55 protein-coding genes and 1 pseudogene (1 of these 56 only partly in view) are annotated in these 57,671 nt (G+C 38.9%); 39 read left to right on the plus strand and 17 right to left on the minus strand.

What is annotated here, in order from left to right; genetic code table 11:
* From mobB to PP182_RS17905, 4 genes are all read right to left on the minus strand, one after another.
* A protein-coding gene (gene mobB, locus PP182_RS17890; RefSeq protein WP_272652637.1) for a MobB family relaxase crosses the window boundary here: on the minus strand, positions 1-424 show its 5' portion. It extends 596 nt beyond the left edge of the window; the window shows 424 of its 1,020 coding nt (coding positions 1-424); it begins with the start codon at positions 422-424; its stop codon lies beyond the left edge, outside the window.
* 2 nt (positions 425-426) lie between these two features.
* Entirely contained in the window at positions 427-1,011 is a 585-nt protein-coding gene (locus PP182_RS17895) for a BfmA/BtgA family mobilization protein (protein WP_272652638.1), read from the minus strand.
* Between the two features lie 431 nt (positions 1,012-1,442).
* Positions 1,443-1,892, minus strand: coding sequence for a JAB domain-containing protein (locus tag PP182_RS17900; protein ID WP_272652639.1), 450 nt, complete (start codon positions 1,890-1,892; stop codon positions 1,443-1,445).
* 60 nt (positions 1,893-1,952) lie between these two features.
* Positions 1,953-2,291 (minus strand): single-stranded DNA-binding protein, encoded by a 339-nt coding sequence (locus PP182_RS17905; protein WP_272652640.1) that lies wholly within the window; start codon positions 2,289-2,291, stop codon positions 1,953-1,955.
* A 1,032-nt stretch (positions 2,292-3,323) separates the two neighbouring features.
* Here PP182_RS17905 and PP182_RS17910 point away from each other — a divergent pair.
* The 3 genes from PP182_RS17910 to PP182_RS17920 all read left to right on the plus strand — a co-directional run bounded on the left by PP182_RS17910 (position 3,324) and on the right by PP182_RS17920 (position 7,861).
* Positions 3,324-3,500, plus strand: a complete 177-nt coding sequence (locus tag PP182_RS17910) for a DUF6747 family protein (protein ID WP_272652641.1) — start codon at positions 3,324-3,326, stop codon at positions 3,498-3,500.
* Positions 3,501-4,103: 603 nt separating this feature from the next.
* Entirely contained in the window at positions 4,104-6,572 is a 2,469-nt protein-coding gene (locus tag PP182_RS17915) for a TonB-dependent receptor (protein WP_272652642.1), read from the plus strand.
* Positions 6,573-6,574: 2 nt separating this feature from the next.
* Entirely contained in the window at positions 6,575-7,861 is a 1,287-nt protein-coding gene (locus PP182_RS17920) for a PepSY-associated TM helix domain-containing protein (protein WP_272652643.1), read from the plus strand.
* 121 nt (positions 7,862-7,982) lie between these two features.
* On the opposite strand, the gene PP182_RS17925 is transcribed toward PP182_RS17920, so the two are convergent.
* Positions 7,983-8,213: a hypothetical protein gene (locus PP182_RS17925; protein ID WP_272652644.1), complete on the minus strand. Its 231-nt coding sequence runs from the start codon at positions 8,211-8,213 to the stop codon at positions 7,983-7,985.
* A gap of 195 nt (positions 8,214-8,408) precedes the next feature.
* Between PP182_RS17925 and PP182_RS17930 the strand changes: the two genes are divergently transcribed.
* The 16 genes from PP182_RS17930 (at position 8,409) to PP182_RS18005 (ending at position 30,607) form a co-directional block, all read left to right on the plus strand.
* Positions 8,409-9,005 carry a TetR/AcrR family transcriptional regulator gene (locus tag PP182_RS17930; protein ID WP_272652645.1) on the plus strand — a complete coding sequence of 199 codons (597 nt, stop codon included), beginning with the start codon at positions 8,409-8,411 and terminating at the stop codon, positions 9,003-9,005.
* A gap of 262 nt (positions 9,006-9,267) precedes the next feature.
* Positions 9,268-10,437: an efflux RND transporter periplasmic adaptor subunit gene (locus PP182_RS17935; RefSeq protein ID WP_272652646.1), complete on the plus strand. Its 1,170-nt coding sequence runs from the start codon at positions 9,268-9,270 to the stop codon at positions 10,435-10,437.
* A gap of 98 nt (positions 10,438-10,535) precedes the next feature.
* Complete coding sequence (locus PP182_RS17940) at positions 10,536-13,685, plus strand: efflux RND transporter permease subunit (RefSeq protein WP_272652647.1); 3,150 nt, start codon at positions 10,536-10,538, stop codon at positions 13,683-13,685.
* 6 nt (positions 13,686-13,691) lie between these two features.
* On the plus strand, positions 13,692-15,116 hold the full coding sequence (locus PP182_RS17945) for an efflux transporter outer membrane subunit (protein WP_272652648.1): 1,425 nt from the start codon (positions 13,692-13,694) through the stop codon (positions 15,114-15,116).
* 54 nt (positions 15,117-15,170) lie between these two features.
* Positions 15,171-15,773 carry a DUF2652 domain-containing protein gene (locus tag PP182_RS17950; protein ID WP_272652649.1) on the plus strand — a complete coding sequence of 201 codons (603 nt, stop codon included), beginning with the start codon at positions 15,171-15,173 and terminating at the stop codon, positions 15,771-15,773.
* Between the two features lie 558 nt (positions 15,774-16,331).
* Complete coding sequence (locus tag PP182_RS17955; protein WP_272652650.1) at positions 16,332-17,354, plus strand: helix-turn-helix domain-containing protein; 1,023 nt, start codon at positions 16,332-16,334, stop codon at positions 17,352-17,354.
* 499 nt (positions 17,355-17,853) lie between these two features.
* Positions 17,854-20,262 (plus strand): TonB-dependent receptor, encoded by a 2,409-nt coding sequence (locus PP182_RS17960; RefSeq protein WP_272652651.1) that lies wholly within the window; start codon positions 17,854-17,856, stop codon positions 20,260-20,262.
* 4 nt (positions 20,263-20,266) lie between these two features.
* On the plus strand, positions 20,267-21,115 hold the full coding sequence (locus PP182_RS17965; protein WP_272652652.1) for a DUF4249 domain-containing protein: 849 nt from the start codon (positions 20,267-20,269) through the stop codon (positions 21,113-21,115).
* 169 nt (positions 21,116-21,284) lie between these two features.
* Positions 21,285-22,328, plus strand: a complete 1,044-nt coding sequence (locus PP182_RS17970) for a glycosyltransferase family 9 protein (RefSeq protein WP_272652653.1) — start codon at positions 21,285-21,287, stop codon at positions 22,326-22,328.
* A 5-nt stretch (positions 22,329-22,333) separates the two neighbouring features.
* Entirely contained in the window at positions 22,334-22,927 is a 594-nt protein-coding gene (locus tag PP182_RS17975; protein WP_272652654.1) for a phosphatase PAP2 family protein, read from the plus strand.
* Positions 22,928-23,042: 115 nt separating this feature from the next.
* On the plus strand, positions 23,043-25,523 hold the full coding sequence (locus PP182_RS17980; protein ID WP_272652655.1) for a TonB-dependent receptor domain-containing protein: 2,481 nt from the start codon (positions 23,043-23,045) through the stop codon (positions 25,521-25,523).
* 23 nt (positions 25,524-25,546) lie between these two features.
* Entirely contained in the window at positions 25,547-26,446 is a 900-nt protein-coding gene (locus tag PP182_RS17985; protein ID WP_272652656.1) for an SDR family oxidoreductase, read from the plus strand.
* 142 nt (positions 26,447-26,588) lie between these two features.
* Positions 26,589-27,377 carry a phosphatase PAP2 family protein gene (locus PP182_RS17990; RefSeq protein ID WP_272652657.1) on the plus strand — a complete coding sequence of 263 codons (789 nt, stop codon included), beginning with the start codon at positions 26,589-26,591 and terminating at the stop codon, positions 27,375-27,377.
* A 3-nt stretch (positions 27,378-27,380) separates the two neighbouring features.
* Entirely contained in the window at positions 27,381-28,901 is a 1,521-nt protein-coding gene (gene eptA / locus PP182_RS17995) for a phosphoethanolamine--lipid A transferase EptA (RefSeq protein ID WP_272652658.1), read from the plus strand.
* 103 nt (positions 28,902-29,004) lie between these two features.
* Positions 29,005-29,745: an SDR family NAD(P)-dependent oxidoreductase gene (locus PP182_RS18000; RefSeq protein ID WP_272652659.1), complete on the plus strand. Its 741-nt coding sequence runs from the start codon at positions 29,005-29,007 to the stop codon at positions 29,743-29,745.
* A gap of 55 nt (positions 29,746-29,800) precedes the next feature.
* Positions 29,801-30,607 (plus strand): helix-turn-helix domain-containing protein, encoded by an 807-nt coding sequence (locus PP182_RS18005; RefSeq protein WP_272652732.1) that lies wholly within the window; start codon positions 29,801-29,803, stop codon positions 30,605-30,607.
* 431 nt (positions 30,608-31,038) lie between these two features.
* Here PP182_RS18005 and PP182_RS18010 read toward each other — a convergent pair whose 3' ends face one another.
* From PP182_RS18010 to PP182_RS18035, 6 genes are all read right to left on the minus strand, one after another.
* Complete coding sequence (locus tag PP182_RS18010; RefSeq protein WP_272652660.1) at positions 31,039-31,950, minus strand: helix-turn-helix domain-containing protein; 912 nt, start codon at positions 31,948-31,950, stop codon at positions 31,039-31,041.
* Positions 31,951-31,957: 7 nt separating this feature from the next.
* Positions 31,958-32,791, minus strand: a complete 834-nt coding sequence (locus tag PP182_RS18015) for an SDR family NAD(P)-dependent oxidoreductase (protein ID WP_272652661.1) — start codon at positions 32,789-32,791, stop codon at positions 31,958-31,960.
* 240 nt (positions 32,792-33,031) lie between these two features.
* Positions 33,032-33,400, minus strand: a complete 369-nt coding sequence (locus PP182_RS18020) for a nuclear transport factor 2 family protein (protein WP_272652662.1) — start codon at positions 33,398-33,400, stop codon at positions 33,032-33,034.
* Between the two features lie 101 nt (positions 33,401-33,501).
* Entirely contained in the window at positions 33,502-34,377 is an 876-nt protein-coding gene (locus PP182_RS18025; protein WP_272652663.1) for an alpha/beta fold hydrolase, read from the minus strand.
* A 12-nt stretch (positions 34,378-34,389) separates the two neighbouring features.
* Positions 34,390-34,947, minus strand: a complete 558-nt coding sequence (locus PP182_RS18030; protein ID WP_272652664.1) for a TetR/AcrR family transcriptional regulator — start codon at positions 34,945-34,947, stop codon at positions 34,390-34,392.
* A 182-nt stretch (positions 34,948-35,129) separates the two neighbouring features.
* Positions 35,130-35,510: a Fur family transcriptional regulator gene (locus PP182_RS18035; protein ID WP_272652665.1), complete on the minus strand. Its 381-nt coding sequence runs from the start codon at positions 35,508-35,510 to the stop codon at positions 35,130-35,132.
* Between the two features lie 129 nt (positions 35,511-35,639).
* Between PP182_RS18035 and PP182_RS18040 the strand changes: the two genes are divergently transcribed.
* Positions 35,640-36,548 carry an NAD(P)/FAD-dependent oxidoreductase gene (locus tag PP182_RS18040; RefSeq protein WP_272652666.1) on the plus strand — a complete coding sequence of 303 codons (909 nt, stop codon included), beginning with the start codon at positions 35,640-35,642 and terminating at the stop codon, positions 36,546-36,548.
* Positions 36,549-36,864: 316 nt separating this feature from the next.
* Positions 36,865-37,449 (plus strand): class I SAM-dependent methyltransferase, encoded by a 585-nt coding sequence (locus tag PP182_RS18045; RefSeq protein ID WP_272652667.1) that lies wholly within the window; start codon positions 36,865-36,867, stop codon positions 37,447-37,449.
* A 158-nt stretch (positions 37,450-37,607) separates the two neighbouring features.
* On the opposite strand, the gene PP182_RS18050 is transcribed toward PP182_RS18045, so the two are convergent.
* Positions 37,608-38,126 carry a GNAT family N-acetyltransferase gene (locus PP182_RS18050; protein WP_272652668.1) on the minus strand — a complete coding sequence of 173 codons (519 nt, stop codon included), beginning with the start codon at positions 38,124-38,126 and terminating at the stop codon, positions 37,608-37,610.
* Between the two features lie 172 nt (positions 38,127-38,298).
* Between PP182_RS18050 and PP182_RS18055 the strand changes: the two genes are divergently transcribed.
* Both PP182_RS18055 and PP182_RS18060 read left to right on the plus strand, forming a co-directional pair.
* On the plus strand, positions 38,299-38,880 hold the full coding sequence (locus tag PP182_RS18055) for a TetR/AcrR family transcriptional regulator (RefSeq protein WP_272652669.1): 582 nt from the start codon (positions 38,299-38,301) through the stop codon (positions 38,878-38,880).
* 41 nt (positions 38,881-38,921) lie between these two features.
* Positions 38,922-39,713, plus strand: coding sequence for an SDR family NAD(P)-dependent oxidoreductase (locus tag PP182_RS18060; protein ID WP_272652670.1), 792 nt, complete (start codon positions 38,922-38,924; stop codon positions 39,711-39,713).
* A 179-nt stretch (positions 39,714-39,892) separates the two neighbouring features.
* Here the strand turns inward: PP182_RS18060 and PP182_RS18065 are convergent, their stop codons facing one another.
* Positions 39,893-40,318: a winged helix-turn-helix transcriptional regulator gene (locus PP182_RS18065; RefSeq protein WP_272652671.1), complete on the minus strand. Its 426-nt coding sequence runs from the start codon at positions 40,316-40,318 to the stop codon at positions 39,893-39,895.
* 136 nt (positions 40,319-40,454) lie between these two features.
* On the opposite strand from PP182_RS18065, the gene PP182_RS18070 reads away from it, so the two are divergent.
* The 3 genes and pseudogenes from PP182_RS18070 to PP182_RS18080 all read left to right on the plus strand — a co-directional run bounded on the left by PP182_RS18070 (position 40,455) and on the right by PP182_RS18080 (position 43,031).
* Entirely contained in the window at positions 40,455-41,324 is an 870-nt protein-coding gene (locus tag PP182_RS18070; protein WP_272652672.1) for an SDR family oxidoreductase, read from the plus strand.
* Positions 41,325-41,412: 88 nt separating this feature from the next.
* Positions 41,413-42,018: pseudogene (locus tag PP182_RS18075) on the plus strand (NADPH-dependent F420 reductase); the annotation flags it as partial.
* Positions 42,019-42,035: 17 nt separating this feature from the next.
* Positions 42,036-43,031, plus strand: a complete 996-nt coding sequence (locus tag PP182_RS18080; protein ID WP_272652674.1) for a zinc-binding dehydrogenase — start codon at positions 42,036-42,038, stop codon at positions 43,029-43,031.
* Positions 43,032-43,472: 441 nt separating this feature from the next.
* Here the strand turns inward: PP182_RS18080 and PP182_RS18085 are convergent, their stop codons facing one another.
* The 3 genes from PP182_RS18085 to PP182_RS18095 all read right to left on the minus strand — a co-directional run bounded on the left by PP182_RS18085 (position 43,473) and on the right by PP182_RS18095 (position 45,563).
* On the minus strand, positions 43,473-43,625 hold the full coding sequence (locus PP182_RS18085) for a hypothetical protein (RefSeq protein ID WP_272652675.1): 153 nt from the start codon (positions 43,623-43,625) through the stop codon (positions 43,473-43,475).
* Between the two features lie 100 nt (positions 43,626-43,725).
* Positions 43,726-44,538, minus strand: coding sequence for an AraC family transcriptional regulator (locus PP182_RS18090; RefSeq protein ID WP_272652676.1), 813 nt, complete (start codon positions 44,536-44,538; stop codon positions 43,726-43,728).
* Between the two features lie 29 nt (positions 44,539-44,567).
* Entirely contained in the window at positions 44,568-45,563 is a 996-nt protein-coding gene (locus PP182_RS18095) for an SDR family NAD(P)-dependent oxidoreductase (RefSeq protein ID WP_272652677.1), read from the minus strand.
* A 641-nt stretch (positions 45,564-46,204) separates the two neighbouring features.
* Here PP182_RS18095 and PP182_RS18100 point away from each other — a divergent pair.
* The 13 genes from PP182_RS18100 to PP182_RS18160 all read left to right on the plus strand — a co-directional run bounded on the left by PP182_RS18100 (position 46,205) and on the right by PP182_RS18160 (position 57,076).
* Complete coding sequence (locus PP182_RS18100; protein ID WP_272652678.1) at positions 46,205-46,942, plus strand: helix-turn-helix domain-containing protein; 738 nt, start codon at positions 46,205-46,207, stop codon at positions 46,940-46,942.
* Between the two features lie 180 nt (positions 46,943-47,122).
* Entirely contained in the window at positions 47,123-47,488 is a 366-nt protein-coding gene (locus PP182_RS18105; protein WP_272652679.1) for an alcohol dehydrogenase catalytic domain-containing protein, read from the plus strand.
* A 51-nt stretch (positions 47,489-47,539) separates the two neighbouring features.
* Positions 47,540-48,067 (plus strand): zinc-binding dehydrogenase, encoded by a 528-nt coding sequence (locus PP182_RS18110; protein ID WP_272652680.1) that lies wholly within the window; start codon positions 47,540-47,542, stop codon positions 48,065-48,067.
* A gap of 80 nt (positions 48,068-48,147) precedes the next feature.
* Complete coding sequence (locus tag PP182_RS18115) at positions 48,148-48,897, plus strand: pirin family protein (RefSeq protein ID WP_272652681.1); 750 nt, start codon at positions 48,148-48,150, stop codon at positions 48,895-48,897.
* A gap of 94 nt (positions 48,898-48,991) precedes the next feature.
* Positions 48,992-49,561 (plus strand): SRPBCC family protein, encoded by a 570-nt coding sequence (locus tag PP182_RS18120; protein WP_272652682.1) that lies wholly within the window; start codon positions 48,992-48,994, stop codon positions 49,559-49,561.
* A gap of 61 nt (positions 49,562-49,622) precedes the next feature.
* Positions 49,623-50,516 (plus strand): NmrA family NAD(P)-binding protein, encoded by an 894-nt coding sequence (locus tag PP182_RS18125; RefSeq protein WP_272652683.1) that lies wholly within the window; start codon positions 49,623-49,625, stop codon positions 50,514-50,516.
* An 88-nt stretch (positions 50,517-50,604) separates the two neighbouring features.
* Positions 50,605-51,345: an SDR family oxidoreductase gene (locus PP182_RS18130; RefSeq protein ID WP_272652684.1), complete on the plus strand. Its 741-nt coding sequence runs from the start codon at positions 50,605-50,607 to the stop codon at positions 51,343-51,345.
* A 125-nt stretch (positions 51,346-51,470) separates the two neighbouring features.
* Entirely contained in the window at positions 51,471-52,553 is a 1,083-nt protein-coding gene (locus tag PP182_RS18135) for an alkene reductase (RefSeq protein WP_272652685.1), read from the plus strand.
* Positions 52,554-52,573: 20 nt separating this feature from the next.
* On the plus strand, positions 52,574-53,476 hold the full coding sequence (locus PP182_RS18140) for an alpha/beta hydrolase fold domain-containing protein (protein ID WP_272652686.1): 903 nt from the start codon (positions 52,574-52,576) through the stop codon (positions 53,474-53,476).
* Positions 53,477-53,774: 298 nt separating this feature from the next.
* Complete coding sequence (locus tag PP182_RS18145; protein ID WP_272652687.1) at positions 53,775-54,533, plus strand: SDR family NAD(P)-dependent oxidoreductase; 759 nt, start codon at positions 53,775-53,777, stop codon at positions 54,531-54,533.
* Between the two features lie 72 nt (positions 54,534-54,605).
* Entirely contained in the window at positions 54,606-55,481 is an 876-nt protein-coding gene (locus PP182_RS18150) for a helix-turn-helix domain-containing protein (protein WP_272652688.1), read from the plus strand.
* Between the two features lie 71 nt (positions 55,482-55,552).
* Positions 55,553-56,128 carry a Crp/Fnr family transcriptional regulator gene (locus PP182_RS18155; RefSeq protein ID WP_272652689.1) on the plus strand — a complete coding sequence of 192 codons (576 nt, stop codon included), beginning with the start codon at positions 55,553-55,555 and terminating at the stop codon, positions 56,126-56,128.
* A 42-nt stretch (positions 56,129-56,170) separates the two neighbouring features.
* Complete coding sequence (locus PP182_RS18160) at positions 56,171-57,076, plus strand: alpha/beta fold hydrolase (protein ID WP_272652690.1); 906 nt, start codon at positions 56,171-56,173, stop codon at positions 57,074-57,076.
* A gap of 156 nt (positions 57,077-57,232) precedes the next feature.
* On the opposite strand, the gene PP182_RS18165 is transcribed toward PP182_RS18160, so the two are convergent.
* Positions 57,233-57,670: a nuclear transport factor 2 family protein gene (locus PP182_RS18165; RefSeq protein ID WP_272652691.1), complete on the minus strand. Its 438-nt coding sequence runs from the start codon at positions 57,668-57,670 to the stop codon at positions 57,233-57,235.
* Between the last annotated feature and the right edge of the window lies 1 nt (position 57,671).

The following is a 57,671-nucleotide window of genomic DNA, read 5'->3' on the forward strand; positions in this document are numbered from 1 at the left end:
GGTTTTCTTTGACCTCCCGATCTTTTTCGGAATAGGTGCGTTCCCGCTCCAGTTTTGCAAAATAGCGGATATCCCCTACGGTCACTTGCCGGTCGCGATAAAAAGAGGCGGCATAGGTCTTCATGACCTCTCGGGTATATTGCCGAAGCTTTTGGGGGTCGTTCCCGATATGTTCGAGTTCCCGTTGGGAGGGGCTGACCACTAGGGAATAGAACTTGGGCTCGTGCTTTTTGAGCTTGGCCGTATTGGCATCGATTTCGGCAATGACCCGTTCCACATCGATATGATTTTCCTCTTGATTGAAATAGTGCTCCTGTTCGCCAGGTGCCTTTCCTTCGTTTTCCTTCTCCAGATAATTGACAAAATCCCGGACGCTTCCCCGAAAATTGTTACCTAATTGTTGGCGTGTAATGGCGATGTACATGGTTATCTATTTTTGAGTTTTGTTCGGTATTTCTCGATTGCCCCGGCATTGAGCTCCACTTGGAGATGGTCCTTGCCAAATGGGTTATGGAACACGGAGATATGGTCCAGTACATAGGCAAAATCATCCTTAAGTTCTTGCAATTGTTCCTCCAAACGGTCATAGCGGATCTTGGGAACGGTAATCTCCGTATCCAAGGCTTCGGGTTCGGTGGTCTCCTTGTTCTCCGTCAACCGTTCCTCGATAAAATCAAAATCGGTGTCCCATTCCTCTCCGTTGGATTCCAGTTCCTGTTCAAAGAGCGCCTGGATCATGCTTACGGTAGGCAGGGTCTGTTCCTTTTCGATACTGCGCATGATGGCCACCACGGCATTAAAGCGCCGTTTGATCAGGTATTTTAAGCTGGCAATGGTCTCGTGTATCCGCTCGTCGGGGGAGATTCCGTTATGCTCGAAAAATTCCACCATGGCCAATAGGGTCATGGAATGTGATTTCCCTTGGCGTTTGGAAAAGCCCTTGAATTTCGTGAGTACCGATCGTTTGATGCACACGGTCCGAAACGGTTCCTTTTCGTATCCCTTATCCATTTTTTTAGCTTAAAAATTTATTGTTTTTATTGGCCCCAGCGCATTTTTACGTTAAAAACGTTCCAAGGCCCAATCTCTTAAAATATCACATCCCCTGTAAACAGGGGTTCTGCGAAGCAATCCTGATCGGTAGGACGCGCGAGCGTGCTACCCTCTTGCTTCTCCTTTTTGTCCCGCAGGGACAAATAGGATTCGCACAACATGACCCAAGGGTCGGTTGCTTATGTTCTAAAAATCAAATCGAAGGGTACGGACTTTGGGAAAGTCAAATCAATGTAGCTATCCGTACGTAAAATGTGTTGTTCAACAACATGGTAAATATATGGAATTTAAGGGTTTAATAGGCCAAAAAGCCCATCATAATAAATGGGCCTTTTTGGCCTTGTTTGAAGGCTTCCCCTTGGGGTTCGCTTAGCATCGTGGGCTAACAATTACATCAACCCATGATCGGCAAAGCTGTAATATCCGCCATCGGGTGCCAGGATGATATGATCCAGTACCCTGACGTCAAAAAGTTTGGCCGCCTGTTGGATTTTTTCGGTCAATTGCCTGTCCGCTTGACTTGCCCTTAGTTGACCCGATGGATGGTTATGGGCAAGGACGATGCCCGTGGAAAGGGTCTTTAGGACTAGGGCAAATAGGATGCGCATGTCCACCAAGGTACCGGTAATACCGCCCGTTGATAGGGGGTAGATACCTTTGACCCTATTGGACTGATTGAGCAATAGGACCTTGAAGGTTTCATGAAGTCCAATGGTCTTTTCGTCCCAGTTCTTGAAAAGTACTAGGGCTACATCGTCGGAACTGGTTATGGATGGGGATTTCAGGGTACTGATTTTTTCCCTGTAGCTGATCTGTATTTCGTTTACTTTATGTCCCATAGGAATATGCTTTGGGTTGAAAATGGAAAAAGGGCACCCTAAAGTGCCCTGTCACTTTGCTTAGTCCGCACCTCCCAATAACAGGATCTCACTGGCCACGACTTCGTTCACATAGCGTTTGTTACCCTCCTTGTCCTCATACGAACGGGAGGTCAGTTTCCCTTCGATGGCGATTTCCTTGCCCTTGGTCACGAATCCCTCGATGATGTCGGCCAATTTCCCCCATCCGATGACGGTATGCCATTCGGTATTGGTCACCCGATCCCCTTTGGAGTTCGTGTAGTGTTCATTGGTCGCCATGGTCAGGCGTGCCACACGTTTTCCCTTGTCAAGATTTGTGATCACGGGTTCTTGCCCCACGTTTCCGATCAACTGAACTTTGTTTCTCAATGTACTCATACGAAAAAGTTTTAAGTGCCTGCTCGGTGCAGACGGGTTAATGAATTCCCCAATTATTTTTGTATTTGGTTTCCCAAATTTTAAGGGGCGTTTGTTTGGTTTCCTTCGTGCACAGCACCATAAAAGAAGGGGGTTCTGTCAAGGCTTTTGACCGTAAATCGGGAGGGTCCGCGACGTAGCAAATCCTTTGGGGTTTCAAGGAAGTGGATACCCGATTTATGGACAAAACCTGTCTTGGCCTTGACGGGTTCGACAGGGCCTTAGGAAGTCCTTCGGACCCAAGGGCCAGCGAGCGTACGGGTAGTTAAGCGAGTGCAGGTATTGGCGTTCTGATTGGAATTCCTTGGACCCTGCCCGGTTTTTCGATGTCCCGAAAAACCATCAGGGCTTCTTTTATTATGGCCCCCTTAAAATTTGATGGGCGGGCGGACGGATTTGAGGCCTTCTTCCACAAAGCCCCAAGAAGGGTTTGTAAAGTAAGGGGGCAACAAAAATCCGTTCGGGCGACTTCCTTAAAAAAGCATAAACCTAGGTTACTTTGTGATGAATCGAACCTATCTTCCCATAGGTCCATAAGCACCTGTATAACATCCTTACCTATCCTGACCAAAATTCTTTTTATTCCCGATCATGCTTTCCCATAACCTCGCATACATTTGGGCAGTGGTCAGTTGCATACACCAACCTTGACATCCATACTATTTCAGATGGTGCTGCCTAAGCATATTTTGATAAATGGTTTCAATAATAGGGCACTAGTTGATGCATCAATGGCATGCTTTAGGAGTAAGGTACCATTGGATACAACGCGGACTTAAAACTGATTTGGATTCCCTAAAATCTAAGCAGTTCACCCCCTAAATTTTAGTGTTAAGCGTATAAGGGCAATCAACCGTTGGTCGATGAACGACAGGTTTAATGGATGTTCAGGGAATCGAGCAGATTTCGTCAGTACATGGATACCGTTCGTAGATAAAACACGCTATTTTTTATAAATCATTCAATATTTGTACAAAACCCGAATAAAGAATTATGAAAACACTTTTACTTTTTAAGGAAATCTATAATGAAGCGTTTAAAAGTATTCAGAATTATATCGTGAAGCACTATTTCAAGGCTTTTACCATTTTTACCATAGTAATGTTTGCTATTGTATTGTATGCTTTTCTATATAGGTTAAGTACAGGATTTGTATTTTCCAATATCTGAGAATTAACCCAGGAAGTTTTAAGAATAAAGTACTTTTGACTACATCGCTCTTTTTTATTTGTGCCTTGATACTATTGATCCTAATCATGACCCTAGGCATGTAGAGGAACCATTTGCATAATTTGCTCCGTAGCAAAATACTTTATACCCTATACACATCTTAACATAAGCAGGAAAGCTATTGAGTTTTTCCGAGCTTTTCGAGCCATGGTTCATGCGGAACTAGCCAAAACTTCGGTCAGGAAAAACGGAATCGATAGCTTTCCTTTAGCAAGAGGACTCCCGCCTATTATTTGCTCAGGAATGAAGCCCTTCGACATCCCTCAGGATAGGCTTACCTTCCCAGTCCCAATAGCTATCGGGATCCGTGCTTTTTTAAAAGAACGTATGGACCAACTAGGGTTTGTAGGTTGGCACCCCCTCTTCAGTTTTCCCTAGTAATTTTCACATCTCAATTTTAACATTTTTAACAACTTGATTATCAATATGTAAGAATATATATTGATGATTATTTAAAATTAGTCTAAATAAAATTTGTGTAAAAAAACACAGGGCTTTAAATTCGCGGCTCATTATTTAGAATAATTATAAATAAAATAAGTTATGAATAAAATCTACTTCGTATATATCTTCATATTTGGTGTATATAGCATGAGCTTTGGGCAAAATCCTTCTATTGAAGGAAAAGTGCTTTCCGATTCCGGCGCTCCGATAGAGAACGCCAATGTCATTATATTAAACTCGACTATTGGTACAATTACTAATACCAATGGCACTTATAAACTAAAGGGAGTTAGCCCGGGCAGGTACACCGTACAAGCTTCCTATATAGGCTATGAAACTATTGAAAACACAATTACCGTGAGGGAAGGAATCGCCGTAGCGCTGAATTTCACCCTAGGTGAATCCGCCACGCAACTGCAAGGTGTGGAAATCATAGGTCGAAAGGAACGAAACTATAAAAACACAACTTCTTTTGTTGCCACAAAATCCGCAACAAAATTGGTTGACGTACCCCAAGCCGTAAGTTATGTAACCAAAGAAGTTATATTGGACCAAGCGGCATTTACGGTCAACGATGTAGTTAAAAATGTCAGTGGTGTTAATCAGTTTTCATTTTATAATGATTTGACCATGCGGGGGTTTCGTGTTCAGGGGCAACGTAATAATAGTATCCTTTTAAATGGCTCCCGCATGATGACCAGTTTTTGGAGCCAACAGATCATTCCGCATGTGGAACGTGTCGAGGTGATAAAAGGTCCTGCATCCGCCCTATTCGGTAATGCCTCTCCAGGTGGAACCATAAACACGGTTACCAAGAAACCACTAGAAACAACCAAACAATCCATCAGTGCAAGTATGGGGAGCTTTAATACTTTTAGATTATTGTCCGACTTTACAGGGCCAATGACCAAAGACAACAAGTTGTTGTATCGTTTAAATATAGGGTATCAAAACACGGACGGTTTTAGGGACTTGCAATTCAACAAGAACATTGTTGTTGCCCCATCGTTTTCCTTTATCCCAAACGAAAAGACCCGTTTGAACTTTGATGTGGTCTATCAGGACAACAAAGGTCGTTTAGATCGCGGACAGGCCGTTTTTGGAGACGGTAATCTTTACTCAACACCAATTACTACCTCCTTAAGTGCAGAAAATGACTATTTGAACGAACAAAACTTAAATGTTACCTTATCGTTTCAGCATAAGTTCAATGAAAACATAAGTTTTAATAGTTCCTATCTGAATTCCTCTTATGACGAAGACCTATTGGAGCATAGAACTGCCAATAACTTTTTAGCGCTCGGGGATGGTTCTTTTGATATTACCCAAGTAGCCATGCGGGTGTTTATCCGTAAACGATCTTGGAACAATCAGAACTTTACGAATTACCTCAATTTTGACTATGATCTTGGCAACTTAAAAAACAAGTTGTTGGTGGGCTATGACTATTTCCAACAAGAACTGGAACCCGGGGGTTCTCAATTGGAGGCTAATGCCTATCTTTTACAAAATGGAACCGCAACCAATTCGTTCAATGTCGCCAATATTGATAATTATGTGCTTGACCAGGATGGAAATCCTGTCGCCAATGTAGCACCTTTTGATTTAACCTCTACCAACGGGAATGCCATGCGGGACATGAGCACTTACGTGTATTCCATTAGAAACTATGATCGGTACAAACAGACCGGTAATGGTATTTACCTACAAAACCAGTTCAGCTACAAAAAGTTCAATCTTTTGGTAGGCCTTAGGTACGATGATTTTACCGATTACTTAAATTACAATACCGTTGCGGAAGAAAAAGTAAAACAGGATGCTTTTTTACCTAGAATAGGTATGGTCTATAAGGCAACACCAAATATAAACCTATACGGTACTTGGGTTAAGGGATATCAACCCCAAACGGCTACCGAAATAAATAATCCCGAGGCTGGAGGACCCTTTGACCCTTTGACCAGTGAACTGCTCGAAGCCGGGGTAAAATCAGAATGGTTCAACAAAAGACTGAGTGCTACTTTGGCCCTTTACAGCCTAAACCAAAAAGGAGCTTTGTACAACGCCAATGACTCCAGTAACTCCGATTTACTACAACAGGTCGGTGAAGAAAAATCGGAAGGTGTGGAATTGGATGTTTATGGACAGATCTTGCCCAATTGGAGCGTTATTATGAACTACGCCTATAATCATGCCTATTTTACGGAGGCGGATGAATCCACGATCGCTATTTTTGGCGATCAAAAACCCAATGCTCCAAGAAACACTTTCAATTTTTGGACAAAATATATCATTGACCGTGGCGATTTCAACGGTCTTGGCTTTGGACTCGGGTATGATTATGTAGGGGAACGAAACGGTTCTATTGTCAGGGACCCGCAGTTGATTCCTATTTTTCCAAGCTATGGATTGGTCAATACCGCTGTGTATTATCAGGTTGATAAATTTCAGATACAATTGAACTTTAACAATGTATTCGACAAGACCCATTGGGTAGGAGGATATGATTTCTTGAGAGCCTTCCCAGGGAGACCCCGAAATATAATGGCAACCGTCTCTTATACCTTCTAGCATTGAAACTGTCCAAAAAAAAACTGTTTAAAATCCATAGTTGGATAGGTACCAAGTTGAGCATACTCTTTTTTGTAGTGTGCTTTTCTGGTACTATGGCCACCTTGAGCCACGAAATGGACTGGCTCTTTATTTCAGCGATCAGGGCCAAACCGCAAAAGGAGTTTGCTTCCAGAAATACAATTCTTGCCAACCTTAAAATGCAATATCCAGACGGTCAGGTTTCCTATTGGATGCGCACGGAAGAACCTTATTTGTGCGATATTATCTACGTGACGGATAAGGGCAGACAAACCTATGTCTTTGCCAATCCTTATACAGGAAAAATACAAGGGAATGCCAACCTCACCTTTCAACGCTTCTTTAGGGATCTGCACTATTTTCTGTTCATGCCCTTTTATCAATTTGGGTATTTGATCGTGTTGAGCTTTGCCTTTCTTCTGCTGATTTCTTTTTTGACTGCTTTGTTCTTCTATAAAAAATGGTGGAGAAAACTATTTGTACTTGAAACAAAAAAAGGTCCGCTTGTATTTTTCAGAAGTCTTCATAGGCTAGTGGGATTATGGTCAGTTCCCTTCTGCCTCCTGTTTTCGATTACCGGGATATGGTATTTTGTAGAACGTACCAATATTGCCAACGTAGGGACAAAGGTGAACCCTAAACTCCCAAAATTGCAAGACTATATTGTCACGGATAGTGTGGACCTTGCTTATGATATCGATTATGATAAGGTGGTCGATGCAGCTCAAGAAGCAATTCCGCATTTCAGGGTAGCGGACATGAACATACCTGCTAATTATGACAGCCCTGTTTATCTAAGAGGCAAATCAGATGTCCCATTAGTAAGGCAGCGGGCCAATCGGGTGTATGTAAATCCATACAACTATGAAGTGGTAAAGGTTCAAAATGCCAAAAAAATAAGTAATACCATGTGGTTGAACGACATTGCCGACCCCCTTCACTTTGGCTATTGGGGAGGACTGGTGACCAAGGTCATCTGGTTTTTTATGGGGTTGGGGGTTTCATCATTGGTATTGACAGGAATATGGATTACCCTAAAACGAAAGGCCCTACAAAGGAAAAAACGGCAAAAACCCATATTGGGCAAATGGAAATTTTTGAACTGGGGTATTTACCTATTTATGATGCTCAGTATGTATGTGCAATTGGTTGGTCGATATCATACTTCAATTAGGGGTATAGTAGTTATAAGCCTTGGTTGGATGTTGTTTTTATGGCTTACCTATTATGTTTTTGTTTACCGCTTGAACAAAACAGTCAATACCTGACTTCAATTAAAACAGGTTCTCAAAATACCTATGAACAGCATTAGACTGTAGCTCAATTATGTCACTATTCCAAACGTGCCTATTTTTCTGTAAACGGTAGGAGGGCCAGTATGACCACTGCCTAACCATGGGGAAAGTCCTTTGGATCGACCCAGACTTGAATGCCCTGGTGTCCCTGAGCGGTTCCCTTTCCGTTGTGCCCATTCGACATTTCACCTATCCATAGGAGAAACTTAAGCTGGATATGATGCTTGGTTTTTTGAGGTGACGTAAATTGATTCCTGATATAATCAAAAGGTACAGCCCCCAAAGCGGCATAACGTTCCCCATTCCAATACAGAAGGTCCTCCAAGAGTGCAACGGTCGGTTATCATACGGTAGACCTCCGAAGCACCTAATCCTTTTGGAACGATTCATTCTGGCTATAAAAGCGTACCTATTTTACTTGGTAAAAAAAATTATTAAACTTTTAACATAAGATTTCTTGGTAAACTTTGGTTTAATAGACGACTGGTCATATATTTGTCCTTGTTTTTATTAATGACCGTTGAAAGCGAGTACAAAACATATCGAGAAATCAGATCATCTGGTAGAAAAAGGACTTAGTTTACTTTGGTCCAAGGGATATAATGGGACTAGCGTAAATGACATTGTCAATGCGGCGGAAGTTCCTAAGGGTTCTTTTTATTTTTATTTTGAATCCAAGGAAGATTATGTCGTCAAAGTATTGGAGAAGTATTTTGAAAATAAAAGAAACAATATTATCAAGGATATTTTTAATGATTCCGATAAGGCTCCCAAAGCCTGTATTTTAAACTTTTATAGACTAAGGGTCAAGTACATAAAGGAGCAATTGAATTGTACATTAGGCTGTATGGGCTCCAATATGGGAACCGAAATGGCTGAACACAGTGAGAAAATAAGAACCACCATCGTAGCCGAAGAAAGAAAAATAAGATTACAAGTCAGGGATGTCGTCCAAAAGGCACAAGAAGCCAAAGAAATTACAAACCCTATTGAAGCTGATAAAATAGTTGATTTTATTGAAGATTCATTTAAAGGCATGTTAACCTCAATGAAAGAAACCAAAAGTTCCGAGCCATTGGATAACTTTATAAAGTTCTTATCCGTTATTCTTAATTAATTTTTTTTACCACGTAGATAACCAACCGGTCAACTATATAATCCAATCTAAATCACAATGCATGAATAAAAAGATGAACAAAAAAGCTGAAAATTAATAATCAACTGGTCAACTATTCAACAACGCAGACCATTCAGACCCATTTAAAATTTTAAATAAACAATTAACCCTAGTTGCATTTCCGAGTTTGTTATATCCCTAAAAAAATTTAATTTTTTTTACATTATTACTAACCGACTGGTCAACTATTAATAATCCAAAAATGAAAATAGAAATAATAAAGATTAATTATCGCAAAACTATAATCGGCATAGTACTACTCTCGTCCTTGGTATTAATCACTGCATGCACGGAGTCCAAGGCCTCTGATCAACAAGCAGCGCTACTTCCCGTTGCCTATATACATCCGATCAATGAAAGTATACATGATTGGGAAGATTATATTGGCAGGTTCGAAGCCTCGGAACGCGTCGATATTCGTTCAAAGATCAATGGGTACATTGAAGATGTACGCTTTAAAGATGGGGATGCCGTAGCGAAGGGTCAAGTACTCTTTGTTATAGACCAACGTCCATTTTACATTGCCCTAAAACAGGCTGAAGCCCAAAAATTAGAAGCAGAGGCCAATTTAAGCAGAACAGAAAGTGATTATAACCGTATTGCATCGGTACAGGATGCCAGGGCGGTCTCCAGTGAAGAGGTGGAACAGCGTCAGCAAATAGCGAAATCCGCCGAAGCACGATTAATGGCCGCTAAAGCCAATTTGGCGCAAGCGCAATTAGATCTTAGCTATACCGAAATTAAGGCACCCATTAGTGGTATTATTAGCGAGGATTTTATAAATAAAGGCAACTATGTAACTGGGGGCTCGTCCAATGCTACCATACTAACGAGCATCTTGACAATCGATCCGATTCATTTCTATTTTGAAGGGGATGAAAAGCACTTCTCCAATAACATCCAGGGCAATAATGCTCAAAAAGTGAAAGTAAAACTATCTGACGAAGACGATTTTACTAGAGAAGGTATGCTGGATTTTGTCGACAATCAAATAGACAAAAGTACAGGTACCGTAAGGGAACGGGCTGTTTTCGATAATGGTGAAATGAGCTTGCAATCAGGTATGTTCGGTAGAATTAGGTTGGTTAAAGACAAACAACCTGCCCTTCTAATTCCAGATGAAGCCATTGGCTCGAATCAATCTCAAAAAATAGTCTATACGATCGATGAGAACAATACAATTAAAGTGAAACCTGTTCAGCTGGGTAAACTCTATAATCATAAGTATAGAATTGTCCTCGACGGGATATCCAGTGAGGATAGAATTGTAGTGGGCAATCTACTTAAAATAAGACCCGGAATGACCGTTGACCCCAAAAAAGATGCTTTTCAAATCACGAACGAAGATGCCGTAGCCAGCGCTCAAAAATAAAATATTCAACGTATCGAAATTCACCATCTGGACTCATTTTTTGGGCCTAGTGAAGGATTTCTATTCCTAGAAACAAAGCAACAACTAACAAGACAAACATGAATTTTAGTCATAGTTTTATAAAAAGGCCCATTTTATCCATTGTCATATCGGTCATTATATTGATTGTAGGTGGATTGGCCTATTTTTCACTTCCGGTGTCCCAATATCCCGAAGTTGCACCGCCAACGGTAGTGATACGGGCCATGTACCCGGGTGCCAGTGCGGAAACAATCTCCAAGACGGTTGCCACCCCTTTAGAGCAGGAAATAAACGGTGTAGAAGGTATGATCTATATGCTCTCCCAGGCCACGAACGATGGGGCCTTGGAAATCACCGTTTCATTTAAACAAGGGATAGATGTAGATGCGGCACAGGTTTTAGTACAAAACCGCGTAGCCATTGCCGAACCACGATTACCCGAACAAGTACGAAGACTTGGGGTGACGACACAAAAAAGTGCACCCGATCTTATGATGGTGATACATATGATATCCCCTGAAAGTACGTACGACCAAACCTATTTGGCCAATTATGCCAATTTTCAGATTATTGATAAACTATCAAGAATTGATGGGGTCGGGGCTGTACGCATGTTCGGTGGTGACCAATATGCCATGCGTATTTGGTTAAATCCGGATTTAATTGCAAATCTAGACATGACACCCAATGAAATTTTACAGGCCTTACGAGCGCAAAACGTCCAGATTGCCGGTGGCACGCTTAACCAGCAACCGCTTACGGACCAACATGCCTTTGAGATTAACATTCAAACGCAAGGAAGATTAAACTCTATTGCCGAATTTGAAAATGTAATTATTAGGAACGGGATTGATGGAGAACTGGTACGGATCAAAGATATAGGTAGGGTAGAATTAGGAGCGGCAGGCTATGCCACAAAGGGATATTTGAACAAATTTCCTGCAGTAGCATTACCTGTATTCCAGAGACCGGGCACCAATGCCTTGGAGACTGCGGATGCTATTAAAAGTACGATGAAAGAGGTCTCGGAAGATTTTCCCGTAGACATAGAATACCGTATCGCATACAATCCAACAGAATTTATACAACAATCTATTGATGAAGTTGGAGGTACTATTTTTGAAGCCGTTATACTGGTAATACTGGTAATCATTCTATTTCTACAAACTTGGAGGGCCGCTATTGTTCCTATCCTAGCCATACCTGTTTCTTTAGTTGGAACATTTGCCGTCATGCAGGCGCTGGACTATTCCCTAAACAGTTTAACCTTGTTTGGTCTTGTGCTGGCCATTGGTATTGTAGTAGATGATGCCATAGTCGTGGTCGAGAACATGGAACGGAATTTAAAGGCTGGCCTGGGTGTAAGAAAGGCAGCTGAAAAAACCATGACCGAAGTTGGCGGGGCCTTGATAGCCATGGGACTTGTACTTGTTGCCGTATTCATACCCACACTATTCCTGGATGGTATAAGTGGGAAGTTTTACAGTCAGTTTGGAATTGTAGTAGCCGTGGCCACTCTAATTTCCGTGTTCGTTTCGTTAACATTGAGTCCGGCAATATCCGCCCTTGTTATGAAACCTCATAACGGCACACCGGCCCATACCGATGTAGCCAGGATAAGTATCGTACCAAAATTCTTTGCCAAGTTCAATAAAGGCATGGACTGGGTATCGGATAAATATGGTCGTGTTACCACTCGCTTTATTCGAAAAAGTAAAGTCGTAATGCTAGTGTATACAGGACTAATAGCACTAACTGTTTTTGCCTTTTACAGGGTGCCGACAGGTTTTATTCCAGAACAGGATCAGGGATATTTTATATCGGTCATACAACTTCCGCCAGGTTCATCATTGGAAAGAACCGATAAAGTGGTACAACAAGCCATTGACAGTGTTTTAAATATTGATGGTGTAAAAGATGCCATTGCGTTTACAGGTTTTGACGCCGCCACATTTACCAACTCATCCAATGCCGGAGTAATTTTTACGGCTTTAGAAGATTTTGAGGTACGACAAGAAAAAGGTATTTCATATAATGGACTGCATCAATCGATTGCAGGCTCCCTGGGTGCCATAGACGATGCTTTTATCATCGTAATTCCACCTCCACCGGTTCGAGGTATCGGTAGTGCCGGTGGATTTAAAATGATGCTTCAAGATAGGGCCGGCTTGGGTAACGAGCAATTGTTACAATCAGGTTATGAACTGATGGCAGCCGCCAATCAAGACCCTGCATTAACGAATGTGTTCACTTTTTTCAATACCAGTTCTCCTCAGTTATTCTTTGATTTGGATAAGGAGCGAGCGCAAAAACTAGGTGTTCCCATCGAAGAGATTTCCAGTGCATTAGAGGTGTATATGGGGTCCGCCTTTGTGAACGATTTCAACCTTAACGGAAAAACCTTTAGGGTAACCGCCCAAGCAGATGGTGAATATCGTTATGCTCCGGAAGACCTTACACGTATTCGTGTAAAAAACAAAGAAAACAGCATGCTTCCCCTAAGTGCCATAGGGAAATTGGAGCATATTTCCGGACCTGCAAGGGTCCCGAGATACAACCTCTACCCTGCTCTGGCCTTATCGGGGAATGCATCGGCAGGCTTTAGTTCTGGTGAATCTTTGGCAGCTATGGAACGATTGGCGGAACAGATTTTACCCGAAGGAGTTGATTACGAATGGACAGAAATTGCATACCAGCAACAAAATAGTGGAGATACTGCCGTTATCGCCTTTTTACTTGCCGTATTGTTCGTGTTTCTATTATTGGCGGCCCAATATGAAAGTTGGGTATTGCCATTAGCGGTAATTCTAATTGTTCCTATGTGTTTGCTTTCTGCTATGTTCGGCGTTGGGCTTGTAGGAATGGACAACAATATTCTTACACAGATCGGCCTTGTGGTATTGGTTGGCCTGGCGAGTAAAAATGCCATTCTGATCGTAGAGTTCGCCAAACAATTGGAGGACCAGGGCTACAGCCTGGAAGAAGCGGCCAAAGAAGCTGCGCGATTACGATTACGCCCAATTCTAATGACCGCATTCGCCTTTATTCTCGGGGTAATACCCTTGGTAATCGCACAAGGTGCGGGAGCCGAAATGAGAAGATCCTTAGGTACCGCAGTGTTTAGCGGTATGCTTGGGGTTACGTTCTTCGGCTTACTATTCACACCCGTTTTCTATGTGCTATGTAGAAAACTGGTAGTTAAAAACAAACCACAACTAAACGCTTAATTAAAAATGAAATATTTGACATACATAACAGTGATAACAGCCCTCTTCTTGGTAATGTTTCAAGGGTACTCCCAGATAGATAGTTTACAAAAATGGAGATGGCAGGCATCACCACAAGAGAATGCTGCTTTGTTCATTGGTAAAGATACGATCACTAAAACGGTACAACCCTTACTTGGTAACAAAGAATGGTGGACCTCTTTTGGATATCCGGAATTAGATAGCTTGATAGGGCTAGCCATTAAAAATAATATCGATGTAAAAATAGCCCAAACCAAAATAGAACAGGCAAGGGCACAGAAAAGGATTGCGATGTCTACGTTGTTTCCCGCAATACGATTAGAGCCATCCTTTTTGCGGCAAGAACTTTCGGGCAATAGACCCAACCCTTTTGGTGGACAGTTAAGCCGAGTGAACTTAAATAGCTTTGAAATGCCCTTGACCTTGAACTATAAGCTGGATATATTTGGCGAAAACATAGATCAAGTAAAAGCTGGCAATCTGTTGACCAATGCTAATGAAGAGATCAAAAAAGAGGTTATACTGCAAGTAATAACCGAGGTAGCACAAAACTACTTTTTATTACTGCAGTTGGATGCCGAAAAGAATCTTCTAAAAGACACCGAACAAACACGTATTCATAATCTAGAAATTACAACGATTAGAAACGGTGCCGGCTTGGTAAGTCAAATAGATGTCCTTAGGGCCAGATCTGAACTATCTTCGGTACAGGTTCAACAAAAGAACAACGAAAAGATACGTACCGAGATTGAATTGATTCTGGCTTTATTAACCGGAGCCGACGCCACCAATTTCACCATAGCACCTACAACGATCCAATTTATGCCCCCTGAAATTCTACTTTTGGACAAAGACCTTATTCCCATGGCCAGACCGGATTTAAAGGCGGCGAAATTGCGACTGGAATCCTCCGAAAAATTAGTGCAAAGTCAGAAGAAACAGCTCCTTCCCGCTTTTTATCTTAGTGGGTCTTATGGTTATCTCTCCGGTGACAGTTCAAATCTAATTGAAGATGACAGTAAAAACTGGGTTGCAGGTATCACTGCTTCCTTACCCATTTTTGAAGGCGGAAAAAAACGTTCGGAAATTAAACTGAGAAAAAGTGAACTGGAAGAAAACAGAGAAAAATACAACCAACAACTTTTGCTCTCGTATCAACAAATTGAAAACTCATATGCCCAACTAAAATGGATACATGAACAATTATTGGCACAACAGGAATTTGTAAGTGCAGCCTTGGATGCGGCAAGTTTAACAAGTGAACGCTATAGAAAAGGCCTGGTGAACTACATTGATGTAGTGGATGCCGAAAGACAAGTTTTAGAGGCGGAACAACTGAGTGTTCAGCTATTCGGCCAGGAATTGATCGGTAGGGTAACCTTGATAAAGGCACTTGGTCTGACCCCTTAATTATCGCGTGCAGACTATTAAAATAAACACCATAGTACTATAAACACATTGAAAGTGAAAAAAAGTTCAGAGGGAATAATTTTGATCGTAGACATAAGTGGTTATTCCAAGTTTGTTAAAGAGATAGACAATGAAATTGGTGCTGAAGTTATCTCGGACCTGTTACATACCATCATAAAATCGAATTACCTATCCTTTAGGATTTCAGAAATTGAAGGCGATGCTATTCTGTTCTATAAACTGGACCACATTTATCCTATAAACAAGATACTACAACAATTTGAAGTGATGCTCAAAGCGTTCTACAAAAAGATTGATTACTACAAAAACCTATACCATAATGTTACACGTTTGTCCTTAAAACTAGTGGTGCATTATGGTACCATAGGTAAGTTTTCAATCGATGGGTTTAACAAGTTGTTCGGGAATACCTTAATAGAGGCACACAGGCTATTAAAAAATAGTATTCCCTATAGAACGTATGCCTTAATTACCAAAGCCTACCATGAAAAACTGGAGGAGCTAGGACTAAATACGGGTATGCATTTACATACAATGCAGTACCATGACCGTTATGACATTGGCAATCTTTATTATTCATTTTACCCCTATAAAAATTCATCCTATCGAATAAAAAATACACTAGCCATTGCATAATTAAGTCCTTGTATAAGTCCTATTTTTTATTCCGAGCGGTAAGTAATCCCGATAATAGGCTATAGGACCTAAAAATTGAAATAAAAAGTCTATTGGCAGGTATAGTGGTAATATAGATGTATTTGTAGTTTTCCAAGACATGTAATTTGAGGGGTCAATTCGAGACCAATAATTAACCACGTATTACCGATTGTAAAGGAAGGAAAGAACTATTGGATGGAGTTGCAAGAAATCAAGCAAAAGGAAGTTAAGAAGAAGCATAGAGCAATGCTTCAAGCTAAGGTAAGGTGAGTGCATTGCCTTTACGGATGGAAAAAACACAATAATCAAGTTCAAGTTGTGAAAAAAATAGTGAAGGTCTTGAATAATCATCCATCAAAGTTTTCGTTATCCAATTTAGAAATGAATCTGAAAATGGGTGTAATAATACATGAAAATTTGTGGGCGATTAGGCTTGCTACAGCATGTTAAATTTTGGCGTTCTTTTATAAATTTTCAAACGCTTTTCGTTTTTTATTGAACTATTTTAGCCTATTCGAAGAAAGTGCTCCGTTATTTATGTTGGAAATAATTCAAATAATCGCCCTTATTCAGGGCTTGTTTCTTTTAAGTGTTCTGCTCGTCAAACAAGAAAGTTACAAGCGGGTAAATTTCTTACTGCTTCTTGGATCCATTATTGCAATGCTTTTGAACATTGTCGGAGATGATGATTTCAACCTGTTTTTTCCTAATGCTGATTGGTATTTTTTCCAATCCCCTTTAATCATTACACTCTTCTTTTTACTCATAAAGTATCACAATTCCAAACAAGATAAATTTCAACCAAGGGATTTTCTCTACTTCATTCCATATGTGTTTTTCATCACACTTCAAATCATAAATGACTTTAACGGCTTAGGTGAGAACATTTGGATAATGCTAGGAGAAATTCTAGCAGGCGTAACCCTATTGGTTTATTTAGGGTATACCATCTATACTATCATCAAAAATAAAAAGGAAAGGTGGATGCTGTTTTTTATAGTGCCCTATGCTTTTCTGAACTTAATAGACGAAGTTTCATTTATTATAACAAGCAGCCATGATAATTTTTCCTTCTTGGAAAGTTATGGCATTATTGGAATATCGGCGTTACTTCTTTACATGATACTATTTAAGCTGGTCGTGTCCCCAACATCCGTACTTCCAAAGGCCGATATCAAGGCCTATAAAACTTCAAGCCTAAGCAAATCCAAGGCAGAGGCATATAAAAAGGAGTTTTTGAGGCTTATGGATAAAGAGAAGCTTTTTATCAATAGTAATCTAACGGTCAACCAAGTAGCTCAAAAGATGGGTATTCCAAGACAATACCTATCCGAAGTCTTGAACGTATACTTAAAATCCAATTTTCAGGACTACCTGAACAAGTACAGGGCCGAGGAATTTGTAGCATGTCTCAGGGATGAAAAATTCAAGAATTATTCCATCATGGGTATTGCCAACGAAGTTGGTTTCAAATCAAAATCCTCTTTCAACACTACTTTTAAAAAAATATACGGGGTAACACCCAGTGAGTTTAAAAAGACATTGGCTTCAGTAATTTAGACCTTGCCTTTCCCCTACTCTTCATAGAAGAATAACATTCCAAATTCGATTTCAAAAGCCTCTAAGAAATTAAAGAAGCTTCCCTTTTCCTGAAATTGGATTATTTCTTTACATACAATTTGTACAGCAGAGTTTGGGAAGGCTATTTGGAATAGATAACCATATCTGGTATTACCCAATCTGCAACCGTTTATTTTTGCTTTCCTTAGGTTTTAAAGCCACAACTTGAACCTACCGATCATCACTGTACCAAAAACAAAAAACAGCCCCAAAGGGTAAGGCTAGCATCTTTCCAAGTACGAAAAGCGCATTTAGAACCTTTTGAAACCACACTGCCCATAGAATTTAATTACCTACAAATCAGTTGTTTAAATTAAAAATTATCATAAACAGGTACTGAAAGCGGATTCAAGACCTACTCCATTTTAACCGCTATACATGCACGTCTAATTTTACACCGGTTGAATGAAAACCTTAATCTAAAAAATTTCTAGTAATTATGACAAGAACAAAGCGATCAAAACCCTTTAGGTCCAAAAAAAGGCAGGCCTTATTTGTGGTGATACTGTTGTGTCCAGTATTCTTTTTTGCACAGACCAAATATACAATCAGTGGGGTGGTCAAGGATGTTGCCAACGGTGAAACACTCTTGGGGGCCACTGTTTTTTTAAAAGGTACTTCGATTGGGAGCACGACAAACGAATATGGTTTCTATTCCATCACAGCGCCTGAAGGCACTTATACCTTGACCATTTCCTATTTGGGATTTACAACTTTTGAAAGGGATATCAACCTTGACACTGAACAAAAGTTCGACATAGAGCTCAAAGAGGATGCCGCTCAATTGGATGAAGTGGTCATCACCGCTGAAAAATCCAAGAAAGTAGACCTTCAGACACCTCAAATGAGTGTGGCAAAACTCTCGACCAACGAGATCAAACAGATACCTGTTGTTTTGGGGGAGGTGGATTTGATCAAGTCCATTCAATTATTGCCAGGGGTTACCAACGCCGGCGAAGGTGCGTCGGGCTTCAATGTACGTGGAGGTGCGGAAGACCAAAATCTCATTCTTTTGGATGAAGCCATTATTTACAACGCCTCCCATTTGTTCGGTTTCTTCTCCGTGTTCAATGCCGATGCCATTAAAGATGTCAAACTATATAAAGGTGGTATTCCTGCACGTTTTGGAGGACGGGCCTCTTCAGTACTGGATATACGTCAAAAGGATGGGAACAGCAAGAGATTCCAACTAACTGGCGGTATTGGCGCCATTTCCAGCCGTTTGGCCGCGGAAGGGCCCATGTTCAAGGACAAAGGTTCGTTTCTTATGGCCGGCAGGGCCGCCTATGCCAATATATTTTTGGCCTTGGGCGGCGAAGATAGCAGAGCCGGATTTTACGACTTGAACCTGAAAACAAATTATGAAATTGATCAAAAGAACCGACTGTACCTATCCGGTTATTTTGGTAATGACAACTTTAACCTGTCAGGAATTTTCACGAATTCATACGGAAACCTTTCAGGAAACCTGCGATGGAACCATATATTCAATAACAAGTTATTCTCCAATGTATCCCTCATATACAGCCGCTATAATTACAACTTGGAAATTCCTATTGAAGGAATTGATTGGACCTCGGATATCAGCAATTATAATGTGCGTTACGACCTAGGGTATTATGCTAGCGAAAAATTAAAGTTTGATTTTGGGGTAAATGGTATCTACTACAACTTTAATCCAGGCAAGCTCAACCCTTTGGATGCGGATTCCGGTGTCAATCCAGAGAAATTGGACGATAAGTTTGCTTTGGAAGCCGGAGTATATGCAGGTTTGGAACATAAAATTTCCGATAGGCTCACCGCTCAATATGGCTTGCGATTCAGTTACTTCAATCGATTGGGGGAGCAAACCTTAAACAATTACGCCGATAATTCACCTGTGGTTTACAACGAAGAATTGGGCATTTATGAGCGTGCCGACCCTATTTCCACGACCCCTTACGGGAAGGGAAAAAGCATAGCCACCTTCAACAATCTAGAACCGCGCTTTGCACTTTCCTATCAGCTTAACGAGAAGTCTTCCATTAAGGCAAGTTATAACCGAATGGCCCAATACCTACATTTAATCTCCAACACCACATCAGCCACGCCGTTGGATGTTTGGGCACCTAGCGGAAAGTTTATTGAACCTCAGATTGCAGACCAATATGCTGTAGGCTACTTCAGAAATTTCAAGGAAAATATGTTTTCCATTGAAGCCGAAGCTTATTACAAAACAATTGACAATAGGGTGGATTATATCAATGGCGCAGAACTTATAGCACAAAACACCATAGAAACCGAAATTTTAACTGGTGAAGCCCGAGCCTATGGATTAGAGTTTTTATTGCGAAAGAACAAAGGTGATTTTACAGGTTGGGTGTCGTATACATTGTCAAAATCGCAACAGCGTACACCAGGCGGAGCAGCAGGCGGATTGGGCATCAACAACGGGAAATGGTATAACTCGAACTGGGACAGAACCCACGACTTTTCGTTTACCGGAAGTTACAAACTCAACGAAAAATGGCGATTTGGGGCCAATATGGTATTCCAAACCGGGCGACCTGTCACCTATCCCAACGGGCAGTTTGTATTCAACGGACTATCCGTAGCGACGTATTCTGAAAGGAATGCAGATCGATTGCCGGCCTACCACAGATTGGACCTTTCCGCAACCTTGATACCTCGAAAAAATAAAAATAGAAAATGGCAAGGCGAATGGGTATTTGGCATATACAACGCTTATAACCGAATGAATGCAGCCTCTATTTCCTTTGGTCAAAATCAAGAGACAGGCGTAAATGAAGCCACACGTACTGCCATATTTGGTATTGTCCCATCAGTAACCTACAACTTTAAATTTTAGAACAATGAAAAATAGAACTATAACCATATATAACAAATTAGGGGCACTCCTTATACTACTAGGATTATTGAATTCGTGTACCGATGTCATAGACGTCAATGTCCCCAACGGTGGCACACGATTGGTGGTCGATGCGTCCATTAAGTGGCTAAAAGGTACCTCGGGAGAAACACAGACCATTCATCTAAGGGAATCAACTTCTTATTTTGATAAGGATACAGATGTCCCTGTAGTGGGCGCCTCAGTAACGGTAACCAAGGATAACGACGGATCAATAGTTGTGTTTGCCGACCAGAACAATGGTAGTTACATGGCAACTGATTTTGTTCCAGAAATAAACGTATCGTACACTTTGGAAATCCTGTACAACGGCAATTCCTACACAGCAACCGAAACCTTGATGGCGGCACCTGAAATTAATCGAATTGTGCAAACCGTTGAAGGTTCCGATGATGACAAGGAAATTCAGCTTCAAGTATTCTTTGACGACCCCGGAGCTGTTGAAAATTATTATTTGGGCGAATTTATTCCATCCAATTTACCCATCCCGTCCCTTGCGGTCATTAGCGATGAATTTACGGATGGCAACGAAAATTTTATTGAGAACGATAATGAAAACTATGTTGCCGGAGCCACTGTAGCTATTAATGTGTATGGTATTTCACAACGCTATTATGACTTTTTGAACATATTCATCCAACAATCTGGAAGTGATGAAAATGGGCCTTTTCCAACTACCCCGGTTCAGTTAAAGGGAAACTGTACCAATGTCGACGATCCCAACGAGGAGGTATTGGGATTTTTTAGGTTAGGTGAATATGATACGACCTCATATACGATTGAACAACCTTAGGATATAAGGTGGTTCTAAGGGACGAAAATGCCTGTTTGGAAATTTTGATGATTGTACACGCATCCCGAACCACCTTAATTTTTCCAGCCACTTTCCGCAGACAGATATGCTCGAAGATATGTGAGTATCCGATGGACTCCCGGAAAGCTTAATACCAAAATTTTTAAAAATGGATCCGAAAAAATTCATCAACATCAGCACGAGGAAAGCATTTGGACATCTAAAGGGTTGTTTTAAAAACAAGATAGGTGAAGCCGTCAGTACCAATGATGCTATAAAAAGAATCCTCATTTGTAGACCGAATCACAGACTGGGAAATTTACTGTTGCTTTCCCCTTTGGTCCAGGAATTGGAATCCATATTCCCGAACAGCGAAATCGACCTGCTGGTCAACCATTCCTGTGCCATTCAATTGTATCAAAATTATGAGAATGTCAACGTCGTTATTGCATTTCCGAAGAAACCCTTCAAAAGTCCCATAAAGTACATAAAGACATTCATACGGTTCAGAAGCAAGAATTATGACCTGGCCATAAATGCCGTCAAGGAATCTTGTACGGGAAGATTGTTTACGAGCATTTCAAAGGCAAAGTTCAAGTTCGTAGGTAATGGGATAGCGGATAAAAAGGAAAGACATATCGCAAAACAAGTGATTTACTCCTTTAGGGAGTTTTTGCCCAGTATAGGGGTCATGCCAAATGATGCGGTGCTGGCCAACTTAGACTTGAGACTTGCAAATGAGGAACTCATACATGGTGGCAGTTTGGTCTATGACATAGTAGAAAACGCACAACCGACCATTTGCTTATACACACATACCATTGATACCAAACCCTATACAGAAGCATGGTGGCTTGACTTATATGCACATTTACAGAAAGCATTTCCGGATGTAAACATTATTGAAATGCTTCCAAAAGAAAACAGCTCCAAAATTGGTTCCAAGGCCCCTGTTTTGTATTCCAACGATGTAAGGGAATTGGCGGCCATGATTGCGAACACAGATGTTTTCGTTGGAGCCGATAGTGGTGTAATGCATCTGGCCAGCTCGTCCCTTACCCCTACCATAGGTTTATTCTCAGCTACGGATACAAAAAAATATAGGCCTTACAACGAGGGTAGTCTCGCTGTCAACATCAATGAGGTTGAAATAGATGCGCTGATAGCAGTTGTGAAAAAGACGCTATACCCAAATCTAAACACTTCAGCTTGAGACTCATGGGAAACATCATAATTTCACAAAGAAGATTGTTTGGTTTTAGAGCTGTCGTTGCGCTTGCATTTTTGAGTTCGTCACTAACGTATGGTCAGGTGAAACCTCTGACTTCATCTCAAAATACCCATAAGACAGCAGGAGATGTTTTGCTTTTTACAATACCTGCTTTGGCTATGGGTTCTACATTCATTTGGCAAGATGGTCAAAAAGGAACCTATCAATTTTCCAAAGCCTTAACTGGCACCCTAGCAGTAACGTATGGTTTAAAACTGGTCATAAACAAAGAGCGGCCGAATAAAGAAAACAACTATAGTTTTCCATCCGGTCATACTTCTGTTGCATTTGCCAGTGCTGCATTTGTGCAAAAGAGATACGGTTGGGAATATGGCATTCCTGCCTACCTCTTGGCAGGATATGTTGGGTATACAAGAATCAAAGCAACAAAGCACGATGGCTGGGATGTGCTAGCGGGTGCCGCGATAGGTATTGGAATGAGTTATTTGTTCACTAAACCGTATGATGGGAAAAAGAAGTTAGGAATTTCTTCAGGCTTTATTGAAAACACCCCTACCATTGGTTTAACCTACAAATTTTAATGCCTAAGGAAAGAGATTACTTAGAAAACAACGGATATGGAGAAACATTTTGAGTCGGTCATACCAATTCCGGCACACCATGAGGAAAAGAACAACACACAAAATATTATAAATAATGGTTAGGATAATAACACTCTTGCTTTGTTTAACTACATCATTGATGTACGGCAATGCTAAAATCACAGTAACAGGAAAAATCCTGGAAAAGGATACCAATACCCCGTTAGAATACGCCACTGTTTCCTTTACAGAAACAGGACAGACAAGCCCAAAATATGGGGGGATCACAGATGAAAATGGGGTTTTCTCGATTGAAGTGGAGAAGGGAACGTACATCATAGAAATTGAGTTTATTGGTTTCAAACCATTCTTTCTAGATAATAAAAGGATTGAGAATGATCTGGATTTGGGGACACTCTATCTTTCAGTAGATGCGCAATCGCTAAGTGAAGTCATAGTAAAAGGCGAGAAAGGGCTATTTGAAAACAAATTGGACAAAAAGATCTATAACATTGGTCAAGACTTAACGGCACAAAGCACAAATGTACTTCAAGCTTTAAATAATGTGCCTTCAGTTTCGGTTTCGGTAGATGGTGGTATTGCGCTTAGGGGCAATAGCAATGTACGTATTTTGGTAAATGGTAAACCATCTGGATTAGTGGGCATTAGTGATGCCCAAGGGCTGGAGCGCCTATCCTCCAATGCTGTGGAGAGTATCGAAATTATAACCAACCCATCCGCACGGTATGATGCCGAAGGTGCTTCAGGAATTATCAATATCATTCTCAAAAAAGGAAGGAATCTAGGATTTAACGGTTCTGTCCAGGCAGTTATGGGAGTACCCGAAACCTTCGGTATTGGAGGTAATTTAAACTACCGGACAAATAAATTCAACGTATTTGCAAACGTCAATTTCGAAGATGCCAAACGCCCGGGCCACGAGTCCGTAAACACGACATTTTTAGACGAAACCACGGGAACAGCAACTGATTTCTTGTCCCAGCGTCAAGACATCACCCGTGACGGGTCGGAATATACCATGGCCCTAGGGGTCGATTACTATTTCAACGAGAAGAACACGCTCACTTTTATGGGCCTATATGCCAATGAAGACAATGACAACAACGGGCTTTCCACTTTTAACACTTTTGATGTTGATGGAACATTGACAAGTACAAGATTGCGTGACCAGAGGGAGCTAGAAGAAGATTCCAGTGACGAGTACACACTGACCTACAAATCCATCTTTGATGAGGATGAAGAACATGTATTGATGGTTGAAGCCAAATATGACAGTAATACAGAAATAGAATCGGCAACCTTTGAAGATACCTATAGCTTTGGAAATTTTGAAGATGCCCAAGACCGCACTGCAGCCGAAGAACGACAACGCAATTTATTGATACAAGCAGATTATGTGTTTCCATTTTCTGAAACGGGGAGTTTTGAAGCAGGCTACCGTAGTACAATGCGCACCATAAAATTCAATTCCATAGTTGAAAAATTCAATTCCGACACCAATATCTGGGAGCTTGACACCAACTTGAGCAATCGTATGGACTATGGCGAAGATATTTACGCCGCTTACTCACAATATGCCAATGCTTTTGGCAAGTTTACGTTACTTGCTGGTCTGCGTTTGGAAATAACCCATATTGATGTTACGCAATTTACGTCCGATATAAGCTTTGACAAGAATTACGGCAACCTGTTTCCATCCTTCCATTTGGGCTACCAGATTACGGAAACCAGTGAACTCAAAACGAGCTATGGCAGACGAATAAGTCGCCCCAGCTTTCGTGAATTAAATCCGTTTTCGGGCTATTCCAACGATTTGAACCTTCTTTCAGGAAACCCGGATCTGGACCCTGTTTTTACGAATTCCCTTGAGTTGGGGTATGCTAAAAACTGGGCTGGAGTATCGTTGGAGACCATAGGTTATTTTCAATATTCCAAAGACATTGTTCAACTCATAACCACCAATTCAGGTATGGTAAATGAGGAAAACATCCCCATTTTGATTACCAGACCCTTAAATGTAGGCACGGAAAACAGATATGGTCTTGAAGTATCGTCCATTTACAGCCCAGCAAATTGGTTACGGGTCAATGGTACTATAAACTGGTTTCGTTTTGAACAAAATGCCAGCTTTGACAATACCCTTCTGGACCTCAATGACAATGATGCCCATATTACTCAAAGGCAATCCCTGAATACCACTTCATCCAGTTGGTTTGCCCGATTATCCCCAAAGATTTCCTTGCCCAATGATATCGATGTGCAAATGGGCCTTCAATACGATGCTCCCTTTAGGGAAGCCTACACCACAAGGCGCGGTATGCTTGTGGCCAATGTGTCGGTAAACAAAGAATTGTTTAAGGGCAGGGGAGCCATCAACCTGAATGTCTCCGACCTATTCAACTCAAGGATCAGTCGCCGGGAGGCTTCCAATACAAGTTTCCTGTCCAATTCTGAATCCCAATACGTTGAGCGTCAATTCAACCTAACGTTCACTTATAGATTTAAAAATACTGTAGAAAATCGTGACCATGATAACAATGAAGATTATGAGGAAGACGATTATGACGAATCATAGCGAATCATAAAAAGATTGGACAAATGACAGAAAAAGATAAAATACTGGTAACGGGAGCTACGGGTCATTACGGGTATGCGGTTATTGCATCGTTAATTGAGAACGGGGTGAATCAACGTTTGATTTATGCCATGGTAAGGGATTTTACCAAGGTTGATGAATTAAAGGCCTTGAATGTAAATGTAGTATTCGGCGATTATAATAACTACGGATCCCTATTGATGGCATTTTCCGGTATGGACAAATTACTATTTGTTTCAAGCAATGAACTGGAAAACCGCAGTGAGCAACATATCCAAGTTGTGAATGCGGCCGTGGAATCCGGCATTAAATATATTCTTTACACCAGCCAGGAGCATAAAGAAGTGAATTTTTCCCTTATCGAGTTTGTACTAAGCTCCCATTTGGCAACCGAATATGCCATCAAAGGAAGTGGCATTGACTATACCATATTGCGCAATGGGGTATATATGGACCTATTGCCTTCATTCTTGGGTGAGAACATTTTTAAATATGGTATTCACCTACCCGCAGGTAATGGAAAAATAGGCCTTGCGCTACGAGGTGAAATGGCGGAAACGGCAACCAAGGTCCTGCTCTCAAGTGGGCACAAGAATAAGACCTATAGTGTATCCGGGGATAGTTGTTCCTTTTCAGAGATCGCAGAATACATTTCCCAAATCACTGGCAAAAATATCACCTATTTGAGCCCTGGCCTGGATACTTTTCTCAATACCGTGGTAAATCAAGGAATGTCCCAAAAATGTATCAAAATGATTGGTGGTTATGCCGCAGCCACAAGACATGGAGAATTGGAAAGTGACGATGCGCAAATGGAAAAACTATTGGGTCGAAAGCCCGTTACGGTCAAACAATTTTTGGAGGAAAGTATTGCTTGGAATTATTTGAGCAGCGTAGGGTAATAAACTGGTTTAGATGAGATTACTAAAAAGCATTCATAAAACAACTCCCTACCGATTTAATAGTAACCCATCAAATCACTGCCTGGTCTATCCTTTATGGGATAGAAGGATGAAAATAAAATTACTGTTTAAATAAACTAAAATGAATAAAATATTTGTACTCTTTCTATTCTTGTCCGTTTTAAAGGTTCACGGACAAAGCGCTTTCATTGACTCAACGAATTCAAAGGTTCACGGGCAAAACGCTTCCATTGACTCAATAATAAACAAGAAACCCACTGAATTCAAATACAAATCGCTCTTGATCCCATCTATTTTGATTGGATACGGAGTTATTGGTCAAGAAAGTCGCACTTTAAAAGATATCGATAACAGCACAAAAAATGAATTTAGGGAGCATGATGACAAGAAAACGAACATAGACGATTTCTCCCAATACAGTCCGTTTTTATCTGTATATGCCTTAAATGCGATGGGCATACAAGGAAAACATAATTTTAAAGATAGGACCATTGTATTGGGAACGGCATATCTTATTATGGGTGGCTCAGTAAACATCCTAAAAAAAACCACAAAAGTTACCAGACCAGATGGCTCATCCTCAACCTCGTTTCCTTCGGGGCATACGGCTACGGCTTTTATGGGTGCCGAATTTTTGTATCAAGAATATAAGGATATATCAGTTTGGTACGGAGTTGCCGGCTATGTGGTAGCTGCTGGCACAGGTTTGTTTAGAATGCACAATGAAAAACATTGGCTTACCGATGTTGCCACAGGTGCGGGAATAGGAATTTTAAGTACCAAAATTGCGTATTGGTTGCATCCATTGATCAAGAAAACAATTTTCAAAGACAAGGAGAAAACAGCTGGCATTGTGATGCCCTTCTATAATGGAAGGGAATATGGATTGGGATTAACATTGAGATTCTGAAGTATGTTAAGGCATAGTGTAAAATTGGCCCATTTTGTACTTGTAGCAAGTACTGTTAATTTCCTATTCTTTCATTATCCTTTTTTTAAATATGTATTTACGGCACTCGATTATCAAAGTTTTGGGGGTATTACCATTATTGTCTCTTTGGTCATTGCAATGCTGGTTGCAAACGCTTTTGCATTATATCTTATATTTTTTCTTTCCCGATTTGTTGGAAAATTGGTATTGGCCTTCTTTTTCATCATCAATGCAGTTGCCATCTATTTTGTAAATACCTATCACGTCATAATAGACCCAACAATGATCGGTAACATTCTGAATACCAATTACGAAGAGGCCAGCAGTTTCCTCTCTTTTCGATTGCTACTATATGTGATTTTATTGGGTATTATTCCCGTAATCCTTATAATCAAGGTCAAAATCAGTAAAGAAACCTTCAAACGGTTTTTAATTCATTTTTCTTTGACATTAATTTTCCTTATCGCTATTGTTTTGGTTAACGGTGGCAATTGGAGATGGATTGATAAAAACTCACCTCAATTAGGTGCCTTGGTAATGCCCTGGTCCTATATGATAAATACCTCAAGACTTTACATTAACAAGAGCAAAGAAAATGAAAAGGAGATTATATTGCCCGATACGAAAATAACGGACAAGGTAAAGTCCATTGCAGTTTTAGTCATTGGAGAATCTGCACGAAGTGAGAACTTTTCACTTTACGGGTATAAAAAACCTACCAATCCCCTATTGTCTGAGGTTGAAAACCTTCATAGTTTCAATGCAACTGCTTGCGCTACATACACAACAGCAGGCGTAAAGTGCCTCTTGGAACACACAAACTCCAATAAGCTTTATGAGATTTTGCCCAATTATCTATATCGAAATAATGTAGAAGTTATATGGCGAACCACAAATTGGGGGGAACCTCCTGTGCATATAACCAACTTTTTAAAAAAAGAGGACTTAAAAGACAGGTGCAAGGGTCAAGGGTGTAATTATGATGAAATTCTATTAAAGGGGTTAAAGGAGCAAATTTTAACAAGTAAAAAAGATAAAATATTGGTCGTTTTACACACAAGTACCAGCCATGGGCCATCGTATAACACGAGATACCCACCAGAATTTGAAAAGTTTGCGCCAGTCTGTAAAAGTGTTGAACTGGGCGAATGTTCCCAAGAAGAACTTATAAACGCCTATGACAACACCATTGTTTATACCGATTATATCCTTGCCAGTTTAATCAAGGATTTAAAAGAGTTGAAGGAATACAACAGTACGATGCTGTTCGTTTCAGACCACGGAGAATCGTTAGGGGAATATAATTTATACATGCATGGAATCCCAGCTGCTTTAGCCCCTAAGGAACAACTGGAAATTCCTTTTATAGTATGGTTATCCGATGGCTCCAAAAAACTGAATTCAAAAGAAACACTATCACAACATCATGTTTTCCATAGTATCCTGAATTTCTTGGCAATAGAAAGTCCTATTTATGATGAAAACCTGAACATATTTAAATAATTTAAAAGACCCTTTCAACAAAGTGAAACTGGTCTTCTAAACAAAGCCATCGGAATAAAAGCTATCTAAATTTGTCATCAGTTAAATCTTTAAGGTAAAAATTATGACAACAGTAAAAACAGCATTAATTACAGGAGCAAACAAAGGGGTCGGTTTTGCAACGGCAAAGAAATTATTGAAACTCGGGTATTACGTTTACATTGGAAGCCGTGATAAGGCCAACGGACAGCAAGCGGTAAAACAACTCAACGAATTAGGACTAAATAACGTTGATTTCATTGAAATAGATGTTATTGACGAGCTATCTGTCCAGAAGGCAAAAGTGGAGTTAGAGAGTAAAATTTCCAGTCTAAATTTATTAATAAACAATGCGGGAATCGGAGGGGAATATCCTCAAAATGCTTCGGAAATTTTGATAGATAATTTACGGACGGTATATGAAACAAATTTTTTTGGTGTAGTCCGGGTCACGCAACACTATATGGAACTTTTGAAAAAATCAGATGAACCGAGAATTGTAAATGTTACAAGTGGTTTGGGTTCGCTCACCAACCATAGCGACCCAACCGCCCCTTTTTACGACTTTTTTAAAGACATGAAAATGACTGCATATTGCAGTTCCAAAACTTCTCTAAATGCATTTACTGTATTTTTGGCCGATGAGTTTAAAGACACACCTTTCAAAATCAACAGTGTTTCCCCAGGATTTGCAGCCACCTCTTTAACCAATTTTTCAGGGACAAGCCCCGATGAAGTTGTCAATGCCATTATTAAATACGCAACGCTTGACCAAAGCGGGCCAACAGGAAAATTTGTGGGGGAAGAAGGGGAATTGGCGTGGTAAAAAGTATTTCACGTTAACACTAATTGATTTATTATTATTATATCATACAAGCACAATGGAATTTCAATTTAAGTATATAACACCAGACATTAAGCTATCGTGCAACGAAGGCGAAGAGTTTAAAATGGAACTTGTATTTGACTGCCATATGCTTGTGTGGTCTATTTCGGGTGAAACAAAAATCATGCAAGCAGACCAAACCTATATTTTTAAAAAGGGGGATATTTTTCTTATTCCAAGAAACCAGCTAGCAACCATTATCAATTACCCTACAAACGGAGTTCCTCATAAATTAGTTATCATGCATTTGACTACTGACAGGTTAAGAAATTTTTACATCAACTTAAACATAAAATCCAAACCTTCTTCAGTACAAAAAATTCGTTGCTATAATAATCATCCTTTATTAGAAAGTTGTATTGCTTCGCTGATCCCATACTTCGATTTACGGGAAACATTTCCTGAAAACATTGCTTCCTTAAAAATTACTGAAGCAATAAGTATTCTCAGAAATATTGACAAAGACATTGACAACATATTAGCCAACTTTGCAAAACCTCACAAAATTGACTTAACTACTTTTATGGAAAAGAATTTTATGTTTAACCTACCAATGGAAAAATTTGGCTATTTAACAGGTCGTAGCTTAACAACTTTTAAGAGAGATTTCCGTAAAGCATTTAACACACCACCGCAAAGATGGCTTACTAAAAAACGTTTGCAATTAGCACATTATCAAATTGCCGAGAAAAAAAGGAAACCTGTTGAAGTATATTTAGAAATAGGCTTTGAAAATCTATCTCATTTCTCATATGCATTTAAAAAACAATTCGGATATTCCCCAACAGAACTGACCAAATAAAAAACTACCCGCTAAACGTAAAATATTATGGCAACCTGTTTATATCTAAGATAGTTTTTTATAAACCAACTAAAGTAGTTTCATTCTCGTTTAATATATTGCTTTTACTTCCCATCTTTTAGTAATTGATCGTTTCAAAATAAAAATATCATCAATGGAATTATTAGTACTGTGTTGATCTCGCAAGAAATACGAGGAGTCGGATTAGGACTTGTAATAGAAATCGGCGAACAAGAAGCAAAAATTATTGTTAAGGGTCGTAAAATGGATTTGTGGATGTGATGGATTATGGGAACTACTAAAAGATGGCAAATTTGCACAGCCAAATATTTCGCTGTATTAGGTTGGAGGTCAGTATATTGTTATGCTCTTTTTTTCGGCGAAGATGGTACACCATGCCTGTTTTCTGCAGTCTAGCACTAGTATTTTTTTTAATTAAACAATGCCCTGTATTGCAGTGGGGTTTTTTGGGTATTCTTTTTGAACATTGTACTGAATGATTGGGGGCGCTCAAAGCCCAAATCAAAAGCTATTTCCTTAACACTTAAATCGGTAGTTGAAAGTAGTTCTTTAGCTCTGTCAATTAAGGATTCTTGGATATGTGTCTGCGCATTTTTTCCGGTAACATTTCTCAACAGATCACTCAAATAATCAGGGGACACGTTGAGCTTTTCCGCAAAAAAGTTAACTGTTGGCAGACCCAAAAGTGCAGCGTCACTTTTTAGATAGGAGTCGATCAATTCTTCCATCTTGGCCACTAAATCATTAGTTACTGCACTGCGTGTAAGAAATTGCCGATTGTGAAAACGCTTTGCATAATGGAGAAGCATGTCAATATGGGAAACAATCAAATCTTGGCTATAACCATCAATATTGTTTTTGAGTTCATCCTGCATTTGATGCATAAGATGCATCATTATTTTGTCCTCTTTTTCAGAAAGGTGCAAGGCCTCAGCAGTGGAATAAGAGAAGAAACCATAATTTCCAATGACCTTACTCAACTCATAATGCCGAATTAGCTCGGGTTTGAAAATGAGCATATAACCCGACACTGGACCATCAGTAGGATTGATAACTGAAAAAATTTGACCAGGTTTGGTAAAACTCATGACGCCCTCATCGAAATCATAATTACCTTGTCCATATTTGAATTTTCCCGAAGATCCTTTCTTACAGGCTACACAGTAAAAATCATAGAAAAAGCTGCTCCAAATTTTGTTGTCATCAAACTTCAGAAGTTCAAAATCAATCACACTTATCAAAGGATGATGGGGCTTCGGTTGGCCAAATAAACTATGAAGTTCAGAAATTGACTCAATTCTATAGGGAGCAGCTTTTTTCACACTTAGATTATTCAAAATCAGTAGATAAAGATACGTCTTTCCATTCTTCCATTTCTTCCCTTTCCTTGTTACGGACTTCCAGAATAGCATGGTAGCTATCGGAACCCAAGGGGAGATGCAAAGGTGGATTAGACATTCCGGTAATTTGAAGTAACACTTCGGCCAATTTTTTGGGGTCACCTAATTGTTGGCCATCAAATCCCGTAAACTGATTCACCTGTTCATCTATGTCATAGGCGTCAATTTTATTTTGCGCAACATTGAGGGTATCCCTACTCATAAAGTTTGTACGGAATGTTCCCGGTGCAAGGATGGTTACTTTTATTCCAAAAGGAGCGACTTCTTGGGCAAGGGCTTCCGAAAGTCCAATGACCGCAAATTTCGATGCATTATAACTTCCATTACCGGCATAGCCCATATAACCCATCACAGAAGAAGTATTGATGATATGTCCGGATTTTTGCCTGCGTAAATGTGGCAAAACGTTTCTAATGACATGGGCCATTCCAAAAACATTTACGTCCATTGTTTGCCTAAACTCGGAATCGCTTAGTTCTTCGATATTGCCCAAAAGGTTGTAGCCCGCATTGTTAACCACAACGTCTATTCGACCAAATTCTTCAATACCTAGGGAAATTGCCTTTCCAATGTCCTCTTCTTTAGTTATGTCCAATTTAACAGGAATTAGACGATCTTTGTAATCCCCAATTTTTTCTAAGAGTATTTCCGTATTTCTGGTTGTTGCAATTACTTTCCCTCCGCTTTCTAAAACTGCTTTAGTTATTTCAAGACCCATCCCCTTGGAGGCTCCTGTAATGAACCAAACTTTCTGTGTGCTCATACTATTTGTTTTTTTTACAAAACTACAGGGCACATAGATTTATGACGTTTTCAAATCAAGGATAAACGTTTTTAAATCCAAGTTTGGTTGATTTTTTGTTACCGTTAACGGTCTGCAGAGTCCGTATACTTTTATATTCCTTTGTGTTATTTTGATTTTCCACAATAAACACACAACCGGCACATGCCAATAATTTCCCTATTTGAGTAGGCCAACACCTGCTTAAAAAACTCTTTTTTATTATATGTCGTCTTTCAAATCCTTGTGCTCAATTACATAAGCCATGAGTTCGGCCATTTTGCCATCACGAAACTTCCATACATCACAGTACGAGTATTGAATGCCTTTTCCACTTTCATTCATCACTGTGATTTGGCCCATTGCCGTAAGGTAATCGTTCTCGGCAATCAAATGTTTGACCTCATTTTGTGGTGGTTCAATATATTCATTAAGCATCCATTTTCGGACCGCTTCCTTTCCATTTAGAATCTGGTCACCTACAAATATCCATTTGGTATCATCCGTGCAGTATTGAAGAAATTCTTCATAATTCCCTTTGGAAACAGCTTCATTTGCTTTCTGTAGAATTATTTTATTGGTATCTGTCATAATAGTGTTCTGTATTTACATTATTAATATCCATCTGCATTTTGAAATAATAGAATATCATGAAAATTTCAATAGATAAAAAAATTTAATTGATTGTTACTCTAATTCAGGAAATCCGAGATTGCCCTTGTCATTTGTTCGGGTCTCTCCTCTTGAAGAAAATGACCGCAATCCTTAATTTCCATCATTTCATGTTCATGAGCATTATGGGACAGAAAATTGTCCAGAATGTCATAATTAGCGGATGATGCAATTCCCATTGTTGGATTTTTAATTTTAGAAGAGGTTTTCTGTTCTGCAATATCTTGACCAAAGGTTTGGTACCAGGCATTGGCAGCTGTTATATTTTCCTTATGGTTATAGTGTTTAAGGTAGACTGATCGGTCAAAATCACTGATGCCCTTTTTATTGATGAGCAACTTTTCAAACAGGTGGTCCAACAACAACCCAAAACGTCCTTCCAGTAGCTGTGCTGGGAGATCGTTTAACTGGTTAAAAGCCACCCACCAAGGGTACACAGGAGTCCCTACGGGCAACATGGGCAGCCGATACATATTTTCATCAGGGGGAGGCGTATCCAGAAGGATCAGTTTATCAATGTTTTCTGGATGATTGACAGCAAACGAGTATGCAACATTGGCTCCAATGTCATGTCCTACTATATGCACCCTATCATATCCTAAAGCTGCTACCAATTCCATGATATCATCGGCCATATTCTTCTTGGAATATCCTTCTTCAGGTTTATCACTATCGCCCATCCCACGCAGATCGACCGTAATTACACTATATTTTTCGGCCAAGAAGGGCATAATATGGTGGTATGACCACCAGGTCTGGGGCCAACCCGGTAACAATATCAATGGATTGCCGCTTCCTCCCGTGACATAGTGGATGTTTATGCCATTGACCTTTTGCAAGCGACTGGAAAAACCTGGTATTTGTTTTATAAGACTTTCTGTTGCGTATGGATTCATATTAATATGGTTTTATTCATTTAATCCGATGGCGCCCTTAAAGGAGATCCATGCGAAATTCCTACTATCGTTTTTGGCAACATCCCCGGATTCGACGGCGTAGATTGCAGTCTCAATGACCGATCCGAACAAATTGAAAATCCAGGGGATGGTCAGTTCGGTGTTGATGCGTTCAGCCTTTTGAAGGTCCTTGATAAGGTTAAACCATTTTGATTTGACATCATCGGATTCAAATTCCTTTTTTCTGTCCAAATCAGAGAAGTTACTGCGTTCGTAGATTCTTTTAACGAATGCATAATTGGCCCCTTGCTCAATAGCGGCAAAAAGCATGTTCCTTATTTTTTTAATGGGGCCCGGGTCACTTTCATAAGCTATTATCATAGCCTTGTTACAACTGACCAACATCTCGTTTTTGCACGATTCGATCAAGTCATCACGATTTTCAAAATAGCGATGCAGTGTTCTACGGGAAACCCCAGCTTCTTCGGCAACCTTCTCCAAGGTATCCGACGGGTTGTTCCTAAAACATCTCACTGCGGCAGTTATAATTTTCGCTCTAGTGCTTTCCATGACCCAAATTTATGAAATATGTCTCAAATATGTGACATACTACTAAAATTAAATTTATTAGTAGTTTGATGTATTCCACAACCGAAAATATCTTTTCGGTAATTTAAACGCCATTCACAAGGTTCTAGGAGACTGATGCATGGAAGAATACACGGAACGCTTTACGAAAAAAGAAGGTAATCTTAAGAACAGTTGTTACAAAAACCGGAAATGACAAGATTATGAACTTTGGCAACATAGCCTTCCGGTAACGGCACGGCCAAATCCCTTTCCAAACACTCGACCTTACCGCAGTGCAAACATCTGAAGTGAATATGATTATGGGAATGCACTTGTTTCTTCCCACTGCAATTGTGGCAAATTGCAAAATATTGTTTTCCATCATCCCCAATGACCTTGTGCACTTTTCCATCCTCACAGAACCTATTCAGTACTCTGTAAATGGTGGCCCTGTCGATATCGGAACCAATATTTTCTTGTATCATATCGTGGCTCAGTGCATTTCCAGATGATTTGAGAACTTCAAAAATTTCCGCTGTTGAGTGTGTATTTCTACGCTTCATATTTTTATTGCGACTCTATTGCAATATTACAAAAACAATACTACATTTGAAAGATTTATAATGCGACCTTGTTGCGATAATATTTGATGGATAGGAAGTGAATCTATTAGGCTTACTAAATAAAATAAGATGACGGATACGAACAGTTTTGATGCGATCATAGTTGGCGGGAGCTATGCAGGTCTTTCAGCTGCAATGGCTTTGGGGCGTTCCTTGCGCCATGTTTTACTAATTGACAGCGGCATGCCTTGCAATGAAAGCACACCACATTCACACAACTTTTTAACACAGGACGGAAAAACACCAAAAGAGATTTCAATGCTTTCCAAGCATCAAGTTGAAAAATATGGTACGGTTAAATTTTACAATGGGATTGCCAGTAGTGGGAGGAAAAGAAAAAATGGCTTTGAAATCACAACAGACACAGGGAATAAATTCAATGCTAAACAATTGATTTTTGCAACAGGGATAAAAGACATGATGCCAGACATAAAGGGATTTGCAGAATGTTGGGGTATTTCTATTATCCATTGCCCTTATTGCCATGGTTATGAATACCGCAACCAAAACACGGCCATTATTGCAAACGGGGCAAAAGCATTCCACCTTGCTTCATTGGTCAAAAATCTAACAGATAACATTACGATTTTGACCACGGAAACGGCTGACTTTAATTCAGAACAACTTGATAAACTAAACAAGCACGGTATAAAAATCATAGAAACAAAAATTTCCGAATTTGAACACAAGAATGGACACCTACGAAATATAGTTTTTGACGACACCACTAAAATATCTTTTGATGCTGCATATGCTGCGGTTCCTTTTATACAACATTCAGATATTCCGGTTTCTCTTGGTTGTGAACTTACCGAACATGGCTATATAAAAGTTGATAATTTCCAAAAAACTACCGTACCGGGTATCTATGCCTGCGGTGATAATTCAAATATGATGCGTTCCATTGCCAATGCCGTTTATAGTGGCAATATAACGGGAGCAGTGGTAAACGGAGAACTATCAAATGAGCAATTTTAATACAAAACCATATCGATGATAGAAGTTTTTATAACAGACATTCAAAATAAAGCCCAAGCAGATCGTGTTTTAAATATAATCAAAACTGAAACCGCTGACTTGAAAATCAACTACGATTTAAACGAGACAGCTTTATCATTTCCTTGAGGAAATACAATTTTAAGAATGGAAGGAGATGTAATCAATTCCGATGAAATTATAGCAATCGTAAAGGGATCAGGTTTTAAATGTGAAGTTTTGAAAGACAAAATTTGCAAATAATCTAAGGGTAACTATGACAGAATTTTGGGAATCAAGTTTTCGGGACAAGTAAGAAATGTGGGGATGGAAACCAGCGGATTCAGCAATTGAAACTGTAGCTTTATTTAAGAAAAACGGTTTAAATAAAATCTTGGTACCGGGGTTTGGTTATGGAAGAAATGCCAAGATTTTTGTCGACAATGGATTTGAGGTAGCTGGAATTGAGATTTCCGAAACTGCAATTGCAATGGCAAACGAGCATTTGGGAGAACATATAAAAATACATCATGGACCTACCAGTTCAATGCCGTTTGATCAAGAAGTGTATGATGGAATATTCAGCTATTCTTTGATCCATTTATTGAACCCCAAAGAACGAACCAAGTTGATAAAGGATTGCTATAACCAACTGAGACCCGGCGGCTATATGGTTTTTGTATCCATCTCGAAAAAGGATTTTAGATATGGTGAAGGGGAAGAAATAGGCAAAGACACATTCAAAAAGAATTATGGTGTTACCCTATTTTTTTATGATTCGGAGTCAATTCGATTGGATTTTGGCAATTATGGCCTAGTGGAGGCCAAGGAAATTAGGGAACCCATAAGGAATTTGGGAGACCACCCCTCACAACGGTTTTGGTATATTATCTGCAAAAAGTGATTGGTAAAAAAGTCATTTGAATACTAATATAGTGTTCGCCTAAAGCTTGATGGGCTTACAACCCTTCATGATATAGTATGAAAAGCCACTCCCCTATTCTATAATTGTTTGTATAGAAAACTCACAATTATCATAGCCTTCCTGCCATTTATATTTCTTCATCTTCTTGAATCTGTTGTTGCTTGAAATAAACCGATATAGGAGTTTTTATAAGGCGCTGGCAGTCCATTTGTATTTTTTAAATACACCAATCCCAAAAAATCAAAACCACATTTTTCGTAATAGCTTATGAGTCCAGGGTTGTTTCCAACGGTATCCATGCGGATATATTTTTTGTCATTCTCCTTGGCGTATTTTTTTGCCCATTTCAGAATCTTCCTAACTAAATTTTGCCCCCTAAAATTTGGATTGGTCGCAATACGATGAAGGTAAATAGAAAGATCATTATTTCGTTCTTCCCAAATTTGCGCATCATCAAAAGTTATCGCCCATACACAAGCAACTTGGTTATCAATCAATAGTTTCCATTGTCTATTTTCAGAAATCTCTGTTTTAATGAGTTTGCTTTCAAACTCCGGCCAATGCATGGTAAACTTGGTTTTTTGAAAATCCCGCGCAACTTTGTAGAGACGAAATATTTCATCTATATCATCCGTATCACAGTTCTTTATTTCCATAACTTCCTATTAATTGGCTTGTTTACATTGTATTGGGGCGCTCAAGAAACCTAGTGTTGTTGTACATCCTTGCAGCTAGTACTTTCAGATAGCAAGCACTTCCCGATAAATATAAAAAAAACTTTGGAGTAATCTTTTAGATATTTATTATTTTTGTAATGAATATTACAAAATGAAAGGAAGACCAAGTATTCATCAAGACAAGGACGTAATCCGAAAGGCCCAAGAATTATTTTGGGAAAAAGGATTTAATGCCACTTCCCTCTCTGAGTTGAGCAAAGCAACCGGTGCAGGAGCCGGGAGCCTTTATAACACGTTCAAAGGAGGAAAAAAGGAACTTTTTAAAAAATCACTCCAACAGCGAAGAGAGGATTTAAAGGAGTTCAGTCTTCAATTGGAAAATAGCGATAATCCCCTGGAGTTGATCAAAAATCACTTTCGCACCATCGTTAATGCTGACCATAGGTCCCATTTAAGGGGTTGCATTGTGGCCAATACCATCATTGAAATGACCTTTATTGATGATGAATTGGAGAATGAAGCGATAGAAATTTTAAAAGAAACAGAAAAGCTGTACACGGCTACCATTCTAGAAGAACAAAAAAAAGGAAATATTAAATCAAAAATACCGGCAACTACATTAGGGAAATATCTAATAAGCCTTTGGTGCGGAATCAACTCATTACGGCGAATTTATCCAGATCAAGAAATTTTGGAACAGCAAATTGAATTACAGCTACAAATAATCAACTAAAAAAATTTAATTATTTTTTTAATAATCGTTACAAAAATAAAATGGATTTAAAATTAAAAGGGAAAAGAGCATTTATTAGTGGATCGACACAAGGCATTGGCTTTGCCATTGCACAACAATTATTAAAAGAAGGGGTTGATGTAACCATAAACGGAAGACACAAATTAAGGACGGAAAAGTCAAAAGAAAAACTACAAGAGCGATTCCCCAATGCAAACATATCAGCAATATCAGCGGACTTTTCCAAGAAAGAGGAAGTCGAAGAACTTCTTACGCAACTTGAAGACATTGACATTTTGGTCAACAATGTTGGAATCTTTGGGGTAAAGGACTTTGGGAGTATTACAGATGAAGACTGGTACCAGTACTTTGAAATTAATGTAATGAGCAGTGTCAGACTATCTCGCCAACTATTGCCCAAGATGCTGAATAAAGAATGGGGACGAATTATTTTTATCAGTAGTGAATCAGGAGTAAATATACCTGAAAACATGATCCATTACGGAATGACAAAATCTGCAATGTCAGCCATTGCAAATGGACTTTCCAAGTTGACCAAAGGAACAGAGGTTACTGTGAACACTATTTTGGGCGGACCAACCTATTCTGATGGGGTTGCAGAAGTAATTGAACAAATTGCAAGGGCTCAAGACTTGGATATTGAAGAAATGAAAACCGCAATTTTACAACAATCAAATCCTCATATGCTATTACAGCGATTTATTGATCCAAGTGAAATAGCGCATTTAGTATCGTACGTATCCAGTCCTTTATCTCTTGCTACAAACGGAGCATCTTTAAGAGCAGATTCCGGAGCATTAAAAACCATTTGAGTTATAAGCGGAAAACATCAGCAAATCACTGTAATCTGATTCTTAAAATCCCTTAACGACCCTATTCTTAGTTAAGAATGTGCTCTGGAAATTCCTTGATTACAAACCGTTAATCGGAAAAAATCTTTTGGTATAAACCTCTTGATAATTTCAGGGAAGTGTTTCGCAGTATCGAGGGCCTAACCGATATTCGTCTCCTCCTCCAATAGGTCATCCATAACCTTTTTGAGAAATTTTGTCTTGCTCTTCTTTACTTCCTTGAGAAACGGCGAACCATCATACGTATTGGAGATATTCCTCCCTCCCCATAGTGCAATTTCTATTAAGGCAGGTATTAAATCAACTCCTTTTGGGCTCAACCTATACAGTCCTTTTACCTTATTACCTGGGTAAGGTAATTTGATGATTATTCCGTTATCCTCTAATAGCTGTAATCTATTCGCCAATATATTCGTTGCTATTTTTTCCGCCGATTTTGTAAAATCCCCATAAGTACGGGATTTATGTAACATTAAATCCCTAACAATCAGTAATGACCATTTGTCTCCGAAAATATCCAATGACGAACTTATAGGGCAATCGGAACGCATTTCAGTTGCTTTCATAAATTTTGATGTTTTTTACTTGCATATTGAAAGTAATTATATATTTTTGTACTTGCATTTTGCAAGTGTTTAAATTAATTCATCACTTGCACATTGAAAGCAAAATTAATTATTTAAAGTAAAAAGATATTACATCATGACAAAAATTTTAGTTACGGGTGCCACAGGCGTGGTTGGAAAAAGTACAATTGAACATTTGTTAAAGAAAAATGTTCCTGCAAGTCAAGTTATCGGACTTGCTCGGAATAAAGAAAAACTGAAAGACTTAGCAGCGAAAGGCGTGGAAATACTTGAAGGTGATTATCTTGACTACAATTCCTTACTACGTGCATTTGAAGGTGTTGACAAAATAATGCTAACTAGTGCAATAGCTTTTACAGACCGATTTACTCAGCACTATAATGTTATTACCGCTGCGCGACAAATGGGCGTAAAGCACGTGTTCTATATGTCCATTATGCGCAAAGAAGGTTCCGGACGCATTATGTCCGAAGTCACGGAATCGGACCTTTTTACGGAACAAGTGCTCAAATCCTCAGGACTAGATTATACCATTTTATATCATCCACCTTTTGCCGATCTTCTATCGTCCTACTATGGTCCCAATCCTTTCGAAACTGAAATACAAGTTCCGGCGAACAAGGGAAAAATGGCGCCTGCGACAAGAGATGAATTGGCGGAAGCCCACGCTGAAATACTTTCTACTCCAGGACATGAAAATAAAACGTATTCCTTAGGCGGATCCCATGCTATTTCGTTTTCCGACATAGCAAAAATCCTATCGGAAATCAAAGGACAACCGGTTCCCTTTACCACCATTACAGCCCAAGATTATATTGATGGGATAGTTGGCCAAGGGGTCCCTCGTCATGTTGCCGAATTTATAACAGGTTGGGTATTGGCTATTGAAGGAGGTGAATTCGAACATCAATCAGGTGACTTAGAGCGATTATTAGGTAGAAAGACAAAAACTTTCAAAGAGCTCATGGAACCAACTTTAGTTTAAAATAATTCCAAGTTTTAATAAACGAAGTGGCAGAGAATATATGTTTTCAGCCACTTCGCTTTAATGCTAACAAAGTAAGACTCTAAAAAAGAAGCACATGAAAATGGGAATTATTGGTGCAGGGCAGATAGGCAAGGCACTTGCAAAGAAATTGATAAAAGCAGGCTACCCTGTAATCCTTTCAAATTCAAGGGGCATGGAATCATTACAACCGCTTGTGGAAGAACTCGGAACATTAGCCACGGCTGGTACAAACGAAGATGCCTGCAATGCGGATGTAATAATTTTAGCTGTGATGTGGTGGCATATACCCGATGTCCTAAATAAGCTTAAGAAACAGCTTAAAGGAAAAATAGTCATTGATGTAAGCAATAATTTTACAAAGGACGGCGATTCTCCCAAATTGGAAAAGCCAACGGGTGTTATCGTTGCAGAACTAATACCTGATACTAAAATCGTCAAAGCATTCAACCATTTATTTGGAAAGTGGATTGAAGCAGAACCTATAGTAGGGAACGGCAAACGTGTCAGCTTTATTTCAGGGGACTACGTATCTGCCAAAGAGATTGTGGGGAAAATAATAACAGAATTAGGATTTAAGGTGATTGACCTTGGTAACCTGGAACAAGGGGGCCGCATAACCGATGTTGGGAATGCCTTATCCGGGTTGAATTTGGTCAGTTACCCAAATTAATTTTAATAAAAATTTTCATGAAAGCATTAGTTTATCGTCATAAAAACACCTTAAATGACTTTAAAATCAGATTAGAAGAAGTTGCCGATCCAAAAATCAGCGATACCGATATTCAAGTCGGTATTAAAGCATTCGGGGTTAATCCGGGAGAGGCATTATTCAGGAGAATTTTAGATGCTCCTAAAGGCGAGTACCGTATTTTAGGATATGAATTTAGCGGGATAGTAGAACAAAAAGGAGCGAAAGTATCAGGGTTCGACATAGGTGACCGAGTGTTCGGTATAGGTGATACTTCACGGCAGGGAGCTTATGCAGAGCTTATAGCGGTAGATCACCGTTTAATAGCGAAGATACCCGACTTTGCACCTTATGACCATGCAGCGGCAGCTCCAGTAGGAACTGTGACTGCTTATCAGTCCCTATTCCGCTTTAACAATAAGCTCCCCTCTGATGTGAAGACCGTTTTAATTTTGGGAGCAGCTGGAGGCGTAGGGTCAATGGCCATTCAATTATTAAAAGCAAAGACGAACGTAACGATAATTGCAACTGCTTCCAAGCCACAATCGCAAAACTGGGTCAAAGAACTTGGTGCGGATATTATTGTTGATCACCACTCGGATGTTTTAAAGCAACTGAAAGAAGAAGGGATTGACCAAGTTGATTTTGTCTTTGCCGCCAATGGACTCAAAAATGCCATATCTTGGCTTCCAGAGCTCATCAAACCTTACGGGTATCTTGCACCAATCGAGGGACTGGGCGATATAGATATCTGGCCATTGATGAACAAATCTGTAACCGTCTTCTTGGAAATGGTTTTTTCCAAGTCCATTTTTGGGGTAAATCAAGAAAGCCAGGGAGCTATACTCCGTGAATTGATTGGACTTTTGATGGAAGGTAGGATTAAGTCGCCTGTTAAACAGACATTTAGCGGTTTGAGCGTGGCAAATATACTTCAAGCACATTCAGCTCTTGAAGAAAGAAGCACCGTCGGAAAAATTGTAATAAACCTTTGAGCCAATAAATTCCAAGAAACTACATTGGAAAATGGTATGAAGGTTCACCTCAAGGATAAACGTATTGAAACTTAAGATTACAGTTGCTTTTTAGTAGTACCATTGGCTTAAGGCCATAGGTTTGTTCGCCCACATGTAAATTCAGTCTACTGATATACTCGCTTACTTTTGCCATAAATTTCCTGATGGGAATAGAACAACTCTTGTTTAAATGACCTCCTTCTCGTATCAATAATCTTTCAATTCCTTTTGCTCAATTACAAAAGCCTTGAGTTCGGCCATTTTGCCATCACGGAATTTTCATATATCACAGTACGCGTATTGAATACTTTCTCCACTTTTGTTAACCACTGTGATTTGACCAATTGCTGTAAGGTAATCACTCTCAGCCATCAAATTTATGACCTCATTTTGCGGCGGTTCAATATATTCGTTGTGCATCTATTTTCGGACAGCTCCTTTTCCATTTAGAATCTGGTCACCTACAAATACCCATTTCGTATCGTCGGTACAGTATTGAAGGAATTCTTCATAATTACCTTTGGAAACCGCTTTATTTGCTTTCTGTAGAATTATTTTATTGGTTTCAGACATCATAGTTTATTTTTACCTGATTATTGTCAAGGTTATAGGCCAGCAGGCATAATGTCCCAAAGGTCGCAAATGCTGATCGGTCTTTTTTGTCTGTCGGAATTTACTTTCTTCCCATCAGTGCTGTCGGTGTCTGGCCATATTGTTTTTTGAAAGCATAGGAGAAATGTGACAGGTTTTCAAAACCTGTTTCCAAATACACCTCAACAGGTTTCTTGTTCTTTTCGGTCAGTTGGTAGTGGGCCAACGCCAAGCGTTTCTGGGTCAGCCAACGCTGTGGGGTTGTATTGTAAATCTTCCTAAAATCCCGCTTGAAAGTTGTCAAACTGCGCCCTGTCAAATAAGCGAACTTTTCCAATGGCATATTGAACATAAAATTCCTTTCCATAAAACCTGACATATCAATTTTATGTGGTGTTTGAAAGTTGGACAACACATGGTCAATGTTATTGTCAAGGGTTCTCAAAATACTGATTGCTTCCGTGATTTTCAGTGAAGCAATGGTTTCCGGAAATTGCTCTTGTATGTCAAAATAAGGTAGCAATGAAGCAAGGCAACTTTCCAATAGCGGGTGCTTGCCAAAACTTCGGATGGTTTGTGTGCCGGAACCTGTTGATTTTACGTCCAGATTGGTGTAAAAATCCCGCAGCCTCTCAATGGAAAGATGCATTACAACTGATTTATGTGGTTGTCCGTCTTTTGGGTAATTGATGATTGTGGCCAACTGATTTCTTGGAATGAGGAAAATGTCGCCTGCTTTAAATACATAAGTTTTATCGGCTTGAATAATCTTTGTTTCGCCCGAAATGAACCACACAAGCATATGGTGGTCAAACACGACTTCTGTCTTAAACAACTTGTCTTCGTAGCAAGAAAGTTTAATGTCTTCTGTTATGTATTTTAGTTTGAAATCCATACGCTTGTGTGATTGTAAATTTACAAATCTCAATTAGGCCGGAACGTTATGCCTGTAATTTCTTCACTTAATTCCCACAAACGCTTTGCATTAGTTTCATCCAAAGAATAAGGTTTTACACCTGATGAAAATTCTTGCGCTAAATACAATTCGGCTATATTGTTGTCTTCGCAATACACACCTCCGATATTGTTTAGTAAGGGACTTGTAGCACACCAAATTGTTGTAGACGCGCCTTGGGGAATTGTTTTGAGTGAAGCCGCGACTTCTGGCGACATATTTCCCTTTTCATCACAAAAGCCCATTTGTATAAACAATTCCAACGGTGCTTCTCTTGCTAATTCTGTTCCGCCAATAGAACCAGGATGCAATGAATAGGCCCTTACGCCAAATTCTTTGGCACGATTGTCCAGTTCAAGTGAAAATAAATTGACTGCGGTTTTGGATTGCCCGTAACCTTGCAAGGTTTCATATTCACGATGTTCAAAATTTGGGTCATCAAAATTGAAAGGTGCAAATTGATGTCCTTGAGAAGAAACATTTATTACCCTTGCACCATTGGCTTCCTTTAATGCTTTCCATAATTTGGCCGTGAGTTGAAACTGTGCCAAATAATTTACTGCTAATTGTGATTCAATTCCACGATGGTCTCTGCGTAACGGAACCCACATAATTCCTGCATTGTTGATAAGCAAGTGTAAAGGTCTACCAGAAGCTAAGAACTTTTCAGCAAATGTGTCAATGGAATGATGATCTAGTAAATCCATTTTTTCTATTTCTACGTTGTCAATGCCTTGTAGATTTCCCTCAGCTTTTTCAGTGTTCCTCGCTGGAACGATTACGGTTGCGCCGGCGTTGGCAAGTGTCTTTACCGTTTCCAAACCAATCCCTGTGCTACCGCCTGTTACAATGGCGATTTTTCCTTTCAGGTCAATTCCTTTAATAACTTCAGTTGAAGTCGATTTTGCGTCGAAGCCATAACCTATTGGTTTCTGTAATGCTCCGTTGTAATTTGTCTGTCCCATTATTAATTATTTTGTTAAGACAAAAGTAGAGGGCAGTTAACTGGTCAACTATGTTCAAAAGTCCGAATTTACTTTGTTCAAAAGGCCACTATTTTCGAAAGTGCAGTTCCGGCAAATATGATTCATTATGGTATGACAAAAACCTCACCTTGCGCTATTGCAAATGGTATTTCAAAACTTACAAAAGGAACAGAGGTCACGGTTAATACAATTTTGGGAGGCCCACTTATTCTGAGGAGGTTTCACGAGTCGTCGAGAAACTTGCTAAAACTCAAAATCTTGACTATGAAGAAATAAAAAATAGTATTTTACAACAATCAAATCCGCATATTTTGTTAAAAAGATTTATAGACCCTGCGGAAATAGCAAATTTAGCAACTTACCTATCGAGCCCCTTTGTCAATTGCTTTAAATGTAGCAACTTTGAGAGCAGATGCGGGAGTTCTAAAAACGATACCGATCTTTGTATGCAGTTATTCAAAGAAAACGTACTTCGTCGCTGCTCTAGGATTTGCAAGCAATGTGATGCATAGAAACAGGGAGAGCAATAAAGTTGACAGCGCATTTGATTATCTTAAAAATGGCAATCAATACGCTGATGAAATATTAGACAAAGTGACACATAGTTTAACTCGGATTAAATGACAAAACAATATAATAACCCATTCATTCTTGCTTTAAAGGCGCGTAACCTTACCGTTGAAGTTCACCGTCATTCAGCATATCAAATTGTCTTGTCAAACGATACTCCCTTTAATTCAACCATTAATGGAACTTTATATGAAAGCATTCACGGTTTCCTCATAAAACCGCATATCCCGCATTTTTGCGTGGCAGAAAAAGGTACATTGAATGTTTTAAATATAGAGCCCTACTCCAATATCGGGTTGGAACTGGCAAGTAGGTTTAAAGAAGATCAGGGTAATATTGTCTTTGACTCGCCACCCGAAACGAATTCCTTTTTTCAAACACCCAAGGATAGTTTGGATGTTACCAAAGTAGTTGATGCTTTGCTCTCCAAATTACCTTCCAATAACTATGATGAAAGAGTAACTAAAATAGTTGAATACATCAAGGTAAATTACTTTAGATCCGATATCACACCGCAAACTTTTGCAGATATTGTTTTTCTTTCTCCATCCCGTTTAGCATCTCTATTTAAGCAGCAAACCGGTAGTAGTCTTTCTAAGTATTTATTATGGACCCGGCTACGTCAGGCCATCTATATCACGCTTTCCGATAAAGATAAAAGTCTTACTGATATTGCTTACGACACCGGATTTTATGACCTGCCACAATTGAATAAATATATGTATGAAATGTTTGGGATGCCCCCTACAGCCTTAAAGCACAATAGTGATCTGATTCAGGTCTACTAGCATAAAATTTTTAAAGACATCACATACTACGCCGGGTATCCGCATTTTATGTTGGTACCTTTTTTCTTTTCCACAAAGCAACTTTAATGCTATCAACATACAACAGTGATTTGATACAAGTTTGACCAAACCCTTCTACGCAACTTTGTAATATCATTTTAAACCATTAAAAATTATATTATGAAAGCAATAGTTTATAAGCAATTCGGAAGTACAGATGTTTTACAACTCGTAGAAGAACCAAAACCTACGGTAAAAGCAGATCAGGTCCTGATAAAAGTGAAAGCATTTTCCATTAATCCTATGGATTGGAAAATCAGAAAGGGAGAAATGAAACTTATGTCCGGTGCAAAATTTCTCAAAAAAACCGGAGCTGACTTTTCAGGCATTGTGGAAGAAACTGGTTCTGGAGTTGGCCACCTTAAAAAGGGAGATGCCGTTTTTGGCGTCGTAAAAAACCTAATGAAAGAAGGTGTTTCTGCAGAATACATTACCGTAACCGCTTCATTAGTTTGGAAAAAACCAACTGATGTCAGTTTTTCCTAGGCTGCCTCCATTCCTGTAGTTGGTACGGCAGCGGTTACAGCGTTACAAAAAATGGGAAACATTAAATCAACAACTACCATTTTGGTAAACGGCGCGACTGGTGGTTTCGGTATGTTTTTACTGCAATTCTTAAAACAGAAAGAAGCAAAGGTAACAGCAGTTACAAGTACAAAAGGAATTGAATTTGCAAAAAAATGGGGTGCAAATAAGGTGATTGACTACACAAAAACAAATGTTCTTTCACAGAAAACCACCTACGACATTGTTATCGATTTATCTGGTACAATGGGATACAAAAATGCCAAACAACTATTGAACTCAAAAGGCTTGTTTTTGAATCCAACTCCAAAACCAATTGAAATACCAACTTCGCTTTTCAAAAACCTATTTACAGCCAAAAAACACATTGTTATACTCTCCAGTCCATCAACAAAGCATACCGAGGTTTTGATAGGTTCGGTAAAAAAAGGATTTCAAATTGAAGTCAACAAAGTATTTCCGTTTACCCAATTCAAAGAAGCCTATCAATACGCTGAAAAAGGTGGTATCATTGGAAAAGTAGCAGTTGAAATTAATTAGGGAACACACAAAATATGGGTTTGATAATAGCCAAAACCTATATCGAACCACCTTCAAATAATCATTAATAAATCATAACAATGTTAATTAAAATAGACAACACTATTAAATATGGTAAGCAGCATGGGGGCTTTGGAATACAAATTTTATATCCGGGACTTATGTTGCCCGAACTGAATGACACTGGCTATGCTACCATTGGAAGAATAGATCAGGCACGTATAACACCGGGTACTCTTATCCCAATGCATCACCATAAGAACGATGAAATCCTTACGTACTTACGCAGTGGTAAAGTAAAGCACAAGGATTCTGAAGGACATTCTGATATAATTTCCAACCAAAAATTGATGATGATGAATGCGGGCTCAAATTTTTTTCATGAAGAAAAAACTTTGGAAGAAGATGGAACTCTAGAAGGGTTGCAAATTTTCATAAGACCCGAAGTCGATGGATTAAAACCACAAGTGCAATTTCATCAATTATCAGAAACTTACAGTATTAATCAATGGCGAAAAATAGCAGGCAAAGGAGATGATTATCCATTGCAAATAAGAAGCAATACTTGGATAATGGATATGCAGTTGCAAAAAGGGGAAGAAATGTTTTTGCCCGAGCTATCTATTGAAAATACCTCATTTCTATTTTATGTCTTTAAAGGAGAAATACAGTTCAATGCCAATGTACAAATAAACACAGGCGAAAGTACTTTAATAGAAAATGAAAATCCAATTTTCGTGGCATCTGAAACCACTGACATTGTTTTATTTATTACCCAAACAGATGCAAAACATTTTGATGGTGGTATGTATAGCGGTAATCTTCAATAAATAACCAAACAGAGCTATACAACAGTGATTTAATACAAGTTTAACTCCTTCAATCACTGCAACTTTGGAGTATAAATGATTAATAACTAGTAAAATGAAAACAACAAAAAATAACAAGAAGGATTCCAACAAAAATCCTGAAATAACGGTCACAGTGATTATTGACTCGCAAATAGAGAGAGCATTCGATTATATAGCTCCAATCAATCTAACGCACATCTTTCGTGGAAATTCATTGATTCCGGCAATTGTAGATACTAGTGTAAAACAAGGATGGGATAAAGCAGGATTAAAAAGAACGGTTCACTTTGCAGATGGTTCTACTTCTCAAGAAAGTCTTTTAACAGTCAATGCACCAACTTCCTTTTCATACAAGAATGAGGATTTTACCTCAAAAGTCCTTTCAGCATTACTTAAAAGAATTGAAGGGGAATGGCAGTTCACTGATTTAGGAAACAATCAAACAAAAATCGAATGGACCTACCGCACAGTTCCAACAAACTTTTTCGCGAGGATTATGGTAAAGTTGGTATTAATGAAGCAGTTGATGTCAGTACTTAAAAATGCTATGGACATTATTGTAAATGATCTTGAAAGCGGACAACTTGAAAAAGGAACTACTTGGAACACTAAAGAGCAGAACAGTGATTTGATACAAGTTTGAAGATGAACTTGTTCGCAACTTTGTAATGTAAATGATAAACATCAACAAAAAATATAAACAGATGAAAAAAATAGTAATACTAGGAGCCACTGGAACAGTGGGGAGTAAAATTTCTGAAATCCTTCTAAAGGAAGGTAATGATGTAATCGTAATGGCTAGACATAGTGATAGGTTACAAAAATTTAAAAGTATGGGCGCTGAAATAATTATTGGTGATGTAAATGATGTAAACACGCTTACCAATGCATTCAAAAATGCAGATAGTGCTTTCCTCATTTTACCAGACAATGCAAAAGCAGAAAACACAAGAGCATACCAAAGACAAGTCACCAGCAACTATATAGAAGCTATTGAAAAATCGGGTATCAAATATATTGTAAATATGAGCAGCCTTGGTTCTCACATGCATGAAGGTAATGGCATTATGGGTGGTACTGGTGAGCAGGAAGTACGATTGAACCAATTAAAGGATGTAAATGTATTACACATTCGTTCGGCCTATTTCATGGAGAATTTTTTAAGAACAATTGGTTTGGTTAAATCTAAAGGAATCAACGGTACAGCTGCCGATGGAGACCATGCCATACCAATGGTTGCTACGCAAGATGTAGCCAAAGTTGCAGCGGCACGTCTTTCAAATCTTGACTTCGCAGACAAAAGCGTTCATGCAGTAATGGGACCAAAAGATTATACCTACAGAGAATTTAACAATATCATTGGTAAAGCTATTGGAAACCCTGAATTACCTTATGTACAAATTCCGGTAGACCAGGCCAAGCAAGTATTCCTAGGAAATGGTTTTTCTGAAGACTTTGTTGACAATCTGTTGGGGATGGCGGTTGCTATCAAATCAGGCATGATGAACTATCAAAAAAGGGATGATTCAACCACTACTCCAACAACGGCAGAAGAATTTGTAAATGAAGTTTACTTGCCTATATATAACAAGCAATAAAAATCAAAAGGTATTAAGTCTTTCATGAACGATAAATGTTCACCATTAACTGAACAGCTTTTACCACAACACTCTAAACATAAGAAAAATGAAATCAGCATTAATAACAGGAGCCAATAAAGGCATTGGACTAGAAACTGCAAAACAGCTATTACAAAAAGGATTTTATGTGTATCTCGGAAGCCGCAACAGACAAAACGGATTGGAAGCCGTAGAAATATTAAAATCAGAAGGACTTACCGATGTAGAGGCAGTACAATTGGATGTAACGGATGAACATTCGGTAAAGGCTGCCCGTGATAAAATCGGAAAGAGAACCGATGTTTTGGATGTTCTCATCAACAATGCAGGAATCAATGGAGGTCAACCACCCTACTCTGCACTTGAAGCAAGTCCAGATCAACTTGGGGCAGCGTTCGAGACCAATGTCATTGGCGTAGCGAGAGTTACAAAAGCATTTATTGACCTCTTACGGAAATCACCAGTACCAAGAATCGTAAATGTAAGTACCAGCGTAGGTTCGCTATCACTACAGAGCAATCCCGATTGGCCAGCTTATAACTATGCCAAATATGCAGTGTACGCTTCTTCAAAAGCTGCGCTGAATATGTACACCATTCATTTAGCGTACGAATTACAGGGCACTTCTTTTAAGGTAAACTCGGTTTGTCCGGGCTATACAAAGACTGATTTTACCAGCAATAATGGAGGTGACGTGGAAACTGCCGCCAGCCGTATAATAAATTACGCGCTAATAGACCAAAATGGGCCTACAGGTAAATTTTTCAGTGAAGAGACCAATCCTGAGACAGGCGAAATCCCTTGGTAACAATTAACATACTAAAAAATGCGATTAAATTCCCTTCATTTCAAAACAGTGATTTGATACAAGTTTCTCCTCTTTAATAGGGGCAACTTGCTTACTTAATAATCTAAAAATAAAATACAAGTATCATGAAATTATTAGAAAAAATACAGTTAGGAAATCTAACATTAAAGAACAGAATGGCTATGTCCGCCATGACCAGAAGCCGTGCAGATATAAACGGTGTAGTAGGTGATATTACAGTTCAATACTATACGCAAAGAGTTAGCGCAGGTTTGATATTTACGGAAGCCATCAGAATAAGTGAAGAAGCGACCGGTAGCCCATTAACGCCCGGCATTTACACAAACGAGCAGATCGAGGCGTGGAAAAAAGTTACTAAATCTGTACACGAAAACGGGGGTATCATCATTGCCCAACTTTGGCATACAGGTCGTGCTGGGCATTCCATTGATAGAAATGGCAAACTTCCTCTTGCTCCATCAGCAATTCCTATTAAAGGAATGCAACACTTTACCTCACAGGGCATGAAAGAATACGAAACACCTCAAGAAATTACTTTAGAGGAAATCAAACAAACCATTAGTGATTATGGGCAGGCCGCTAAAAATGCAATAGCAGCAGGCTTTGATGGGGTAGAACTTCACGCCGCAAATGGGTATTTACCTAACCAATTTTTAGCAGAAAGTGCCAATCAAAGAACCGATGAATACGGCGGTAGCATTCCAAATAAAGCTCGTTTTGTATTAGAAGTAATGCAAGAATTGATCGATGCCGTTGGAGGTGACAAAGTAGGGATCAAAATTTCGGTATACCACCCATACGGAGATATGTTTTATGACGACCCGGTTGGAACATACAACTATCTAATTGACGAACTCAATACATTGGATATCGCTTTTGTCGAACTAATGAAAAAAAACCCATTCTTTCCACCACCTGCTCAATATCCAACAGACGATGAAGTAGAACTATATGGAAAAAGAATAAAGCAAACTTTAATCGCTAATACTGGCTACGACAAAGCATCTGCAGAAGCAGAGTTAGAAAAAGGTATTGCAAACATCATTTCTTTTGGAACTTTATTTTTGGCAAATCCAGATTTACCAAAACGATTCGAACTGGATGCCGAATTAAATGAACCAGACAGAGCCACTATGTTTGGCGGCGGCGAACAGGGTTATATTGACTATCCATTTTTAGAAGAATAAAAAAAAGTAAAAACAATAAGATGAAAAATATATTCAAATTCGTACTGATGTTGGCGGTGTTCCAACTCATTGGCACAAATACAAAGGCACAATCTGTTCCAGACAGTACCATGCAGCAGATTAAGGATTTCAGGGCATTTTATGAAACCCTGGGAAAGGTATATCCACCTGACAGTACGGTCACTGTAAACGAAACGACCATTTCAGGAGTAAAGAGTTATTGGTTCAATCAAGACTTGCTAAATCAAGGGGAAATCATTGTTTATCTGCATGGGGGCGTTTATACCTATGGTAATTTTAATACCTATCGTGCCATGCTGACCCATTTGGCCAAGTCATTCGATTCGTCTATTCTATACATTGAATATTCGTTATCCCCGGAACATCCATATCCTACGGCCAACAACGAAATATTTAAAGTGTATAAGGCGCTGCAAAAAAAGTACAAGAACCATAAAATAACGGTGATGGGAGACAGTGCTGGCGGTGGCTTGGCAGTAGCATTAATAAAGGATGCACAAAAGGCCAATCTGTCAATGCCTGCGTCTTTGGCGCTGATCTCTCCCTGGATAGATTTAAAATGTGCTAATGATTCCTATGAGACCAAACAAGAATTGGACCCAATTCTAAATAAAGGCTTTTTATACAGCCATGCATTGATGTATTCTTCCAACAATATAAAATCGGCAGACCCCAGTGAATTAAAATTCAAAAAATTTCCTCCTGTTTTCTTATTGGTTGGTACCGACGAAGTATTGAATGATGATGCCAGAAATTTTTATGCCTACATTGATCCCATTCAAGAGAAATCAGAATTTAAGGAGTATGATGGGCAAAAACATGTCTGGCTATTTTCCCATATTGATTCCAAAGAATCAGTGGAAGCAATAAAAGACATTAAGCAGTTTATATTTTCAAATTAAAATTTGGCCAAGAACATTATAGCGACTCAGGATTTCCAGCACTATTCTGGTAAAATTCCGAGTCGCTCTTTATTAACATACTTACGGTAATACATCAGTGACAAGTGAAATTCAACATATGCTTGTGAAATAAATAAGCTTGATAATGTTAACGTGGAAAACCTGAGTCAATTTTAAAATGTTGAGAAAGGTTTGACTTCAAAAAAACCTTAGATTTAAACAGAACAACCTTAGAGTTGGTCAATATTCCGGATAGACGTCTACCTACCTTTGTCTTATAATTTACAAAACAAGCATTATGACTAAAATTGCAATAATTACAGGAGGCAGTAGAGGTATTGGAAGAGATACTGCACTACAATTAGCTCGAAAAGGATTGGACATTATCATCACCTATAAATCCAGCGAGGAAGAAGCATCAGAAGTTGTTTCTGTAATTAGTGAAATAGGCTCAAAAGCACGAGCTTTTCAATTAGACCTAGGTAAACCTATCGGTACATTTGATGTATTTATTAGTAACGTTTCTGAATATTTAAAAAAGACTTATGGAGAAGCTAAATTCGATTATCTTATCAATAATGGAGGTATCGGAGGACATACTTCAGTAGCTGAAGCAAGCGAAGAAGAATTTGATTTAATGGTTAACGTACACTTTAAAGGTGTTTATTTCTTGACCCAAAAGCTTTTACCTTTCATTAATAATAAAGGAGGAATCGTAAATATCTCCAGTGGTTTAACCCGTAGGACTTTCCCTAATACAAGTACTTATGCCACGGTAAAAGGAGCTGTAGAAGTGTTTACCAGAGTATTGGCGGCTGAACTGAATGAAAAGAAAATCCGTGTAAACACAGTTGCGCCAGGGGCCATTCAAACCGATTTCAATGGAGGGGTTACACGAGATGACCCAAAAATGAATCAGGCAGTTTCAAGTATTACAGCCTTAGGACGTCCTGGATTACCGGAAGACGTTGGAGGTGTAATTGCATTTTTATGTACGGATAATGCCTATTGGATTAACGGACAACGTTTAGAAGTTTCCGGTGGAATGGCATTGTAACTGTAAACTATTGTAAACAAGTGATAAGTTATGGGCGATCAAACTATAAAAACAATTAGTCAATATCATAAAATGAGAGGGCTTTCAAAGCCCAAACATCCGTTAGTGAGCTTGATTGACTATAGCGAAATTGCCCATGAATCTACGGTAACAGAAATAAATACAGTTCCGGAATTTTATGCTATAGGGTTTAAGAAAAATATTCCTGGAAAATTCAGGTATGGTCAATCTAATTTCGACTTTGATGAGGGAGTTATGTCGTTCTTTTCCCCAAATCAGGTCATATATTACGAAACTCTTAGAGAAAAGCACGAATTACAATCATCGGGATGGCTATTATTTATCCATCCCGATTTTCTTTGGAACACGAATTTGGCAACGGAGATTCGGAATTATGATTTTTTCGGATATGCCATTAATGAAGGGTTATTTTTATCGGTTGACGAAGAAGAAATTATGTCACAGGTTTTTGAAAATATAGCTAAGGAATATCGTTCCAAAATTGATGAAATGAGCAAAAGTATCATTCTGGCACAAGTAGAATTACTGTTGAAATATGCCAAACGCTTTTACAAAAGGCAATTTATTACCAGGGATAAAACAAATAATAGTATTCTGACAAAAACAGAAAAATTACTATCAGACTATTTCAGTAAAGGACTCTCTTTGAAAAATGGGTTACCCAGTGTAGAATATATCGCAAATGAGTTACATCTTTCTCCCAATTATTTAAGCAACTTGCTAAAACAAACTACTGGAAAGAGTACCCAAGTGCACATTCACGAAAAGCTTATCGAAAAAGCCAAAGAAAAACTTTCTGGTTCTTTCTTAACGGTAAATGAAATTGCATATGAGTTGGGATTTGAAAGACCTGAATCCTTTAGCAGACTTTTCAAAGATAAAACAAGTATCTCTCCTCGAGAATTTAGAAAGAAGTTTCAAAATTAAATTATTTTCTTACAAAGATTGGCTACTATAGTATAAAAGCCCATTTTGTGGTAAAAAAATAATCTATGAATATGGAAAATTTAAAACAATATTTTATTGACGAAATTGGTTTGACTGAAAAGCATTTCAATCGGTTGAAATCTTTGGTGGTACAGAAGAAGTTAATCAAAAATGAAAACTTAATAACACCGGGAAAGATTTGCGATTTTATCGCTTTTGTGAAAACCGGAATTTTAAGATATTATATAGATGATGATGGGTCTGAAATCAATATTGATTTTCACGTTGAGGGAAGTTTTGCCAGTGCATATTCCAGTTTTTTGACACAAAAACCGGCAATTGGATATTTGCAAGCCTTGGAAAATTCAGAATTATATATAATTCCCAAAAGCACATATGAAAAGCTTTTAGAGGAATCATCGGATTGGTATAAACTCGCAAAAGGTATCAGTGATGATTATTTCTTGAGAAAATGCAAAAGACAAACTTCCCTATTAATGCATCCTGCTAAAGACCGATTTGATTTATTAAAGGAAACCTATCCAAAAATCGAACAGCTAGTTTCCCAATATCACATTGCATCCTACTTGGGAATAAAACCCGAATCGTTGAGCCGGATTAAATCCTTAACGTACATCAAGAAATAAAAGTTTAAACATATATACTTTCGAGTCCTAAAAATTAGAATTATGGGACTTAAAGAATTTATTATTCTGGTAGCGATTATATCATCAGTGACAAGTTATGGCCAATCAAGAATGCCTGATAAGAAATATGTAGAAATCAATAGTCAAAAAATATGCTATTATGATCAAGGAAAGGGAGAAGTTATCGTATTGCTACATGGATGGCCTCAGACTTCCTATACGTGGAGGAAGGTAATTCCAATCCTTTCAAAGAAATATCGGATTATCGCAATTGACTTACCCGGAACAGGCTTTAGTGCCCCCACCTCAAAATATGATACAAAAAGTATTGCAACTATTATAGATAAAGTCGGATTGAGCCTCGACATATATTCGTTTCATCTGGTAGGTCATGATGTTGGAGCATGGGTTGCAGCAACTTATGGACTACTCTACGAAAACAAATTGAAGACATTGACCCTCATTGAGGCCGGTATTCCGGGATTAGTCGATTCTTCCTTATTTGTTCCTAAAAATGCTGATAAAATTTGGCAATTTTATTTTAATCAAATTAATGACCTTCCAGAAGAATTGATTTCAGGAAATGAGAAAACATACTTATCATGGTTCTTTGATAAGAAATCATTTGTGAAATCTGCCATATCAAAAAAAGATTTGAATATTTATTACAAGGCTAATAAGGGTAAAGAAAAATTAAAAAATGGCTTTAATTATTATAGAGCTTTTAATACAAGTAGTGCTGAGAACATAGCATTTAAAAAAAATATTTCTATCCCCGTTTTGGCTATTGGCGGAGATCACGCTGTAGGTTATGGAGTTGGAAAGTCGGTTGAAGAAATTTCAAGTAATTTGAATTCTATATCTATATCTGATTGTGGTCATTATATTCCCGAAGAAAAACCGGAAGAGCTTTGTGAGCTGATTTTAAATTTGATAAATACTAAATAGCCAGTAAGATTTTCCCTATATTTTAAATACTATACTTCAGAAACTTCATTTCATTCTAATTTGCATAGTGTCAGAAAGAACTGTTATAGGGCAATCAACTATCTAACTCCGTCAAAATGAAAACAATTTAATGTAGTGCGCATATTCAAACCGGAATTATCCCAGTTCTATTTTTTCCTGCCAATCAAAATTTCCTATTCTTTTTGAGATTAGCCAGCAGTTATTCTCTCGCACGTATGTATCTTGGTAAACAGCCCCAATGTTAGTCCTTATTTTTTTGCCGTTCTCCGTACCGATTAAAGTAATCATACAATATGAAGTTCCTGAAGCACCGTCGCCGTCGATAGTAACTATCTGTTGACCATTTAAGTGGTAGACTGTGTCAATTTTTTTAAGAAACTCGCTAAACGCTTTGGACATTTCATTTCTACCCTTCAGTTTCAAAATTGTTGTTCCCTCAGCAAAAGTTTCTGATATTCCATCCTCAGTAAATAATTGTACTTGGTTATGAAAATCTTTTTTATCCGCCAAGATAGAAACGTCATCGATAAGTTTTCTTAGAGCGATTCTATCCTCTAATTCTTTATAGTTCATT

The organism is Maribacter sp. PR1, assembly GCF_028464145.1.
Classification (GTDB): domain Bacteria; phylum Bacteroidota; class Bacteroidia; order Flavobacteriales; family Flavobacteriaceae; genus Maribacter.

Bases quoted from the DNA above. Each gene is read 5' to 3' on its own strand.
- PP182_RS17895 (WP_272652638.1), bottom strand. From the start codon at position 1,011: ATGGATAAGGGATACGAAAAGGAACCGTTTCGGACCGTGTGCATCAAA.
- PP182_RS17900 (WP_272652639.1), bottom strand. From the start codon at position 1,892: ATGGGACATAAAGTAAACGAAATACAGATCAGCTACAGGGAAAAAATC.
- PP182_RS17905 (WP_272652640.1), bottom strand. From the start codon at position 2,291: ATGAGTACATTGAGAAACAAAGTTCAGTTGATCGGAAACGTGGGGCAA.
- PP182_RS17910 (WP_272652641.1), top strand. From the start codon at position 3,324: ATGAAAACACTTTTACTTTTTAAGGAAATCTATAATGAAGCGTTTAAA.
- PP182_RS17915 (WP_272652642.1), top strand. From the start codon at position 4,104: ATGAATAAAATCTACTTCGTATATATCTTCATATTTGGTGTATATAGC.
- PP182_RS17935 (WP_272652646.1), top strand. From the start codon at position 9,268: ATGAAAATAGAAATAATAAAGATTAATTATCGCAAAACTATAATCGGC.
- PP182_RS17940 (WP_272652647.1), top strand. From the start codon at position 10,536: ATGAATTTTAGTCATAGTTTTATAAAAAGGCCCATTTTATCCATTGTC.
- PP182_RS17945 (WP_272652648.1), top strand. From the start codon at position 13,692: ATGAAATATTTGACATACATAACAGTGATAACAGCCCTCTTCTTGGTA.
- PP182_RS17955 (WP_272652650.1), top strand. From the start codon at position 16,332: ATGTTGGAAATAATTCAAATAATCGCCCTTATTCAGGGCTTGTTTCTT.
- PP182_RS17960 (WP_272652651.1), top strand. From the start codon at position 17,854: ATGACAAGAACAAAGCGATCAAAACCCTTTAGGTCCAAAAAAAGGCAG.
- PP182_RS17965 (WP_272652652.1), top strand. From the start codon at position 20,267: ATGAAAAATAGAACTATAACCATATATAACAAATTAGGGGCACTCCTT.
- PP182_RS17970 (WP_272652653.1), top strand. From the start codon at position 21,285: ATGGATCCGAAAAAATTCATCAACATCAGCACGAGGAAAGCATTTGGA.
- PP182_RS17975 (WP_272652654.1), top strand. From the start codon at position 22,334: ATGGGAAACATCATAATTTCACAAAGAAGATTGTTTGGTTTTAGAGCT.
- PP182_RS17980 (WP_272652655.1), top strand. From the start codon at position 23,043: ATGGTTAGGATAATAACACTCTTGCTTTGTTTAACTACATCATTGATG.
- PP182_RS17985 (WP_272652656.1), top strand. From the start codon at position 25,547: ATGACAGAAAAAGATAAAATACTGGTAACGGGAGCTACGGGTCATTAC.
- PP182_RS17990 (WP_272652657.1), top strand. From the start codon at position 26,589: ATGAATAAAATATTTGTACTCTTTCTATTCTTGTCCGTTTTAAAGGTT.
- eptA (WP_272652658.1), top strand. From the start codon at position 27,381: ATGTTAAGGCATAGTGTAAAATTGGCCCATTTTGTACTTGTAGCAAGT.
- PP182_RS18000 (WP_272652659.1), top strand. From the start codon at position 29,005: ATGACAACAGTAAAAACAGCATTAATTACAGGAGCAAACAAAGGGGTC.
- PP182_RS18005 (WP_272652732.1), top strand. From the start codon at position 29,801: ATGGAATTTCAATTTAAGTATATAACACCAGACATTAAGCTATCGTGC.
- PP182_RS18015 (WP_272652661.1), bottom strand. From the start codon at position 32,791: ATGAGCACACAGAAAGTTTGGTTCATTACAGGAGCCTCCAAGGGGATG.
- PP182_RS18020 (WP_272652662.1), bottom strand. From the start codon at position 33,400: ATGACAGATACCAATAAAATAATTCTACAGAAAGCAAATGAAGCTGTT.
- PP182_RS18025 (WP_272652663.1), bottom strand. From the start codon at position 34,377: ATGAATCCATACGCAACAGAAAGTCTTATAAAACAAATACCAGGTTTT.
- PP182_RS18030 (WP_272652664.1), bottom strand. From the start codon at position 34,947: ATGGAAAGCACTAGAGCGAAAATTATAACTGCCGCAGTGAGATGTTTT.
- PP182_RS18035 (WP_272652665.1), bottom strand. From the start codon at position 35,510: ATGAAGCGTAGAAATACACACTCAACAGCGGAAATTTTTGAAGTTCTC.
- PP182_RS18040 (WP_272652666.1), top strand. From the start codon at position 35,640: ATGACGGATACGAACAGTTTTGATGCGATCATAGTTGGCGGGAGCTAT.
- PP182_RS18045 (WP_272652667.1), top strand. From the start codon at position 36,865: ATGTGGGGATGGAAACCAGCGGATTCAGCAATTGAAACTGTAGCTTTA.
- PP182_RS18050 (WP_272652668.1), bottom strand. From the start codon at position 38,126: ATGGAAATAAAGAACTGTGATACGGATGATATAGATGAAATATTTCGT.
- PP182_RS18055 (WP_272652669.1), top strand. From the start codon at position 38,299: ATGAAAGGAAGACCAAGTATTCATCAAGACAAGGACGTAATCCGAAAG.
- PP182_RS18060 (WP_272652670.1), top strand. From the start codon at position 38,922: ATGGATTTAAAATTAAAAGGGAAAAGAGCATTTATTAGTGGATCGACA.
- PP182_RS18065 (WP_272652671.1), bottom strand. From the start codon at position 40,318: ATGAAAGCAACTGAAATGCGTTCCGATTGCCCTATAAGTTCGTCATTG.
- PP182_RS18070 (WP_272652672.1), top strand. From the start codon at position 40,455: ATGACAAAAATTTTAGTTACGGGTGCCACAGGCGTGGTTGGAAAAAGT.
- PP182_RS18080 (WP_272652674.1), top strand. From the start codon at position 42,036: ATGAAAGCATTAGTTTATCGTCATAAAAACACCTTAAATGACTTTAAA.
- PP182_RS18085 (WP_272652675.1), bottom strand. From the start codon at position 43,625: ATGTCTGAAACCAATAAAATAATTCTACAGAAAGCAAATAAAGCGGTT.
- PP182_RS18090 (WP_272652676.1), bottom strand. From the start codon at position 44,538: ATGGATTTCAAACTAAAATACATAACAGAAGACATTAAACTTTCTTGC.
- PP182_RS18095 (WP_272652677.1), bottom strand. From the start codon at position 45,563: ATGGGACAGACAAATTACAACGGAGCATTACAGAAACCAATAGGTTAT.
- PP182_RS18100 (WP_272652678.1), top strand. From the start codon at position 46,205: ATGACAAAACAATATAATAACCCATTCATTCTTGCTTTAAAGGCGCGT.
- PP182_RS18105 (WP_272652679.1), top strand. From the start codon at position 47,123: ATGAAAGCAATAGTTTATAAGCAATTCGGAAGTACAGATGTTTTACAA.
- PP182_RS18110 (WP_272652680.1), top strand. From the start codon at position 47,540: ATGGGAAACATTAAATCAACAACTACCATTTTGGTAAACGGCGCGACT.
- PP182_RS18115 (WP_272652681.1), top strand. From the start codon at position 48,148: ATGTTAATTAAAATAGACAACACTATTAAATATGGTAAGCAGCATGGG.
- PP182_RS18120 (WP_272652682.1), top strand. From the start codon at position 48,992: ATGAAAACAACAAAAAATAACAAGAAGGATTCCAACAAAAATCCTGAA.
- PP182_RS18125 (WP_272652683.1), top strand. From the start codon at position 49,623: ATGAAAAAAATAGTAATACTAGGAGCCACTGGAACAGTGGGGAGTAAA.
- PP182_RS18130 (WP_272652684.1), top strand. From the start codon at position 50,605: ATGAAATCAGCATTAATAACAGGAGCCAATAAAGGCATTGGACTAGAA.
- PP182_RS18135 (WP_272652685.1), top strand. From the start codon at position 51,471: ATGAAATTATTAGAAAAAATACAGTTAGGAAATCTAACATTAAAGAAC.
- PP182_RS18140 (WP_272652686.1), top strand. From the start codon at position 52,574: ATGAAAAATATATTCAAATTCGTACTGATGTTGGCGGTGTTCCAACTC.
- PP182_RS18145 (WP_272652687.1), top strand. From the start codon at position 53,775: ATGACTAAAATTGCAATAATTACAGGAGGCAGTAGAGGTATTGGAAGA.
- PP182_RS18150 (WP_272652688.1), top strand. From the start codon at position 54,606: ATGAGAGGGCTTTCAAAGCCCAAACATCCGTTAGTGAGCTTGATTGAC.
- PP182_RS18155 (WP_272652689.1), top strand. From the start codon at position 55,553: ATGGAAAATTTAAAACAATATTTTATTGACGAAATTGGTTTGACTGAA.
- PP182_RS18160 (WP_272652690.1), top strand. From the start codon at position 56,171: ATGGGACTTAAAGAATTTATTATTCTGGTAGCGATTATATCATCAGTG.
- PP182_RS18165 (WP_272652691.1), bottom strand. From the start codon at position 57,670: ATGAACTATAAAGAATTAGAGGATAGAATCGCTCTAAGAAAACTTATC.